We start from the raw sequence: 54,899 nt of genomic DNA, 5'->3' as shown, positions 1-54,899 counted from the left end.
CTGCCGGCCGGTCACCTCCGTCCACGGCTCGCCGTCGGCGATCGCCGCGAGGACGTCGTGCATTCCCGCGCCGTAGTTGCGGTACGGGTCGGCCCGGTACCGGTCGGCGAACCTCGTCGCGAGCAGGTCCGGGACGATCCCTCCGTGGCTGACCAGCATGCCGTGCACCTTGACCGCCATCGCCGTGTCGTCGGTCCACGGCCACGGGGCCGGGGCGAGCACCCGATCGCGTAGCTGCCGGTCGAGGTCGGCGGCCGGCCGGAAGAACCAGGTCTCCCCGAACGAGTCGCCGAGCGCCAGACCGCGCAGGGAGTGGCGGGCGGCGTCCGAGGCGGCGGTGGTCATCCCGTGATGGTGCCAGCCCGTCACGGCTCACGACACCGGATATGCCATGCACGGGTAGCCGTCCAACCTCGCCGGGGCGCCTGCCAGGACGACGACGGCCCTCGTCGGCAGGTCACGGCCATGGTGGAGGGTCTTGGCGACCCCGCACAGAGCCGTGCCCACATAACAGGAATTATGGTGTACCCGGAGAAGGGGGTTATCGGGGTTGATTATCGGATTAACGTTAACGGTAATACGGTAATGAACGAGCCTGCCTGTGCGCGCGGATCCCCTGGATCCGTCACTGTGACGGATGAGAGTGCTACCCCTGAGTGGCCACCGCGCGCCCGATCCGTCGGCTACAGTCGGCCGGGTCGCCGGACGCGCGGCCACCGGAGGAGGAGACCGTGGCCGGGTCCAGGTACGCGCGGGTGGTCCTGAAGATCAGTGGCGAGGCGCTCGCCGGTGAACGCGGCTGGGGCGTGGACCCCGCGAGCCTCGCCCACATCGCCCGCGAGATCCTCACGGTCCGCGAACTGGGCGTGCAGGTGGCCGTCGTGATCGGCGGGGGCAACTACTTCCGGGGCCGGATGGCCGACGGCTGGGGCATCGACCGGGCGGAGGCCGACAACATCGGCATGCTCGGCACCGTCATGAACGCGCTCACCCTGCGCGGCGCGCTCACCGGGGCCGGCGCGCGGAACGTGCGGGTGATGACCGCGATCCCGATGACGAGCATGGCCGAGCCGTTCATCCGGCTGCGGGCGGTCCGGCACCTGGAACACGGCGCACTGGTCCTGCTCGCCGGCGGGATCGGGCAGCCCTATGTGACCACGGACTACCCGGCCGTGCAACGCGCGCTGGAGTTGGGCGCGGACGCGCTGCTGGTCGCCAAGCGCGGCGTCGACGGCGTGTACGCGGCCGACCCGAACACCACGCCCGGGGCCCGGCGGTATACCTCGTTGACGTACGCCGAGGCGCTGGCCGGCAACATCCGGGTGATGGACGCGGGGGCGTTCGTGCTGGCCGGCGAGCAGGGGCTGGTGACGCACGTGTTCGACGTCGCGGCGACCGGGGCGATGCGGGCGGTGTGCGAGGGCGAGGACGTCGGGACCCGGATCCACGCCTAGCGCCGAGCCCGGCGTCAGGAGTGGATCCGGACGGGAGGGCCCGCGGGCCGCATCCGGCGGGCGTTGCTCCGTCATCGCCGCGACGCGGACGCCGGGCCCGTTGCCCACCGGGTCCTCGGGGACGGGCGCGAACCCGCCCCCGAGGAGCGGTCACAAGTGCAGGTAGTACATGGCGACCGGGTACCCGACGCAGCCGAGGCTTTCGTAGAGGGCCCGGGCGGGAGCGTGGAACTCGTCTCCGCCGGTACCGATCACGGCGACCTCGGCACCGGCGGCGCGCATCTGGTCGAGGGCGTGTCCGCACAGTGCGGCGCCCAGGCCGTGGCGGCGGTGCCCGGCGTCCACGGCGAGGATGACGACCCTGCCGTTGCGGTGGTCGGGGTCGACACTCCAGGCCACGTACCCGGCGACCGTGGTGTCGATCTCGGCGACCACGACGTGTTTGTGCTGGTCGGGTTCGTGGAGGTCCGCGAGGAGTGTGCGGTAGTCCCCGCGCCAGTCGCCGTGCTGGTTGGCGAAGACGAGTTCGCCGACCACCGGCCGGAACCCGTCCTTGAGGAAGGGCCCGAAGGTGGCGATGGTCAGCTCGGTGAGCCGGGCGAGGTCATGCTGACGGAATGCGCGTAGCCGCATGGAAGGTGTGCCTTTCTCGAACATGAGGAAGCGAACGGGGTGTCCGTCGACCGGCACGCGGCCCCGTGGGGCGGCGGACCGGACCTCAGTCGCGAGTACGCCAGGAGGCGAAGCACGTCATGGCCGCGACGGTACCCGCGCCCGGCCGGTTCCGCAGCCCGGTTTCCGCAAGGGTCACCTGTCCGCACGACGGCGGGCCCGGCACCGCACACGCGGCCCGGAAAACCGGATGCCGCCCCTCCGGTCCGGCGCTAGCTTCAGCGGCATGGACTCAGCCACCGCCACGGCCCTGCTCGCCGAGCACGCCGCCGCCCGCGACGCCCTTCTCGCCGGACTCGTCGACTGGGCCCGGGCCGGCGGGCACCCGCTCTGGCAGGTCGGCTCCGGCTCCGACGGCACCGGTGACGAGTGGAGCGACCTGGACCTGGTGCTGTGCGGTGCCCAGCCGCCGGACACCGGGGCCGCCCTCCGGGTGGTCAATCCGACCAACGGGCTCGCCGGCCACGGCTACGTCGGCGAGGCGCACCTGGCCGGCCCGCTCGTGCAGTGGATCGACTGGTACCCGTGGCCGGTGGACCTGCCCTCCCCGGCCGGGGCCCGGCTGCTCACCGGCGACGGCCCGCGCGGCGAGCTGACCCTGAAGGAATGCCTCGACGGGTACGGGCGGGGGCGGGGTGCCGAGCGGCCCGACCGGGACACGTTCGCGCTGGCCATGATCCCGCTCGCGGCCAAGTACGTCGCCCGGGGGTTGTCCGACGACGCCGCCGGCATGGTGGAGATGCTCGGCGGCGACCCGGACGGGGACCCGATCGCCGAGCTGCGCGCGCTGATCCCGGCCGGCCCGGTCGCCGGGCGGGTGGCGCTGACCCTCGACGTGGCCGGGGCGCTGCGGGCCTGATCCGCGTGCCGGACCAGGCCCGCGCCCGTCAGAGCCGGGTGGGCGCGCCGAACCAGCGGGCGAGGTGGCCGTCCAGGTCCCGCTGGTCGGCACCGATCCAGGCCACGTGGCCGTCGGGGCGGACCAGGACGCACGGGACGTCCAGCCCCGCAGTGGGGTCCGTGAGGAGGTCGACCCGGTCGGACCAGCCGTCGACGGTCAGGCGTCCGGTGCGGTCCAGCAGCAGGCCCCGACCCTGGTGCAGGAGTCCGTAGAGGCGGCCCTGTCGCAGGTCGAGGTCGCGCAGCCGGCGGCCGAGCAGGTCGGGGCCCGGGCCGAAGTCGTACCGGATGCCGATCGCGGTGATCTTCTCGATCAGGTGGCGGTTCACCTCGTTGAGGTCCATCAGCTCGGTGAGCAGCCTGCGCACGGCCTGTGGGCCCGGTTCGGGGGAGGTGAGTTCCCGCTGGGCGCGGGTGTTGTCCAGCACGTCGGCGGCGACCGGGTGCCGTTCGGCGTGGTAGGTGTCCAGCAGGGTCTCGGGCGCCCAGCCGCGGATCTGCGCGGCCAGTTTCCAACCGAGGTTGAACGCGTCCTGCATGCCCAGGTTGAGGCCCTGTCCGCCGATGGGCGGGTGGATGTGCGCGGCGTCGCCGGCCAGGAGTACGCGCCCGACCCGGTAGCGGTCGGCCAGTCGGGTGGCGTCGCCGAAGCGGGACAACCAGCGCGGGGAGTGCACACCGAAGTCGGTACCGGCGAGGGCGCGCAACTGTCGTCGGAAGTCCGCGATCGTGGGCGGCTGCGTGCGGTCGCCGACGCCCGCTGCGGGGACGACGACGCTGTAGGTCCCGGGGCCCACCGGCCGGATCCAGAACGGCCCGCGGGTCCGGTCGAGGTCGGCGACCTTGGCGGCGATCTCCCCGTGCGGTACGCCCACCTCCATCTCGCCCATCAGCGTGTCGTTCCGCGAGGGCTCGCCGGGGAAGCCGACGCCGAGCACTTTGCGCACCGTACTGCGCGCGCCGTCGCAGCCGACGAGATAGCGCGAACGCAGCCGTGCCCCGTCGGCCAGCCGGACGGTCACCCCGTCGTCGTCCTGTTCGAACCCGGCCACCGCACAGCCGCGCCGGACCCGCGCGCCCAGCGCGATGGCGTGCTCCTCGAGCAGGCGGACGATGACCGGCTGCGGGATGCCGAGCAGGTAGGCGTGCGCGGAGTCCAGGCCCTCGGGCACGGGTTTGTCGATCGCGGCGAAGAAACCGGCGGCCGGCCGCTGTCTGCCGTGTTCGGCGACGCGCTCCAGGAGGCCGCGCATCGCCAGCAGTTCGAGGCTGCGGATGTGCAGGCCGACGATCCGGGCGAACGAGACGGGCGCGGTGTCCTGTTCCAGGATGAGAACCCGCACGTCGTGCAGCCGGAGTTCGGCGGCCAGCGTCGCGCCGGTCGGCCCGCACCCGGCGATGATCACGTCGATGTCGGGGGGCGTCGGGTCGGCGCCGGAAGGAGTCAGGGGCCCGGACGGTTGCGGGGTGAGCTGCGGAGGGTGCACAGGTGTTGCCTTTCGGGAGGGCCTGGTGGCGCTCCCGGCGACGCCTACGCCAGCCGCCCGCCCGTGACGGGTAGGGGGAGCACCCACATCGGTACAGCGTTCATGGGTCTCACCTCCTCGGGCCGCGTCACGGTCCAGTGCAACGTACAGGCCCCGGCCGGGGTCCGTCCATCGCTTTCCCTCCCGGGTGATCGCGACCGGGGCGGGCCCGCTCGCCGGTGGTCACGACGCCCGGCGGGCTGGTCAGGGCCCTACGGATTTGGTGAAGTACACGAGGGTCCACGTCCATTCCGGCCGGGTCTCGCGGCCGATCTCCCGGTAGCCGAGGCCCTGGTAGAACGCCACGGCCTCGGGCTGGTTGGTCGCGGTGTCCAGGAACATCTCCCGCAGCCCCGACGCGGCGGCCCGGTCCTCCAAGGCGGCCATCAACGCGCGCCCGACGCCCTGCCGGCGGGTCGCGGGGTGCACCCGGACCCTGAGTACCTCGGCCTGGCCGTCGGCGTTCGGCACGAAGCCACCCATGCCGACGAGGTGGCCGTCGTGCTCGGCGACCAGGAAGTCGCCGCCCGCGAACGACGCGCGCACGTCCGCCAGGTCGTCGAACGCGGCGGGCGGCCCGGCGGCGGGCTCCAACGCCAGCGGCATCGACGCGTCCGCCGTCGCCCCGACGTTCGGCAGTGTGCTCAGTGTCCACACCAGCGGCGCGTCGGCGTCCTGGAACCCTCGAATGGTGACCATCACCGGATCCTGCCGCGAACAACGGCCGACAGCGACCGAATAAAAACGAGAGAACCCTTCGCGGGGTACGCCGGCAGCGGTCACTCGCGGGAGCCCGGTGTCCACCAATGGCCTGGCGCGGCGGGGAGCGGGAGAGTGCCCCGCTCCCCCGGCGTCACCGGCCCACGTAGGCCGCGAGGTGCTCGCCCGTGAGCGTGGACCGGGCAGCGACGAGTGCCGCTGGGGTGCCCTCGAACACGAGCCGGCCGCCGTCGTGGCCGGCGCCGGGGCCGAGGTCGATGATCCAGTCCGCGTGGGCCATGACGGCCTGGTGGTGTTCGATGACGATGACGGACTTGCCGGAGTCCACGAGCCGGTCGAGGAGCCCGAGGAGCTGTTCCACGTCGGCGAGGTGCAGGCCCGCCGTCGGCTCGTCGAGGACGAACACGCCGCCCTTCTCCGTCATGTGGGTGGCGAGTTTGACGCGCTGGCGTTCGCCGCCGGACAGGGTGGTCAGGGGCTGGCCTAGGCTGAGGTAGCCGAGGCCGACGTCGGCGAGCCGGTCGAGGATGGCGTGCGCGGCCGGGGTGTGCGCCTCGCCCGCGCCGAAGAACGTCCCGGCCTCGGTGACCGACATGGCGAGTACCTCGCTGATGTCCTTGGTTCCGAGTTTGTATTCCAGGACCGAGGCCAGGAAGCGCTTGCCCTCGCACTCCTCGCAGACGGTGGCGACGCCGGCCATCATGGCCAGGTCCGTGTAGATCACGCCGTTGCCGTTGCAGGTCGGGCAGGCGCCCGCGGAGTTGGCGCTGAACAGGGCCGGCTTGACGCCGTTGGCCTTCGCGAACGCTTTGCGGATCGGTTCGAGCAGTCCGGTGTACGTGGCCGGGTTGCTGCGCCGCGAGCCCCGGATCGCGCCCTGGTCGATGGACACGACGCCCTCGCCGGCCGGGATCGAGCCGTGGATGAGCGAGCTCTTGCCGGAGCCGGCCACGCCGGTGACGACGCAGAGCACGCCGAGTGGGAGGTCGACGTCGACGTCGCGCAGGTTGTTCGCGTTCGCGCCGCGGATCTCCAGCGTGCCGGTGGGCGTGCGCACCGTGTCCTTGAGGGTGGCCCGGTCGTCGAAGTGCCGGCCGGTGATGGTGCCGCTGGACCGCAGGCCCTCGACGGTGCCCTCGAAGCAGATCCGGCCGCCGGCCGTACCGGCGCCGGGTCCGAGGTCCACGACGTGGTCGGCGATCACGATCGTCTCCGGCTTGTGTTCCACGACGAGCACCGTGTTGCCCTTGTCGCGCAGCCGCAGCAGCAGGTCGTTCATGCGCGCGATGTCGTGCGGGTGCAGGCCGATCGTGGGCTCGTCGAAGACGTAGGTGACGTCGGTGAGCGAGGAGCCGAGGTGCCGGATCATCTTGGTGCGCTGCGACTCGCCGCCCGACAGGGTGCCCGACGGCCGGTCGAGGGACAGGTACCCGAGGCCGATCTCCACGAACGAGTCGAGGGTGTGGGCCAGCTTGGCGAGCAGCGGGGCCACCGAGGGCTCCTTGAGGCCGCGTACCCATGTCGCCAGGTCGTTGATCTGCATGGCGCACGCGTCGGCGATGCTGATCCCCTTGATCTTCGACGACCGGGCCGCCTCGCTGAGCCGGGTGCCGTCGCAGTCGGGGCAGGTCGTGAACGTCACGGCCCGCTCGACGAACGCCCGGATGTGCGACTGCATCGCGTCGACGTCCTTGACCAGCATCGACTTCTGGATCTTCGGGATCAGGCCCTCGTAGGTGAGGTTGATGCCCTCGACCTTGATCTTCGTCGGCTCCTTGTACAGCAGGTCGTGCAGTTCCCGCTTGGTGTACTTGCGGATCGGCTTGTCCATGTCGAAGAAGCCGCTGCCGCTGAAGATCCGGCCGAACCAGCCCTCCATGCTGTACCCGGGGATGGTCAGCGCGCCCTCGTTGAGCGACCGGTTCTCGTCGTAGAACGCGGTCAGGTCGAAGTCGGTGACCGAGCCCCGGCCCTCGCAGCGCGGACACATGCCGCCGGTGACGCTGAAGGTGCGCCGTTCCTTGACGGTCTTGCCGGCCTTCTCCATGGTGACCGCGCCGGCTCCGCTGATCGAGGCCACGTTGAAGGAGAACGCCTGGGGCGAGCCGACGTACGGCTTCCCGCGCCGGCTGAACAGGATCCGCAGCATGGCGTTGGCGTCGGTGGCCGTACCGACCGTGGAGCGCGGGTCGACGCCCATCCGCTGCTGGTCGACGATGATCGCGGTCGTCAGCCCGTCGAGGACGTCGACCTCGGGGCGCGCCAGGGTCGGCATGAAGCCCTGCACGAAGGTGCTGTACGTCTCGTTGATCAGCCGCTGGGACTCCGCGGCGATCGTGCCGAACACCAGGGAACTCTTGCCCGAGCCGGAGACGCCGGTGAACACCGTCAGCCGGCGTTTCGGGAGTTCGACGCTGACGTCCTTGAGGTTGTTCACGCGCGCGCCCTGGACCCGGATCAGGTCGTGGCTGTCGGCGGCGTGCGTGGACGTGTCCGTCTTCCTGGCCCTACTCGTCATGACGGTCACTCTAGGTGAGTCCGGGGCTGCTCGAATCCTGATCGGGATCCCATCGCCGAAATACTGGAACGGAATGCTTCGTTCTGCTATGCTGAACGGGTACCGAAGCCCGTGTGAGCAGCGAGAAAGGCCCGAGCCGTGTCCGAGTTGAACACCACTGCCGCCACCGAGATCCGCCCCTTCCGGATCGCCGTCCCCCAGGCCGAGCTCGACGACCTGCGCGACCGCCTCGGCCGCACCCGGTGGGCGGGGCAGCTGCCCGGCGACCCGTGGACCCGGGGCGTGCCGGTGGACTACCTGCGCGGCCTCGCGGAGTACTGGGGCGGGCGCTTCGACTGGCGCGCCGCCGAGGAGAAGCTGAACGCGTTCCCGCAGTACACGACGGAGGTCGACGGGCAGAACATCCACTTCGTCCACGTGCGCTCGGCCAACCCGGACGCGCTCGCGTTGCTGCTCGTGCACGACTGGCCGGGCTCGTTCACCCAGTTCTCCGAGGTCATCGCGCCACTGGCCGAGGACTTCCACGTGGTGGTCACCTCCACGCCCGGCGTCGGCTTCTCCGGCCCGCACGCCGGAGCCGGCTGGAACACCGGCCGGATCGCCGGCGCGTTCGTCACGTTGATGGCGCGCCTCGGCTACGGGCGCTACGGCGTGCAGGGCAACGGCGGCGGCGCGTGGATCGCCGCCGAGATGGGCCGCCAGGACCCCGAGCGGATCGTCGGGCTGCACCTCAACGGCCTGATCACCTTCCCGTCGGACGACCCGGCGGACTTCGAGGGCCTCACCGAGCTGGAGCAGGGCCGCCTCGGCCGGCTGCAGAACTTCCGCGACGACATGATGGGCTTCAACGCCATCCAGTCGACCCGCCCGCAGACCCTGGCGTTCGGCCTGCACGACTCCCCCGTCGGGCAGCTGGCCTGGATCACGGAGAAGTTCCAGGAGTGGACCGACGCCGCCGCCACGTCCCCCGAGGACGCGGTCGGGATCGACAACCTCCTGACCAACATCAGCGTGTACTGGTTCACCGGCACCGCCGGCTCGTCGGCCAACCTGTACTACGAGTCGGCCCACGACCCGGCCGCCTGGGCCCCGAAGCCGCGCGGCACCGTGCCCACGGCCGTGATCGCGACCGCCACGACGGACGTGGCGATCCGTCGGTTCGCCGAGCGCGACCACAACGTGACCCGCTGGACCGAGGTGGAGCGGGGCGGCAACTTCCTGTCGCTGGAGCAGCCGGCGACGCTGGTCGACGACGTCCGGGAGTTCTTCCGCGCGGTCTGAGGACGACGACGTCCCTGCCACGGTCACCGGATGACCGTGGCAGGGACGTTTTCAGGCCCGGGCCCGGGCCGCGTCGAGGGTGTGCCGCAGCAGCAGGGCGGTCGTCACGGGACCCACTCCGCCGGGTACGGGGCTCAGCGCCCCCGCCACCCCGGCCACCGAGTCGGCGTCGACGTCCCCGACCAGTCCCCCGTCGGCCGTCGGGTGGGTGCCCACGTCGATGACGGTCGCACCCGGGGCGACGTGTCCGGCGCGGATCAGTCCGGCCCGGCCGACGGCCACGACGAGGATCTCCGCGCGCCGGGTGACGGCCGCCAGGTCGGCGGTGCGGGAGTGGCAGACGGTGACCGTGGCGTCCCGGTCGAGCAGCAGGTGCGCGAGCGGTTTGCCGACCACCGTGGACCGGCCGACCACCACGGCCTCCCGACCCTCGACGGGTACGCCGTGGTGGTCGAGGAGCGCGACGACGGCCTCGGCGGTCGCGGGCGGGTACGCGGGCAGGCCGCAGACGAGCCGGCCCAGGCTCTCCGGGTTCGCGCCGTCGACGTCCTGGGCGGGGTCGATCGCCAGGGCCACCTCCCGGGCGTCCACACCGGCGGGCAACGGGGTCTGCAGGATGACGCCGTGCGTGCCCGGGTCGGCCGCGAGCCCCCGGAGGGCGTCGGTGATGGTGGCGGTGTCGGCGGCCGGGCCGAGGTCCACCACCTCGCAGGTGATGCCGACCTTGCCGGCGGCCGTGGCCAGGGAGCGCACGTACCAGGCGCTGGCCTCGTCGGCGGTGGCCGTGACGATCGCGAGCTTCGGCGCGGGCCCCTGGGCGACCCGGGCGGCGACGTCGGCGCGGATGGTGGCCGCGAGTTCCCGTCCGGACAGGTTCACGCAGCCAGCCCCTCACGCACGTCGGCGGTGACCCGGTCGGCGCGGGCCACGAGTTCGTCGACCCCGGCGAGGGTCGCGAGCAGGTCGCGGCGCGCGTCGGGGTCGGTGATGCCGGCGAGGTTGACCTCGACGTTGACCCGGGAGGTGGTCACGGCGGCGCGCGCGGCCTCGGCGGCGGCCGCGACGTCGGTGACCACGTTGCGGTTGCCGACGGGCAGCAGGTCCTCGGCGAGCGCGACCAGCCGGGCCGCGACGGCGATCACGGCGGCCGGCGGGCGCGCGGCGTCCACCAGGGCGGCGGCCAGCACCTCCCGGGGCCCCTTGTACGCGGCGGCCACGGCGGCGAACGCCTCCGCGTCCTCGGCGACCAGGGCCACGGCGCGGCCGCGCAGCTCCTCGGCCTCGGTGAGCACGGCGGTGATCAGGGGCGCGTGCCCCGCGTACTTCGGGCCGTCGCTGTAGCGGGCGACCATCGCGAGCAGGGCCGCGCCCTGGGCGGCGTGCAACGCGGCGGCGGCCCCGCCACCGGGGGCGGGACTGCGGCTGGCCAGTCGGTCGAGAAATTCCTGCACGGCGAACCTCCGTCGGTGGGACAGAGGTGCCCAGGCGGACGACACCGTCACGTGTGTGTGCTGCCGCTCCCCGGTGGTGATCCACCTTCGCCAGTCGCGGCACGGCCGAATCTACCAGGGGCCGCCGGCGTCGCCTGGCTCCGCAGTCGCCGGAGCGCACCCGGCCACGATCCCGTGCGGGCCGGCGACATCCGGGAACCGGCCCAGGGCGGCGTCACCAGGTGGGACGCAGCCGGCCCGGCGCGGCGACCCGGGCCAGGTCGGTGACCAGGGCCCCGACCCGGTCCTCGCCGAGCACCTCCGCCCAGCGCGCCACCGCCTCGGCCGCCGCGGCGTCGGCGGCCCGGGTGCAGGCCCAGCCCCGGTCGGTGAGCGTGACGAGCCGGGCCCGGGCGTCGCGCGGGTGCGGCTGGCTGGCCACGTACCCCTTGCGGGTCAGTTCCTCGATCAGCTGGCTGGCGGCCTGTTTCGTGACGCCCAGGTGTTCGGCGACCTGTCCGACGGTGGCCCCGTCGGGGGCGAGCCGGACGAACGCGAAGCCGTGCGCGGGGCGGACGTCGTCGAAGCCGCGGGCGACCACCCCCGCGTGGATGGCCTCGCTGAGGGTGTTCGCGGCGGCGAGTACGAGGTAGGCGAGCGCGCGGTGGTCGGTACCCATGAAAGCAGTTTGACAGCACGGACAAGATCGTTGACCATTTAGACAAGCTACTTGTCTACTTCTGAGGAGTCACCGTGCCTGTCGTCCGCCCCTCCGACGCCGTCGTCCACGAGATCCACGGCGCGACCTTCACCTCCTACGCCGCCCCGCGCAGCGGCAGCGCCGAACTCGCCGCGTGGCAGGTCGACGTCCCGGCCGGCACGACCGGCGTCCCGCACCGCGTCACCCGGGAGGAGGTGCTGCGCATCACCGCCGGGTCGGCCACGGTCACGCTGGACGACCGGAAGCACGACGTGACAGCCGGCGACGTCGTCATCGTGCCGGCCGGCGGCCTGTTCGGCATCGACACCGGGGCCGAGCCGCTGACGGCGTGGGTCAGCACCAGCGTGGGCCTGCGGGCGGCCCTCGCCGACGGTTCGTGGATCACGCCCCCGTGGACGGTCTGATATTCCGCGAGGTTGATCACATTGATCGTTAAGGTGACCCACCGTATCGTCGACAGGGAACTTGAGCGCTCAAGCACCGTGGAGGACAACGATGATTGCTCCGGCCGGAATACGGACCAGGGTCCCGGTGCCGCTGCGTTTCGGCGACGGTTTCACCACCCCCGCCGAGATCGTGACCTTCACCGGCCTCGCCGACGGCAAGGAACACCTGGCGATCGGCCTCGGTGACGTGACCGGCGTGGACGTGCCGCTCGTGCGGGTGCACTCCGAGTGCATGACCGGCGACGTGTTCGGCTCCGCCCGGTGCGACTGCGGCCCGCAGCTGCGCGAGGCCGTCGAGCGGATCGCCGAACACGGCGGCTGGCTGCTGTACCTGCGCCAGGAGGGCCGTGGCATCGGGCTGTACGCGAAGCTCGACGCCTACGCCCTCCAGGACACCGGCCTGGACACGTACGCCGCGAACCGGGCCCTCGGGCACGCCGACGACGAGCGCGACTACACGGCGGCCGCCCAGATGCTCACCGCGCTCGGCGCGCCCCGGGTCGACCTGCTGACGAACAACCCGGACAAGGCCGCCCAGCTGCGCGCCCTCGGGGTGGACGTCCGCGTCCTCGCCCGCACCGGGGTGCACGCCACCGAGGCGAACCTGCGCTACCTGCACGCCAAGGTCGAACGGACGGGTCACACGATCGACCTGACCCCCGCCGCCTGACATGCCGAACAGCACGCTGGCCGAACCCCGCTGGCTGAACGACTCCGAGCGGCGCGCGTGGCTGGCCTACCTGGTCACGACGCGCCGCCTGGAGGAGGCCCTCGACCGCCAGCTCCAGCGGGACTCGGGCCTGCCGCACACGTACTACATGATCCTGGCCATGCTGTCGGAGACCGACGGCTGGTCGCTGCGGATGAGCGACCTGGCCGAGCGCACGCACTCCTCGCAGAGCCGGCTGTCGCACGCGGTGGCGCGCCTGGAGGAGAACGGCTGGGTCATCCGCAAGAAGTGTCCGTCCGACCGGCGCGGCAACTGGGCCACGCTGACCCAGTCCGGGTTCGACACGCTGGCCGCCGCCGCCCCCGGGCATGTCGCGGCCGTCCGGCGGCACCTGTTCGACGTGTTGACACCCGAGCAGGTCGAGCAGTTGGCGACGATCAGTGAGGCGGTCCTGGGGCGGCTGGGCGAGGTCGAGGAGGCCTGACCGGCCGCGGCCGTCAGTCGTGGTCGGAGCCGGGTGGGACGTTTCCATCGGTCTCGGGTTCGAGCGCCTCAGATCACCTTCGCGCTCGTCAGCCGGCGCCATCCCGGCACGGCCCGCCACAGCCGGCCGACGAGGATCGTGGCCACAGCGAAGACGACCCAGGCCCAGACGGTCATCCGGCCGCCGGTCCAGACGCCCTGACCGTGGTCGAGGGTGAACGTGGCCGCGTCCTGGATGAAGCTGAACCGACTGCTGGTGAAGGTGCCCGTGGCGTCCGGGTTCGCGGCCATGAGCCCTTCGTTGAAGGCGAGGACCCGCTCTGTCAGCAGCGACTGGATGAGTAACTGTCCGGTCATGAAGAAGATGAACGCGGTGAACCAGTTCGCGCGGACCTCCCCGTCGAACTCCGCCGCCCGGTACTCGGCCGCGAGCCGGCGGCTGCCGCCCAGGTTACGCAGGGCCTCCGAGGTGCCGATGTCGGCGGACGCGGTCAGCAGGTTCTCCCGCACCTCGCGGCGTTTGGCGATCCGCGACCTCGGGGACAGGTCGTAGAGGCGGTGGTCGAGGGACCACACGACGGACTCGATGCGCAGCCGGTCGAACCAGCTCACGGGGTGGGACATCTCAGGATCCTTCGATCGGGGCCGGGGGGACCGGGCGGGTGAGGACCGCGCCCACGACGTCGGCGAGGGCGAACCACTGGGCCGCGCCCGTGGCGAGGGCCTCGTAGCCGGCGGGGGTCGGGCGGTAGTACTTGCGGGCGGGGCCGGAGGTCGAGGAGACCAGGCGGGCGGTGACCCGGCCCTCGCGTTCGAGGCGGGACAGGGCCGGGTAGACGGTGCCCTCGAGGATGTCGGGCAGGCCGGTCTCGCGCAGGCGCTGCACCACCTGGTAGCCGTAGGACTCGCGTTCGGCGAGCAGGTGCAGGAGCAGGAGGGACAGGGCGCCCTTGAGGAGTTGCGGGTCGCGGGGCGGGATCACCACACCAAGCTATGCCCGGTACTGGAGATAGTCAAGTACCGGGCGTGGCCTCGTACCCGTCGGGGGTCAGGGCAGGGGCACCCACGGCCGGAACGGACTGTCGGGGTCCGGGGTCTTCTGCGCGGCCATCAGCAGCCGGCCGTCGGGGGCGAGCTGGAACATCACGACCCGGCCGGTCCGGTCGAGCGCGACGGACGGGGTGTCGATCGAGGCCCCGGCGCTGTCGGTCCACGCCGCCGGCCAGCCCTGCGCGGTCTGGCGGAGGTGGCTGACCCCGGTGGCCTGGTTGCGGCCGAACACCAGGATCCGCCCGGCGCTGGTGACGGTCTCCAGCTCCCCCACGCCGCCGTGCCCGCCCAGGGACAGCGGCCCGCCGCCCCAGTCGCCGTTCACCGCCGTCTGGTACAGGTGCGCGACGTCCCCGGTGTTGGGACCCCGGTAGAAGAGTTCCAGTCGGCCGTCGGCGTTCTTGGCCACGTTCACCGGACCGGCGACCCGGACCGGCAGGGTGTGCGACACGAACGGCGAGTTCGGGGCGACCTGGTAGCGGTGGTCCACGCCGGCGCGGGTCGCGGCGAACACCTCCAGTCGGCCGTCGTCGTTGGTGACCGCGACCGGCACGCCCTGGATGTCGGAGCCGCCCATGTCCAGCCAGCCCGGGGTCCACGGGCCGTTGACCGAGGTCTGCCACTTGGAACCCAGGCCGCCGTTGCCGTTGGTGACGAAGATCTGCAGCCGGCCGTCCGCGTTGGACCCGACCGCCGCGCCGCTGACCGCCCGGCGGACCTGCGGTGTCACGGTGTCGTTGGGGTTGCCGAAGTTGTCCCAGTGCCCGACCCACTCGCCGTCGGCCCGCTGGTACGTGGTGTGCACGGCCGCGCTGTCGTCGGCGCCCACGACGAAGATCTCCAGCCGGCCGTCGGCGTTGTTGCCCACGGACACGACCCCGGTGACGGGTACGCCCGGGCCGCCCAGGTCCACCGGGCCCGCGTACGTGCCGTCGCCGGTCTGCCGCCAGGTGAGTACCCGGCCGCCCAGGACCACGAACGGTTGCAGCCAGCCGTCGCCGGTGCGCCCGACCCAGGCGGTGCCCCGGGGGAAGCGGGCGTACATGACCCGGCTGTAGGTGACGTACACCGGGGCGGGGTTGCCGGCCGGGTCGCGGGTCGCGTCGTCGTAGGGGATGTAGTGCCGGAACACGGCGTCCTTGAGCGCCCGGTCGCCCTCGGTCAGGTTCGGCACGGCGGTCTGGATGTTGTTCTGCCGGTAGAACTGGGTGGCCAGCCGGCCCCCGTACGCGGCGGTGATCTCCTCGGCGAACAGGGCCGAGGCGACATGGTCGTAGTGGTCGTCGAACGTGCGGCCCAGGCAGCGGTAGCCGGGCTGGTAGCGGTGGTCGGGGTGCGGGTCCTGGCCGCGCACCAGGGTCGGGCGGACCGCGCGCAGGATCGCCACGACCGTGTCGCGCAGGCTGTCGTGGGTGTAACGGGTCGCGCCGACGCCCGCCGGGTCGGTCGCGTCGTCGGGGACCACCGGGGCGGCGGTGAAGGAGCCGTCGGTCCACAGGTGCATGAGATCGCAGCTGCCGCCGGAGTCGTACCCGTCGCGGACGTTCAGGAAGATCAACTGGACGGTGGGGCGGGCCGTGAGGGTGAACCGCTGCACCACACCCGCGCCCACGGCCCACGCGTCCTGGGTCCAGCAGGCCCGCGGGGTCGCGCACGCCGGGGCGCCGGCCATGTGCCGGTGGGCCTCCATGGCGCCGTCCTGCCGGGACCGGGAGTATCCGGGGCCGCGGTCGGCGTCGCCGGCGGTGAGGAAGACCGTGGTGTTGGCGTACCCGGCCTCGGCGGAGCGTTGCAGGTCCGGGTTCAGGAAGAGGATCTCGTCGTCGGGGTGCGCGACGATCTGCGCGAGGCGCTCGGTGCGGGCCTCCGGGCCGGCGGCGGCGGTCTCCGGGCTCGCAGGACCGGGCTCGGCGCTCGCCGGTGGCGGGGTCGCCGTCACGGCCGCCGCGAGGAGCACGGACAGCACGGCGATGGGTCCACGACGCAGGATCCTCACGGAGACCTCCCTTGGCACGTGAGACCGACGCTACCAACGGAAAGTCCAATTTATAGGTCTATGCGACAGATCCCGATCATCTTCTCCTCGAGGGTCGCGGGCACCTGGCGGACGTCCGCGGGGACCCCGGCGGCGCGCAGTACGGCGGCCACGGTGTCCGGTTCGGTGTCGGCGACCCGGACGCTGCGGCCGGCGAGGGTGACGGCCAGCCCGGCCCGGTGCAGGGCGTCGAACGCGGCCGCCCAGTCGTCGGTCAGGGCCGCTACGGCCGTGGTGCCGGCGACGATGTCCGCCTCCGTACCCGACGCGACGGCCGCGCCCCGGGCCATCAGCACGAGGCGGTCACACTGCTGGGCCTCCTGCATGTAGTGCGTGGTCACGAGCACGCCGACGCCGCGTTCGGCCTCCGCGTGGATGGTGTCCCACAGCCGGGCGCGCGCCAGGCCGTCCACGCCGGAGGTCGGCTCGTCGAGGATCAGCAGCTCCGGGCGGTGCGCGAGGGCGGCGGTGAACGCGAGCTGGCGTTGCAGGCCCAGGCCGATGTCGCCCACCAGGCGGTCGCGGGCCTCGGCGAGGGCGCCGGTGAGGACGGGCTTTTCCTTCTGCCCGTACGCGGCGGTGACGAACGCCAGGTTCTCGGCGACCGTGAGGGTGGCGTAGAGGCCGAGGCCCTGGGCGACGTACCCGAGCCGGGTGCGGGTGGCCCGCGACGGGGCGGCCCCGAACAGGGCGACCCGGCCGCTGGTGGGCGCGGTCAGGCCGAGGATCATCTTGAGCAGGGTGGTCTTGCCGGCCCCGTTGGCGCCGAGCAGGCCGACGATCTCGCCCGGTCCGACGGTCATGGAGACGGCGTCGACGGCGGTGAAGGTGCCGAAGCGGCGGGTGGCGGAGGCTACGGTCACGAGGCTGGCCGGGGCGGGGCGGGTCATGACGGGCTCCCCGAAGTGGTGGGGCCGGGGGTCGTGGCCGATGTCGCCGTGTCGGGGCCCGGGGTCGTGGGCGGCAGGCCCGACGTCGCGGTGTCGGGGCCCGGGGTCGTGGCAGACGGGTCCGACGTGGCCGCAGACGGGCCCTGCTCGCGGAGCGCGAGGGTCGCGGCGATCACGGCGTCCTCCATGTCGGCGGCCACCGGGGTCTCCCCCGGCAGCGGCGGCCCGGGATGCCACGCGTGCCACTGCCGCCCGCGTCGCCAGGCGAGGTCCCGGTCCGGCGGGTCGTCGGTGACGGTGATCGTGCCGGGGGTCGAGGACATCACGTCCTCCGGCGGCCCGGAGCGCAGCACCCGGCCGTTATCCAGGACGCACACCGTGCCGGCGCGTTCGGCCTCGTCGAGGTACGTGGTGGACAGCACCACGGCCGCCCCGTCCACGGCCGCCCGGGCGATCAGGCGCCAGAGTTCGACCCGGCTGACCGGGTCCACGCCGGTACTGGGTTCGTCGAGGACGAGCAGGCGCGGGGCGTGCAGCATGGCGAGGGTGAAGGCCAGCTTCTGCCGCATGCCGCCCGACAGCTGCCCGGCGAGGCGGCCGGTGACCTGTTCCAGGCCGGCGGCGGCGAGCAGGGCCGCGCGGCGGTCGCGGTCGCGGACCCCGTAGGCGGCGGCGACGAAGTCGAGGTTCTCGGCGACGGTGAGCTCGCGCCACACGCCCGTACCCGTCGGCATGAAACCGATCTCGCGCAGCGCCGGCGCGTCGACCCGCCCGGACGTGGGCCGCACCCCGCCGACGAGGCTGCGCAGCAGGGTGGACTTGCCGGCCCCGTCGCCGCCGACGACGGCGGAGATCTGACCGGCGGGGGCGGCGAACGTGACCGCGTCGAGGGCCAGGGTGTGGGGATAGCGCACGGTCAGGTCGGTGGTGCCCCAGGTCATGACGCACCCCCTGCGGCCGCCCCGGTCGATGGCTGACTCGGGGCCAGGTCGCGGCGGAAGCGCAGCACGGCGGCGGTGAACACGACCACGGCCATGCCGGCGAGGACGACCAGCGGCAGCCACAGCGAGGCCAGGTCGTCGCCGCGCAGCATGACTCCCTGGGACAGTTTCGTGAAGTAGGTCAGGGGCAGCAGGTAGCCGATCCAGCGCACGCCCGGGGCCATCGCGTCGAGCGGGAAGATCATGCCCGACAGCAGGATCTGCGGCATCATGATCATGAGGGCGAGCTGGATGGCCTGGCCCTGGTTCTGCGACACGGTGGAGATCAGCACCCCGACGCCGAGCACGACGAACAGGAACAGCCCCGCGCCGAGCCCGAAGGTGAGCACCGACCCGGCGAACGGCACCCCGAACAGCAGCCGGCCGAGCAGCGTCACCACGACCAGGTCGAGGGCCGCGAGCAGGTAGTAGGGCACGATCTTGCCGAGGATGACGTCCGACGGCCGAAACGGCATGACGGCGAGTTGTTCGAGGGTGCCGGCCTGCCGTTCGCGGACCAGGCCGATGGCGGTGACGATGGTGCCGATGAAGGTCAGGATCAGCCCCACCAGCGCCGGGACCATCACCCAGGAGGTCTTGAGGTCCGGGTTGTAGAGAACCTCGACCTTCAGGGGGGTACGCGCCAGCGCGGCCTTCGCCGCCTGCGCCCCGAACAGGTTGGACCCGTCCACGAGGGCGACGGCGGTGTCCCCGCCGGTGACGAGCACGACGTCGGCGCGGTCGGTCCGCAGCCGTTCGCGGGCCTCGGCGTCCCCGGCCGCCGGGTCGACCCGGCCGACCTCGAAGGGGGCGCGCAGCGCGGCGGCAGCCTGGGTGGCGCCGGGGCCGACGACGTCGGTGGTCAGGGTCGACACATTGAAGCTGGCCGCGTATCCGAAGACCACGAGCAGGAGCAGGGGTAACACGATCAGCATGGCCATGGTGCGCCTATCGCGGCGCAGCTCCAGGAACTCTTTGAAGATCATCGCCCACATGGCGGACTCCGTATCGGCTCATCATCAAGTGTTGAAGATGGCCCGAGCGTAGCATCCGTAGGCGTGACGCAACAGATTCCGCAGCGCGCGCGGCGCTCCGAGGGGGACGACACCCGCGAGCAGATCCTGGCCGCCGCCCGCCGCGAGTTCTCCGACCGCGGGTACGCCAAGACGACGATGCGGGGCATCGCCTCCTCCGCCGGGGTCGACGCGGCGCTCGTGCACTACTACTTCGGCAACAAGGACAAACTGTTCGCCGCCGCCGTGGACCTGCCCGCCGTACCCGGCGAGGTGCTCCGGCACGTGCTCGACGGCGATCCGGAACAGACGGCGGCCCGGATGCTGCGCACCGTGCTGGGGGTGTGGGACGCGGAGGCGGCGGCCGGGGGCGGGCGGCTCACCGCGCTGCTGAGGTCCCTCGCCGACGATCACGGGCCGGCGACGACGCTGCGGGAGTACCTGACGAACCAGTTGTTCGCCCGGATCACCACCCACCTGGGCAGTGACCGGCCGCAACTGCGGGCCGCGTTGTGTTTCTCGCAGGCGGTGGGGCTGATCCTGACCCGGTACGTGGTGCGGGCCGAGCCGGTGGCCAGCGCGGACCGGGAGTTCCTGGTGGAGTGCTACGCGCCGACGTTGCAGCGGTATCTGACCGGGGAGCTGCCGGCGGAGCGGTAGCGGGCGTGTTCGCGGTGGTCGCGCCGGTCGGGGCTCCGGGCTCCGCCCGGTGCGTGCGGCGTCTCCTCCCAGGGCCGGCGCGGCTGCGGCGTCGAAGCCCCGAGGCGGAGGGCTCACGCTCCCTGCCGATCCGTTTCCGCTGGTGCGGTCGGCTATCCGGCTTCCGGACCCGGCCCGGTCCTGGCGGGCGAACCCGCACCCGGCCCGGCCTTCGTATGCAGGACCTCGCGGGCCTGCTGCGCGGCGCGGGCGATGCTCTCGCTGACGAAGTCGAGGAACCGGGCGATGTTCTCCATCCGGGCGCCGGCCGGCGTGGCGGGGCCGAGGACATCCACACCCTGCCGGGCGGTCACGACCAGGTGGGCGGTGGCCCGGGCGCTGGCCATCATCGACTGGAACCAGACGTCGTCGTCCACCACGTACCGGTCGCGCCGGCGGTCGTCGCGTTCCCGGCGGACGAAGCTCTGACTCTCCAGGAACGCGACGGCCTTGGACACCGACGCCGGACTGACCCCCAGGTGACTGACCAGTTCGGCCGCGGTGAGGCTGCCGGAGTCGGCGAGGGTGAGGCAGGTCAGTACCCGGGCCATCATCGTGGGCATGCCCGAGGACATCATGACGGTGGTGAACACGTCCTCGAACTCGCGCACCGCCTCGGGGTCGCGCCCGTGGACCTGCGGTTTCGCGCCCGGCTCCCGGGGGGTGACCTGCCGGCGCCGGTGGGCGCGGCGTTCGGTGGCGCGGTGGGCAACGTCGGCCCGGTAGGCGGTGGGGCCGCCGTTGCGCAGCACCTCGCGCGTGACCGTGGAGGTGGGGCGGTCGACGCGTCGGGCGATCTCCGCGTAGGCGAGGCCGTCGGCCAGGCCCAGCGCGATCTGCTGGCGGTCCTGCTGGGTGAGCCTGCCTCCCGGCATCACGACCTCCTCCGTCGACGCCCAGAGGGTAGCCCTCAGATCAAACCCATTGCAATCGACGGGTACCCGGCCGGCGCGGCGAACCCGACGCCAACGCAATCGCCAGGCGCCCCTACCTGCGGTTATGTCCACCTCGCGCACTGAACGGGTTCGCGGGCCTGGCTAGCGTTTCCCTTGCTCGAAACATGGCGCGCCGGATTGTGGACGTCGACGTCCGAGGATTCGCACCGCGCGGCCCGGGCTTGCCACGCCGGAATGCCAGGCCGCGAGGGCGTGTCTGACCACCCGCCCGGGCCACCGGGCCACCGGGCCACCGGGCCAAGTAAACCTACGCTGGGCCCGGTTGTGGGTCTAGGCGCGCCCCGGCCCCGTTCGGGGAGGGGCCGGGGCTGTGGACTGGGTGCGAGTGGTGCTTCGGGCGGCGTACCCGTCGAGGGGTTGGGTCAGTGCACTGTCCGGTAGTGGGTGGTGAGGTGGCCGTCGTCGAGGACGTGGAACGCGATGCCCGGCGGGTCGTCGAAGGAGAGGTGGCCGCGGCCCTCCCACTCCAGCATCAGGGTCGACACGACGCCGGGGCCGACGAGGAGGGGCAGGCCGGCGAAGGTACTCGCGGCGGCGGTGTGCGCGTGGCCGCACAGTACGGCGACGACGTGCCGGTGGCGGCGCAGGACCCGTTCGAGGCCGCCGGGTTCGGTGAGCAGCAGGGTGTCGAGGATCGGGTTGTACATCCGGACCGGCGGGTGGTGCAGGGCCACGAACACCGGGCCGGCGGTGGCGGCGAGGGTGGCGTCGAGCCAGTCGAGGGTGCCCGGCGCGAGGCGGCCGTCGTCGCGGCCGGGGATGGTCGAGTCGCACAGCACGAAGGTGACCCCGCCGACGGTGCGGACCTGGTTGATCGGCGCGACTTCGGGGCCGGGGACGTCGTCCGCCGCCGGGGAGGGCCCGCCGGGCGCGTCGTTTCGACCGACGAAGTCACCGGGCAGGGCGGGGTCGAGAAGTCCCTTGCGGAACGCGGCCCGCTCGTCGTGGTTGCCCGGCAGCACGAGGACGGGCACGGGTGCGGTGAGCAGGTCGGCGGCTTCGGCGTACTCCCCCGGCGCCCCGTGGTCGGCGATGTCCCCGGTGACGAGGATCGCGTCGAGGGGCAGGTCGCGCAGGTAGGCCATGACGGCGGCGGTGCGCGCCGAGGCCCGGGGCTCCCCGTCGAGGTGGGTGTCACTGACGTGGGCGAACACGAAAGGCATGGACCCGATCATGCCACGGCCCGCGGCCCGCGACGATCATGGACTTCTCCGACCGGCGACCGGGGCGCGCTCACACTGACCGCGCGATCGCCGCCAAGGCTGCCGGAGTTGCCGCACACGGCCAGGTCCGGTGTGGGTGACCGCGTTGCCCGGCATGGTGCCGCCGGTCGCCACCGGGCAGGGGGCCGGACCATCCGACGACCGGGTGGCGCCCTGCCCCACGCCCCCAGAGCGTGCGGTGCGAGCCACGGGATGGCGCCCCAGGCATGGGTGGCGCGGCGCAGGTCACCCCTGCCGCCGCGCCACCCCACCGATGCCAGGTGTCGGCGCGCCTACGCCCCCACGTACTCCGCGAGGTGCTGTCCCGTGAGCGTGGACCGGGCGGCGACGAGGTCCGCGGGCGTACCCTCGAAGACGATCTTTCCGCCGTCGTGGCCGGCCCCGGGCCCGAGGTCGATGATCCAGTCGGCGCGGGCCATCACCGCGAGGTGGTGTTCGATGACGATGACGGACTTGCCGGAGTCCACGAGCCGGTCGAGGAGGCCGAGGAGCTGTTCCACGTCGGCGAGGTGCAGGCCGGTGGTGGGCTCGTCGAGGACGTAGACGCCGCCCTTCTCGGCCATGTGGATCGCGAGCTTGAGCCGCTGCCGTTCGCCGCCGGACAGGGTGGTGAGGGGCTGGCCGAGGCTGAGGTAGCCGAGGCCGACGTCGGCCATCCGGGCGAGGATGGCGTGCGCGGCCTTGGTCTTGGCCTCACCGGTGGCGAAGAACTCCCCGGCCTCGGTGACGGACATGGCCAGGACCTCGCTGATGTTGCGGCCCCCTAGCTTGTACTCCAGGACGGCGGCCTGGAACCGCTTGCCCTCGCATTCCTCGCAGACGGTCGCGACGCCGGCCATCATCGCCAGGTCGGTGTAGAGGACGCCGTTGCCGTTGCAGTTGGGGCACGCGCCGGCGGAGTTGGAGCTGAACAGGGCCGGTTTGACGCCGTTGGCCTTGGCGAACGCGGCCCGGATCGGGTCCAGCAGGCCGCTGTAGGTGGCGGGGTTGCTGCGCCGGGAGCCCCGGATGGCGGTCTGGTCGACGGACACGACTCCGGCGCCCTTGGGGATGGAGCCGTGGATGAGGGAGCTCTTGCCGGAGCCGGCGACGCCCGTGACGACGCACAGCACGCCGAGGGGGACGTCGACGCTCACGCCGCGCAGGTTGTGCCGGGTCGCGTCGCGGATCGCGAGCACGTCGGTCGGGGTGCGCGGCTCGGCCTTGAGGACGGCCCGGTAGTCGAGGTGCCGGCCGGTAAGGGAGCCGCTGGCGCGCAGTTCGGCGACCGTGCCCTCGAAGCAGATCGTGCCGCCGTTGCCGCCCGCGCCGGGGCCGAGGTCGACGACGTGGTCGGCGATGGCGATGGTCTCCGGTTTGTGTTCCACGACGAGGACCGTGTTGCCCTTGTCGCGCAGCCGCAGCAGCAGGCCGTTCATCCGCTGGATGTCGTGCGGGTGCAGGCCCACGGTGGGTTCGTCGAAGATGTAGGACACGTCGGTGAGGCTGGAGCCGAGGTGGCGGATCATCTTGGTGCGCTGCGCCTCGCCGCCGGACAGGGTGCCGGAGGGGCGGTCGAGGCTGAGGTACCCGAGGCCGATCTCGACGAACGAGTCGAGGGTCTGGCGCAGGGTCACCAGCAGCGGCGCGACGGTCGGGTCGTCGATGGCGCGGACCCAGTCGGCGAGGTCGCTGATCTGCATCGCGCACGCCTCGGCGATGTTGACGCCGTCGATCCGGGAGTCCAGGGCGGCCTTGTTGAGCCGGGTGCCGCCGCACGCCGGGCAGGCGGCGAACGTGACGGCGCGGTCGACGAAGGCGCGGATGTGCGGCTGGAGCGCCTCCTTGTCCTTCTGCAGGAACGACTTCTGCACGCGGGGCACGAGCCCCTCGTACGTCATGTTGATGTTCTCGACCTTGACCTTGACCGGCTCCTTGTACAGGAAGTCGTCGAGCTCCTGCCGCGTGTAGTCGCGGATGGGCTTGTCGGGGTCCATGAACCCGGAGGCGGTGAAGATCCGCACCTGCCAGCCGTCGACGTTGTACCCGGGGATCGTGATGGCCCCGTCGGCGAGGGACTTGTCCCGGTCGAACAGTTCGTCGAGGTCGATGTCGGCGGTGCTGCCCATGCCCTCGCAGTCCGGGCAGGCCCCGGCGGGCAGGTTGAAGCTGTAGTGGAACGAGGGGCCGGCGCTCGGCGTGCCGAGGCGGCTGAACACGATCCGCAGCATGGCGTTGGCGTCGGTGGCCGTGCCGACCGTGGAGCGGGAGTTGGTGCCCATCCGCTCCTGGTCGACGATGATGGCGGTGGTCAGGCCCTCGAGGAGGTCGACGTCGGGGCGGCCGAGGCTGGGCATGAAGCCCTGCACGAAGGCGCTGTAGGTCTCGTTGATGAGGCGCTGGGACTCGGCGGCGATCGTGCCGAACACCAGGGAGCTCTTGCCGGAACCCGACACCCCGGTGAAGACGGTGAGGCGGCGTTTCGGGATGGCCAGGCTCACGTCCCGCAGGTTGTTCTCGCGGGCTCCGTGGACGCGGATGAGGTCGTGACTGTCAGCGGCATGCACCGGGCCACGATAGCCGGGACCCCCGACATTTTCCTGACAGTTCTTTCCGGAAAAACGCCCAGACGGGTACGCTCTGCGCCGCTGCGCGCCAGGTCAGGGGTCGGGTGCCGTCGGCGGGTCCGGGCGTCGTCCTGGGCCGGTCGGGGACCAACGGCGCGCTCCGACCGGCCGCGCAAGGGCTGAACACGGGGGGCGGGCGTGCCCCGATTATATTTGTCAACCATGACAAACTCCGAGGGCACGGCGCGGCGCATCACCTATTACGGCGAGGCCGTCCTGCACAAGCCCTGCCAGACCGTGACCGTGTTCGACGCCGAGCTCAAGGCCCTGATCGAGGACATGTTCGCCAGCATGTACGAGGCGAACGGCGTGGGCCTGGCGGCCAACCAGATCGGCGTGGACGCCCGCGTGTTCGTCGTCGACTGCCCGGACGCGTCGGAGGAGCACGTCGTCGCGCACATCGTCAACCCGGTCCTGGAGCTGCCCCCGCCGCCGCGTGAGCTGGTCACGGAGGGCGAGGGCTGCCTGTCGGTCCCGGGGCAGTACGCGGAACTGGGCCGGCCGGGCGTGGCCACGGTCACGGGTTTCGACATGGACGGCAAGCCGATCACGATCGTCGGCACGGGCCTGCTCGCCCGGTGCCTGCAGCACGAGGTGGACCACCTCGACGGCACCCTGTACGTGGACCGGCTGCCGGCCGCGCAGCGCAAGGAGATCCTCGTCGCCGCCGGTCTGGGCAACTAGCGTGCCGCTGATCCTGGGCATCGAGACGTCGTGCGACGAGACGGGCGCGGGTCTGGTCCGCGACGGGGTGCTGCTGGGTGACGCCCTGGCCTCCAGCGTCGACGAGCATGCCCGGTTCGGTGGGGTGGTGCCGGAGATCGCGGCCCGCGCGCACCTGGAGTCGGTCCGGCCGATGGTGCAGCGGGCGGTGGAGGCGGCGGGGGTGCGCTTCGCCGACATCGACGCGGTGGCGGTGACGGCGGGCCCGGGGCTGGCGACAGCGGTACAGGTGGGTCTGGCGGCGGGTAAGGCGTACGCGTTGGCGTTGGGGGTGCCCCTCTACGGGGTGCACCACCTCGCCGGGCACGCCGCGGTCGACGTCCTGGAGCACGGGCCGCTGCCGGGGCGGTGTGTGGCGCTGATCGTGTCCGGGGGGCACACGTCGATCCTGCTGCTGGGTGACCTGGCGCGGGATCCGATCGTGCACCTGGGGGACACGGTCGACGACGCGGCCGGGGAGGCGTTCGACAAGGTGGCCCGCCTGCTGGGCCTGCCGTATCCGGGGGGTCCGGTCATCGACCGCATCGCCCGCGACGGGAACCCGGCGGCGATCGACTTCCCTCGGCCGATGACGGGCCCGAAGGATCCGCCGTACGGGTTCTCCTTCTCCGGTCTGAAGACGGCCGTGGCGCGGTGGGTGGAACGGCACGAGGGTCCGCTGCCGGTGGCCGATGTGGCGGCCAGTTTCCAGGAGGCGGTCGCCGACACGTTGACCCGTAAGGCGCTGCGGGCCTGCGCCGAGCACGGCGCGGACACGTTGCTGCTGGTCGGCGGGGTGGCGGCCAACAGCCGGGTCCGGTCCCTGGCGGAGGAGCGGTGCAGGGCGGCGGGGGTGACGTTGCGGGTGCCGTCGATCCGGCTGTGCACGGACAACGGGGCCATGATCGCCGCCGTCGGGGATCTGGTGGTCCGGGCCGGCGCGCCCGCCGCCGACCTGTCGTTGGGGGCGCAGCCGTCCGCGGTGCTCACCGGGGCCCTGGTCACCGGGCCGTGGCGCTGATCTCCTGGTAGTCGGAGGCGGCGACGAAGCCGAGACGTTCGTAGAGGCCGATGGCGGAGACGTTGTCGGCCTTCACGTTGAGCCCGATGTGGTCGACGGTCTCCAGCAGCCGGGTGCACAGCGCGGACACGGCGACGGCCGCCAGGCCCTGGCCGCGTAGTTCGGGCAGGGTGGTGACGTTGCCCAGCGCCGCGATCCGCCGGGACGGGGAGTGCACGTGCAGGCCGGCGACGGCGACGAGCCGGCCGTCCCGGCGGATCCCGACGTAGTCGCCGCCGTCGAGCATCCGGGCGTCAAAGGTGTTGCCCGGGTACGCCCGGTCGTAGAGTTCCCGCAGCTCCCCCAGGTCCGCCGGCGTCAGGACCACGGTCGGCTCGCCGGTGACGGGCGTGAAGTCCACCAGGGCCATCTTGCGGTGTACGCCATGGTCGGTGACCTCGTACTCCTTGGCCAGGATGTGGTGCGCGCCGCCCGTGACGTGCGCGTAGAACCGGCGCGGCAGGACGGGCAGCAGGTGGGTGACGAGGGAGCGCAGTTCCTCGTCGCGGTCGGGGCGGCTGAGCGCCAGCAGGATCGGCCCGAACTCCGCCCCCGTGTACACCAGCGCCGTACACTGCCCGCCCCGCAGCCGGTACCAGGTGGTGTAGGGCCAGAAGAAGTCGTCGAGATCGCCCAGCTCGTAGGCGTGCAGGGCCGCGTCGGCGGAAAAACGGGTGCCCAGGTCCTCACGGTCGTGCACAGTCGTCAACAGCATTGGATCATCCTGACGCATGCCTTCATTCCCGCTAGTCTGGGTGTGACTCACGGAGAGGGGCGGACTGTGACTGTTGCCGACCGGCTGCTGCGCATGTTCACGCTACTGCTGGGAGAGGGACCGCCGCTGCGGGTCCGAGGGTGGGACGGTTCGACCGCCGGCCCCCCGGACGCACCCGTCGTCGACATCAGGTCCCGCCAGGCCATCCGAAGACTCGTCCACGAACCCAACCAGCTCGGCCTGGGCCGCGCCTACGTGGCCGGTGAACTCGACGTCGAAGGCGACGTGTACGAGGTCCTGGACACCCTGTCGGTCATCGCCGGCAGGCAGGTCGCCGCCCTCGACAAGGCGCAGCTCCTCAAGGAGGCCACCCTCCTGGGCGCGATCGGCAAGGAACCGGCCCCGCCGCCGGAGGAGATCCACCTCGCCGGCGCCAAGCACAGCCGCGACCGCGACCGTGCCGCGATCAGCTCCCACTACGACGCCGGCAACGAGTTCTACCGGCTGCTGCTGGGCCCGTCGATGGTGTACTCGTGCGCCTACTGGGCCGGCCCCGACGCCACCCTCGAGGAAGCCCAGCGCGACAAGCTCCAGCTGATCTGCAAGAAGCTGGAACTGGGCCCCGACTCCCGGCTCCTGGACGTCGGCTGCGGCTGGGGTTCCCTGGCCCTGCACGCCGCCCGCGAACACGGCACCCGCGTCGTGGGCGTCACCCTGTCCGTCGAACAGCTCGAACTGGCCCGGGCCCGCGCCGCCGAGGCCGGCCTCACCGACCGGGTCGAGTTCCGCCTCCAGGACTACCGCGACGTCACCGACGGCCCGTTCGACGCGATCTCCAGCGTCGGGATGGCCGAACACGTCGGCGACGAGATGTACACCGAGTACTGCGAACACCTCTTCGAACTCCTGCGACCGGGCGGCCGGCTCCTCAACCACCAGATCTCCCGCAACCCGAGCCACCCGCCGAACGAACCGTCGTTCATCGCCTCGTTCGTGTTCCCCGACGGGGACCTGGCCCCGATCGGCACGACCGTCGGCCTGATCGAGAACGCCGGCTTCGAGGTCCGCGACACCGAGGCGCTCCGCGAGCACTACACGTCCACCCTGCGCGCCTGGTCGGCCAACCTCGAGGCCGGCTGGGACCGGGCCGTCAAACTCACCAGCGAGGGCCGCGCCCGGGTCTGGCGGCTGTACATGGCCGCCACCGCCCTGTCGTTCCGGTACGGCCAGATCGGCGTCCACCAGGTCGTCGCCGTCAAACCCGCCGCCGGTGGGTTCAGCGGCATGCCCGCCACCCGCAGGGCCTGGCTTGGGTGACATCGTGCTCCTCCGCCACGGCGAGACCGACTGGTCCCTCGCCGGGCGGCACACGTCGACGACGGACCTGCCGTTGACGGCGCGCGGCGAGGACCAGGCGGCGCTCGTCCGCCCGGCCCTCGCCGCGCGCGCGTTCGCCGCCGTGTGGGTGTCCCCGCGGCTGCGGGCCCGGCGCAGCGCCGACCTCGCCGGCCTCACCCCCACCGCCGTGGACCCCGACCTGGCCGAATGGGACTACGGCGACTACGAGGGCGTCACCACGGCCGACATCCGTCTCGGGCGCCCCGGCTGGGACCTGTGGCGGGACGGCTGCCCCGGCGGGGAGTCCCCGAAGGACGTGGGGGCGCGCCTGGACCGGGTCCTGGGTCGGGCCCGGCCGCTGCTGGCACACGGGGACGTCGCGTTCGTCGCGCACGGGCACAGCCTGCGGGTGTGCGGGGCGCGGTGGATCGACCTGCCGCCGGCCGGGGGCGCGTCGCTGCGCCTGGACACGTCGACACTGTCGGTGCTGGGGTACGAGAGGGACACGCCGGTACTGCTGCGGTGGAACGCGCCGGTGGGCTGAGGGCCCGGTGCGGTAGTACCCGTCGAGATCCTGGGGTTGTGGCCAGGGTCAGGTGTCGAGGCCCGCCACGATCCGGTCCACGATCTCATCCGGGGTGCCCTCGATCGGCACCACCAGCGGATCCTCGTCCACGCCGGGCTCTTCCAGATCCGCGAACTGGCTGGCCAGCAGCTTGTCCGGGAAGAAGTGCCCGTGCCGGGCCACCAACCGCCCGGCGATCAGTTCCCGGTCCCCGCGCAGGTACACCAACCGCACGTCCCGCCGATCGGCCCGCAGCAGGTCCCGGTAGGAGCGCTTCAACGCCGAACACGTCACCACCGCCGGTTCCCCGGCCGCCCGGCGCTCGTCCATCCACGCCGCGATGGCCCCCAGCCACGGCCACCGGTCGGCGTCCGTCAGCGGCTCCCCGGCGGCCATCTTCGCCACGTTGGCCGCCGGGTGGAAGTCGTCGGCCTCCGCGTACCGCCACCGCAACCGGCCCGCGAGCATCGCGCCCACCGTCGTCTTCCCGCTCCCGGACACGCCCATCACCAGCAACAACGTCTCGTCACCCATCCGTTCACCCTAGCCGGCGGCCGTTACCGGGGAGTTCGGCGGAAAAAGTCGTAGCCCCGGGCGAGGATGGGGACATGGCTGACACCACCGCGCCGGGCGCCCCCAACTGGGCCGACCTCGGCAGCACCGACGTCCCCGGCGCCATCGCCTTCTACTCCGCCCTGTTCGGCTGGACCGCGCAGGACATGGGACCCGAAGCCGGCGGGTACCACCTGCTGCACCTCGACGGGAAACAGGTCGCGGGCCTCGGCCCCGCCACCGACCCGGCGCGCGGCACCTCCTGGGCCGTGTACTTCGCCACCGACGACGCCGACGCCACCGCCGCCCGCGTCGCCGCGGGTGGCGGCACGGTCGTCGTCGCCCCGATGGACGTCATGGACGCGGGCCGGATGGCCGTGTTCACCGACCCCACCGGGGCGTACTTCTCCGCCTGGCAGCCCGGCCGGCACACCGGTTGGGAGACCGCCGGCGAACCGGGCAGCGTCTGCTGGACCGAGCTGTACTCCGCAGACCTCGACAAGGTCAAACCCTTCTATCCGGGGGTACTGGGGGTGACCGTCCGCGACCTCGACGGCGATCCGCCGTACACGCTCCTGGAACAGGACGGCCGGGCAGTGGCCGGCGCGATGGCCAGCCCCGACGGCGACTCCCGCTGGGGGGTGTACTTCTTCGTGGACGACTGCGACGCCGCCGCCGACCGGGCCCTGGCCCTCGGCGCCACCGAACTGTTCCGCCAGGACTCGCAGGCCGGGCGGATGGCGGGCCTCGTCGACCCGCAGGGCGGGATGTTCTCCGTGATCAAGGCGGACCCGAACTACCAGCCGTAACGGCGGTCGGGGGTCGCGAATCCGGTTGCGGAGCGAACGATACTGAACCGGTGAGCGACCCCTACACCGACCTGCTGACCCGCGCCGAGGCCGACCCGGACGTGCTCGGCATCGTCCTGACCGGATCCCGGGCCCGCGAGGGCATGGCCACCGCGCACTCCGACACCGACGTCATCATCGTCGTCGCCGACTACGGCGGCGCCTGGACGGCCACCACCCGCACCCCCGCCCTCGACACGATCCCGACATCACTGGCCGACCTCGCCGACGTCTCCGACCGGTGGGGCCGCTACGCCTACCGGGGCGCCCGCGTCCTCCTGGACCGCCTCGACGGCCAGATCGCCGCAGGGGTCCACGCCCAGGCCACGCTGACACCCGCGGAGACCGACGCCTGGGTCCGCGAAGAACTCGACGGGTACGTCAACTTCATCTACCGCGCCGCCAAGAACCGCCGCGACGGCCGGCCCGACCTGGCCCGCCTGGAGGAGATCGAAGCCGCGTCCTGGTTCGGCTGGACCCTGTTCGCCCTCCACGGCCGCGTCCGCCCCTACAACAAGTACCTGCGCTGGGAACTCGAAACCCATCCCCTGCCACGACCCTGGACCGCCGACCACGTCATCGCCGGCCTGACCGACCGGCCCTCGACGCTGTACGCCGACCTGGAGAAGGTGGTGCGCGCCGAGGGCTACGGCGACGTACTCGACTCGTGGGGGCCCGAATTGGATCTGCTGCGCTGAGCGCGCGGCGGCGCGTCCGGCCGGCCGGCGCGTGCGCGCCCCGGGTCGGGGCTTCGTTCGGCCGTTGTCACGCCGCCCGGTCGAACCAGTCGAGGGCGAGGCGGGCGACCTCGGCCGGGGCGTCGTCGGTGAGGAAGTGCGCCGCGTCGTCGACGTAGGCGAACTCGACCCGGTCGGCGTACCGCTCCGGTTCGCGGCAGACGCGCCCCATGAGTTCCTCCGTCCAGGGCCGGTCGCGGCGGCCGAACACCACGAGGGTCGGCACGGTCAGCCGGCGGCGGCGGTAGAAGCCGCGCGTCATGCGCATGGCCTCCGGCAGGATCATGCCGCGGGTGAGCGGGCGCACCGCGGCGTCGATCTCGGGCCGGGCCATCGGGGCGAGGTGGGCCTCGACGGTGGCCCGCGACATCGGGTGGGCGACGTAGGCGGCGGAGAAGATCCCGCGCAGCGAGACGCCCGGGCGGTGCCAGATGAACCGGGGCAGGTGCCGGAAACCCGGGGCGAGCCTCGGGCTGAACGTGAAGAACCCCGGTGGGACGGACAGTTGCACCGCCGTGCGCACCCGCTCGGGGTGGTCGTAGGTCAGTTGCATCGCGGTGATGGCGCCCATGTCGTGGGAGACGAGGTGGGCGCGCCCGATGTCCAGGGCGTCGAGGAGGGCGAGCAGGTCGCGGAGCCGGGTCTCGCGTTCGACCCGGGGGTCGTCGGCCTCGGTCCAGCCGGCCCCGCGCAGGTCGGGGCAGTACACCCGGAAGCCGTGGGCGGCGATGGCCGGGGCGACGGCGTGCCACTGCCACCAGTGCTCGGGGAAGCCGTGCAGCAGCACGACCGGGTCGCCCTCGCCGAGGGCGGCGACATGGGTACGCAGGCCGGGCGTCTCGACGACGAGGTGGTCGAATCCGGGGGCCTCCGGCAACGGCGGCGACCAGGCCGAGGCGTCGACGGTACGGGTGAGGTGGGGCTCGGGGGTGGGCATGACGACCCCTTCCACGCGACAAACTACTACGTTCATAGTACCCCTCAGAGTGGGGTTCGCACCCCCGGAAAATGTCGTACCCCCCGCGTAGCGTGAAGCCAGACAACCGATGCTTTCCCTACAGCGGAGGTCACTGTGCCCGTGTCCGAAACCCTGTCCACCGAGACCGCGACCAACCCCGCCAACAACGGCGAGGTGTGGACCGAGCACCACCACGCGGAACTCGTCGCCGAGCTGCGCACCGGCGCGTCCCTCGACCAGATCGCCGTCGACCTCGGCCGCTCCGTCACCGCCGTCGAAGCCCAGCTCAAGCAGCTCACCCCGCTGCACCTCGACATCCGGCGCACCGCCGCCGCCGAGGAATGGCTCCGCGAACGCCTCGCCGACGAACCCGACTACGACTGGCGCAGCGTCATCCTCAACCGGTACGCGGCCGAAGGCCGCCAGTACTGGACCGTCGGCGACGACGACGTGCTCCGCGACGGCTGGCAACGCCGCACCCCCCTGCCCCGCCTCGCCCTCGCCGTCCGCGCCTCCGAGATGCTCGTCGCCCGCCGCCTCGTCACCCTGCACCTCGCCGACGACCTCATCACCGTCGTCGACCAGCTCGGCTGCGCCCCCGGCGGCAGCGTCGAAGCCCGCTACCGCATCGCCCGCGACGACCGCGCCGTCACCCTGCACACCCTCGTCGTCGACACCCCGAGGGGCTGGCACGTGTCCGTGCACGGCAGCGTCGAAGAAGCCCGCGCCACCCTCAACCGCGTCGACCCCGACCGCCGCCTTCCCTGGCGGATCGCCTCCCGCACCCCCGGCGGCGGCGTCGACGGCCCCGTCCTCGGCCCCGGCATGTCCGCCGGCCAGCTCCCCGGAGGCCGCCGCCCCGGCCCCGACGAGCGCTACCCCGTCGCCCCCGGCACCCTGCGCAACTACATCTGCGCCGACTGCGCCCAACCCGTGCACTTCTCCGCCGACCACGGCTGGACCCACCACCAGCCCGGACGCGGCGAACAGGTCTACTGCCCCCACTTCGACACCGGCCCCGAGAAGGTCCTCGCCGTCGAACTCGCCCCCACCGGCCCCGGCGACCTCAGCCCCAGCCTCCGCATCATCGGCGCCCAGAACCTGCGCCACTGACCCACCACGGCTACGGGGCCGGTCAAGCCCCGCAGCCGCCCGGCAGAGCGGGCCGGGAGACGACGGCGTGCCGGGCGGGGAGTCTACGGGGCTCCCTGCCCGGCACGGCACCACGTCGACCGGCGCGCACACCCAGCGCCGAACGCCCCCGCACCCACCGGCGGTCCGGGTCAACACGGTCGAGGACGACACGGCCCTTGGCCGAACAGGTCAGGACGTCACGCCCGTCAACTCCTCCGACAACGCCCACAACCGCCGCGCCGCCCCCTCGTCCAGAGCCGACGACACCGGACGCACCACCTTCGGATACCCACGCATCTCCCCCGGCCCACCCGGCCCGATGAACTCCCCACCCACCGCACCCGGATCACTCGCCGCGTACAACTGACTCAACGCACCCGCCGCCGCGTCCTGCGCGAACAACCCCGAACCGATCCGCGCCACCACGTTCAACACCCCCGTCGGACCCGTCGAATGCAGATTCGTGTCCGTGTACCCCGGATGCGCCAACACACTGCGCACCCCCGCACCCGACGCACGCAACCGACGATCCAACTCCAGACCGAACAGGACGTTCGCGAACTTCGACTGCGCGTAGAACCCCGCCGGCGAATAGCGGCGCTCACCCGTCAGATCGTCCCAGTGGATCGCACCCCGCCGGTGCAACGACGAACTCACCGTCACCACCCGGCCGTCACCACCCGCACCCAACCGGCCCAACAACAGACCCGTCAACGCGAAGTGCCCCAGATGGTTCGTCCCGAACTGCAACTCGTGACCCTGCCGGGTCAGGGTGCGCGGCGGCATCATGATCCCCGCGTTGTTCACCAACGTGTCCACCCGCTCCACCGTGCCCGCGAACGCGCGCACCGAGTCCAGATCCGCCAGATCCAGGTGGCGCACCTCCACGGCCGCGTCGGGGACCTCCGCGAGGAGGGCGGCGCGCGCGGCCTGCCCGGCGGCCACGTTGCGGACGGCCATGACGAGGTGGCCGCCACGGCGGGCGAGTTCGCGGGTGGTGGCGTAGCCCAGTCCGCTGTTGGCGCCGGTGACGACGATGGTCCGGCCGGCCTGGTGGGGGATGTGTGCGACGTTCCAACGAGCCATCATTGACATAGCATGCCCTGGATGGCACCGAGTGTCAATGATGTCAGCTGGTACTCTCCGGAGGTGAGAAACCTCGCCGACCGCAAACGCCAACTCGTCCGGGACGAACTGGCCGAGGCAGCCCTCAAACTCCTCGCCCACCAGGGCTTCGAGGAGACCACCATCGAACAGATCGCCGCCGCGGCCGGCGTCTCCAAACGCACGTTCTTCCGGTACTTCCCCGCCAAGGAAGACGTCATCCTCGACCTCGTCACCGAACTCGGCACCCTCGCCCGCGACGCCCTCGCCGCCAGCCCCGCCGACGAACACCCCGGCACCTCCCTGCGCCGCGCCCTCGGCCGCTACGTCGAGGCCCTCGCCGAAGGCGGCCCCAAGTCCCTCCGCCTCACCCGGCTCACCCTCGCCACCCCCGCGCTCCGCGCCCGCTACCTCGACCGCCAACTCCAGGCCCAGGACGACATCGCCGCCACCCTGCACACCCGCGGCCTGCCCCGCCCCCGCGCCGCCGTCACCGCCGCCGTCGCCTACGCCGCCTACGAGACCGCCGTCCGGCAATGGGCCGACCTCAACGGGGCCCAACCCCTCACCGAGCTTGTCGATCAGGCCTTCGCGCTGGTCAGGGACTCGCTAGCGTAGACAGATGAACGTACGACCCGAGTCGCCGCGCGACGGCGGCGCCGTCCACCGGGTACACGTCGCAGCCTTCGGCCGCACCGACGAAGCCGACCTCGTCGACACCCTCCGCGCCAGCAACGCCTGGATCGACGGACTGTCCTGGGTAGCCGACGAGAACGGACTCGTCATCGCCCACGCCCTCATCAGCCGGGTCGAGATCGACGAAGCCCCCGCCCTCAGCCTCGCCCCCGTCTCCGTGCACCCCGACCACCAACGCCACGGCCACGGCACCGCCGTCATCTCCGCCGCCCTCGACGCCGCCCGCGCCACCGGACTCCCCCTCGTCATCGTCCTCGGCGACCCCGCCTACTACCGGCGCTTCGGCTTCGAACCCGCCGCCGACCACCACCTCACCGCCCCCTGGCCAGGAGTCACCGACGCCTTCCAGGTCCTCCTCCTGCCCTCCTACACCGGAGAACCCCAGGGCAAGGTCAGCTACCCGGTGCCGTTCAAGGAGATGTAGACGCGGAAGGGCCCCGCCCCCACCCGAGGACGGGGCCCCGCACCCACCACTCACTCGTACGAGATCGCCTGCAACACGTTCACCCGCGCCGCCCGGATCGCCGGCAGGATCGCCGCGAACAACCCGACCACCACCGCCAGCCCCAGGAACACCAGCATCCGGGTCCACGGCACCGTCAGCACGTCGAAGCCCTGGTCCTTCAGGGCGCGCACCACCGCCACGCCCAGCCCCGTGCCCACGGCCAGGCCCAGCAGCGCCCCGAACACCGAGATCACCACCGACTCCACAGTGATCATGCGCATCGCCGACCAGCGGCTCATCCCCACGGCCCGCAGCATGCCCAGCTCCCGGGTCCGCTCCAGCACCGACAACGCCAGCGTGTTCACGATGCCCAGGATCGCGATGATCACCGCGAGGGCCAGCAGCGCGTACAACATGTTCAGCAGGGTGTCGACCTGACCGGTCTGCTGCTTGATGAAGTCCGCCTGGCTCGCGACGCTGATCTCCGGCGAGTCCACCAGCAGCGCCTCGATCTGCCGCTTCACCCCGGCCGCGTCGGCGCCCGGCTTCAGCTTGACCGCGCCGATCATCGGCGCAGGGGTGTGGAAGTACTCCTGCGCGTCGGCCACCGACACCAGCGGCTCGTTCAGCAGCTGCTGCTTGGCGTACACGCCGACGACCACGAACGTCTGCTCGCCGCCCCGCGACGTCTTCAGCTTCAGCGACGACCCGGTGCCCAGCCCGCGCTTGGTCGCGAACTCCTCACCGAGCACCACCTCGTTGTGCCGCAGGTCCCGCAGCTCGCCCGACTTCACCTTCAGGTTGAAGATGTCCTTGGCCGCCGCCACGTCCGTACCCGACAGGTAGACGGCCTTGCCCGTCACGTCCGTCGTCGCGTCCCCGTACAGGCCGACCGCCCCGGCCACGCCCGCCATCTGCCGGGTCTTGTCGATCACCGACGGGTCATAGGTCGCGTCCCCGGAGTCCCGGTCGATCACCAGGTCCGCCCGCAGGTCCTGCGTGAACACCTTCGACATGCTCGAGTTGATCGACGCGGCCAGCACACTCACCCCCGTGATCAACGCCAGGCCGATCATCAGCGCCGCCGCCGTGTTCGCGGTACGCCGCGGGTTGCGGGCCGAGTTGCGCCGACCCAGCTTCCCCGGGAGCGACCACGAGAACAGCCGGCCGATGACCCCGACCGTCGGACGCGCGATGCTCGGGGTGAGCAACGCGACCCCGATGAAGCTGAGCAGGACCCCGCCGAGCAGGACCAGCCAGATCGAGGACCCTTTCAACGAGCCGAACAACGCCCAGCCCACCCCGCCCACGCCGAGCGCACCGAGCACCGCGCCCGTGACGGTCACCTTGACCAGGGACTTGTCCGCCGTCGCCGCGTCGCGCAGGGCCGCGATCGGCGCCACCCGCGAGGCCCGCAACGCCGGCACCACCGCCGCGACCAGGGTCACCAGGACACCCACCAGGTAGGAGGCGACCACCGCCGACGTGGTGAAGCCGAGCGTGGCGTCCTTCAGGGAACTGAACAACAACTGCTTGAGGAGTACCGCGACGCCGTACCCCGCGAACAGGCCCAGGGTCGAGGCCACGATCCCCACGACCAGCGCCTCCACCAGCACCGACCGGATCACCTGCCCCCGGCCCGCGCCGAGGGACCGCAACAGCGCCAGCTCCCGGGTGCGCTGGGCCACCAGGATCGAGAACGTGTTCAGGATCAGGAAGATCCCCACGAACAGGGTCACCGCCGCGAACCCGAGCAGGAAGTTCTGGAAGATCGTCAGGAACTCCTGGACATCCGCCGCCTGCGCCTTGGCGACCTCCGCGCTGGTCCGCACCACAGCCGTCGCACCGAACACCGCCACCAGGTTCGCCTTCACGGCATCCGCCGACACCCCGTCGGCCGCGCGGACCGTGATCGAGCTGTACACCCCCGGCTTGCCCAGCATCAACTGCTGCGCCACCGGCTCCGTGAACGCCACGATCGTCTCGCCGCCGAGCGAGTCACGGTTGCCCGTCATCCCGAACACGCCACTGACCGTGAACGACTTCTTCGCCGCCAACGTCAGCACGTCGATCCGGTCCCCGACCTTGAACGGCCCCGCCTTCGCCAACGTCACGTTGATCGCGACCTGGTCGGCGGCCGTCGGCCCCGTACCCTCCCGCAGGTCGGTCACCCCGTCGCCGTCCCGCCAGCCCACACCCAACCGGGGCGGACCCTGCGTCACGATGACCTTGCCGTTCTTCCCCACGACCCGGGCACCGTCGGAGCTGACCACCCCGACCGCCTCGCGGACCCCCGCCACGCCCCGGACCTTGTCCACGGCCGAGGCCGCCAACGGCTCCGCGCGCCGGTCCTCCTCGCTGCCGGGACTCGTCGAGGCCCCGCTGACCTGCACGTCCACGTTCTTGTTCACCGTACGGAACATGTCGTCGAACGACGCGCTCAACGAGTCGGTGAGAATCAGGGCGCTGGACACGGCCATCACGCCCAGCACCACGGCCATCCCCGACAGCAGCAACCGCAGCTTCCGGGACAGCAGGGACTTCCAGGTGGCTCTGAACATTACCGGGCACCCTGCCCGTCGAGCCGCTTCATCGTGTCCAGCACCGCGTCGGCGGTCGGCTCGCGCAGCTCGGAGACGACCTTGCCGTCGGCGAGGAAGATGACCCGGTCGGCGTACGAGGCCGCGTTCGGGTCGTGCGTGACCATCACGATCGTCTGCCCGTACTCCCGCACCGAGCTGCGCAGGAAGTTGAGCACCTCGGCACCGGACCGCGAGTCGAGGTTACCGGTCGGCTCGTCGGCGAAGATGACGTCCGGCCGCGACACCAGGGCCCGCGCGCACGCCACCCGCTGCTGCTGACCGCCCGACAACTCGGTCGGCTTGTGCTTGAGCCGGTCCGCCAGTCCCACGGTCCGGATCACCGTCTTGTACCAGGTCGGGTCCGGCTTGCGGCCCGCGATCGACAACGGCAGCAGAATGTTCTCCTCCGCCGTCAACGTCGGCAGCAGGTTGAACTGCTGGAAGATGAAGCCGACCTTCTCCCGGCGCAGCGCCGTCAGGCCCCGGTCGGACAGCCCGGTGACCTTCGTGTCCCCGATGCTCACCTCGCCCCGGGTCACCGTGTCCAGGCCCGCCAGGCAGTGCATCAGCGTCGACTTGCCCGAGCCCGACGGGCCCATGATCGCGGTGAACTCGCCCCGCGCCAGATCCACGCTCACCCCGCCGAGGGCGATCACCTGCGCCTCGCCCTTGCCGTACACCTTCCACACCGCGTCGGCTTTCGCCGCGATCCCCGTGGTCCGCATCACTGCTTGAGTGGTCATGCCTCACATCGTCGGTCCCGGATGTCTCCGGCGAGTCCACCGTGGGTATGACCGGGGCACCGATTTCCGGGTCGGGGGTCACCTGACCCGGTCTCAGGGTTATCCCCCATCACCGGCCAGGGTCGCGAACCGCACGGAGTCGCGCCACACCCCGTCCACCAGCAGATTCCGGCGGGTACGACCCTCGTAGCGCATGCCGATCTTCTCGCAGACCCGCTGCGCTCCCCCGTTGTCGTGCCCGACCGTGGCCTCGATCCGGCGCAGTCCCAGGTCGCGCAGGCCGAAGTCGACGAGCAGCCGGGCCGTCTCCGTGGCGAGGCCCTGTCCCCACCAGTCGGGGTGCAGGACGTAGCCGATCTCGGCCCGGCCGTGGGCGGCGCCGGTGATCCGGAGGGCGCCGCCGCCGACCACCTCGGCGTCCTTCTCGACCACGAGGTGGTACGCCGTGCGCTCACCCGGCCCCGGGTCGACGGGTCCCTCCACCTCCTGGCAACTGAGCCGCACGGCCACCAGCGGATGGCCCAGCACCCGGCCCACCGCCTCGGTGTCGGCGGCGGTGACCTCGCGCAGGGTCACCCGCCGACCGACCAGCCGCACCGGGAACATGCCGACAGGCTACCGACGGACGTCAATGTCTCCCGGCTGGGTCGCCCCTGGTTTTTGGTGAACAGGGATGTTCCTGTGTCGGGTGGTACACCCGCTAGAGCATCCTAGGAGGCTGGTTTTGTCGCGGGAACACCGCAGTGCGAGGTCCACCACGCCGTGAACCGGCCCAGAGCCGCGTCGTACTCCGGGCTGGTCATCCGGGCCGGGCCGTCCTGCTCGCCGTTGATCAGGGCCAGATCCGCGTCGATCACGAACATCAGGTCCGGCTTGATGTCCGCCGGGGCGGCGTCGCCGAGCGCGCGCAGGTCCTTCGCTGCCTGTGCGCGGTCGAGGTGGCCGGTGGCGATGGCGGTGGCGAAGCTGTTGAGCACCATGCCGTCGCCGAACCGGGCACAGAAGGCGGCGGTCCCTCCCCCGGGCGCCGCCTGAGGGGCTCCCGCCGGGTTCGGGCCCGAGGTGGTGGTCGTCGGGGTGCAGCCGAACAGGGCGAAGGGCAGCACCGCCACGGCGGCGAAGGTTCCAAAGCGTCGATGCACGGGGTACTCCTCAGGTCAGGGCGACCGGTGCGCGCTGTGCGGGACAGCACCCCGGCTTCTGGCGCCAGCGTCCCCGGGACCGGTCAAGAGCCGCTCAACGCCGAGGGCCGGATGTGCGGGGCACGCGCTGCCGCCACGCGGGCGGCGTCCTGGAAGGGCCCATCCCCCACCGACCCTGCGCCCGGGCGGTGAAACCCGGTGGACACGCGGTGAAAGGGCTGGTCAGGATGGGCGGATGCGAGTGTTCCTGGAGACCGACCGGTTGACGCTGCGCCGGTTCGCCCCGTCCGACGTGGACCACCTCGTCGCCCTCGACGGCGACCCGGCCGTGATGCGGTTCCTGACCAACGGCCGGCCCACGCCCCGCGCCACGGTCGAGGACGAGGTGCTCCCGGCCATCCTGCGCGGCTACGAGCTGGGACCCGCCGGCCGGTGGGCGGCCGTCGAGCGGGCCACAGGGGCGTTCCTGGGCTGGTTCGCGCTCGACCCCGGGCCGGACGGGGACGCCGGGGAGGTCGAGCTCGGCTACCGGCTGCGCGCGGAGTCCTGGGGGCGGGGGTACGCGACCGAGGGCTCGCGGGCGTTGGTGCGCGCCGCGTTCACGGAGCTGGGCAGCCGGCGGGTGTGGGCGCAGACCATGGCGGTGAACCTCGCCTCGCGCCGGGTGATGGCGAAGGCCGGGCTGCGGTACGCGCGGACGTTCCACCTGGAGTTCGACGACCCGATCCCGGGCACGGAACACGGCGAGGTGGAGTACGAGCTGCTGCGGGACGACTGGGCGGGTTCGGCAGCCGTGACCGGACCGTTGTGAACCGGGTGGCCCCCCGCTGGCAATAACGGGTGTGACGTTGTTACAGGAATCAGCATCCGACGACGCGGCGGCGATCCGCCGGTCCAGGGACGACCCCGAGTACTTCGCGGCGGTCTTCGACCGGCACGCCGTCGCCGTCCACCGCTACCTGGCGCGCCGGGTCGGCACCGGGCACGCCGACGACCTGCTCGGCCAGACCTTCCTCCTCGCGTTCGAGCAACGGTCGCGGTACGACCCCGACCGGGCCGACGCCCGACCGTGGCTGTACGGCATCGCGACCAACCTGCTCCGCCGGCACCGCCGCGACGAGGCCCGGCTGCTGCGCGCCCTCGCCGAGCCGGCCCCCTGCGACCCCACCGAGCAGATCGCGGCCAGGGTCGACGCGTCCGGCATGTCCCGGCGACTCGCCGCCGCGCTCGGGCGTCTCACCCGCGCGGACCGCGACACCCTGCTCCTCTTCGCCTGGGCCGAACTCTCCTACGAGGAGATCTCCCGCGCCCTGGCCATCCCCACCGGCACCGTCCGGTCCCGCCTGCACCGGGCCCGCGCGCAGGTCCGGGCAGCCCTGAACCTTGGAGACGACGATGAGTGACCTCGACCTGCTGCGCGCGTTCCGGACCGACGTGGCTCCCCCCACCCAGGCGGTCCTCGACGACGTCCGGCACGCCCTGGTGAACCGGGCGGTTGCCCCGGCCCCCCGTCGCCGTCCCCGGCTGCGCCTCGCGCTGGTCACCGGCACCGCCGTCGCGCTGATCCTCGGCGGTGTGGCCGTCCACGACGCGACCGCGCCGCGCACCCCCCTGCCGTCCGGCCCCGTTCCCGCGCCGGTCACCGCCGCCGACCGGCTGATCCTGGCGGCCGCGCTCGCCGCGTCCGACGCCGACCCGGTGCCCGGCCCGGGCCAGTACCGGCTGGTCCGCACCCACGGCTGGAACGAGGTCGGTACCACCAGGGACGACGGCTCCCTGCTCACCTACCGCCGGGAGTTCACGACCGAGACGTGGATCCCGGCCGACGACTCCCACGTCTGGTACCTGCGGCACACGTTCGGGCCGGGTACCCGGTTCGACAGCCCGGCGGACGAGCGCTACGTCACCGCGAACCGTCCGCCGGAGAACGGCAGCACGGTCCTCCAGGGACCGGGTGGCATGTTCGACGAGAACTCCGCGCCGCCCGCCCCGGGGTGGGACCGGCCGACCGGCCCGTGGCTTGCGGCCCTGCCCCGCGCACCGCGCGCCCTTCTCGACCTGACGCTCGCCAGGGTCGGGCCGGGGGTCGTCAAGGGCACGTCGCCGGACAGCCGCGCCCTGGGGCAGCTCGCGTCGCTGCTCGACACCGGCCTGGTCCCGGCGGACCTGCGGGCCACGTTCTTCCGGGCCGCCGCGCTCCTGACCGACGTGCGGGTGACCGAGAACCAGGCCGGACTCGACGGCCGGACCGGGGTCGCGGTCGGCGTGCCGCCGGCCGGTGACCTGCGGCAGGAGTTCCTGTTCGACCCGGCCTCCGGGGAGTACCTGGGACAGCGCCGGGTCCGGGTCGCCGACGGCACGGTGTACGCCTCGCAGGCCACGACGGTCACGCTCAGCGGTGCACCGGGGTTCTGACAGCACACCGGGAGGTCGGATCCGGCGGGGGTCACGCCCTGCCGGGTCTGGTCCAGAACAGGGTGCCGGCGGCCGCGACGAGCAGGAGCGCGCCACCGCCCAGGAGCCAGGGCCAGCGGGCCCCGCCCCCGGAGGAGCCGGCCACGGGCACGGTCGAGGTCGCCCCGCCAGCGGCTGAGTTCGGGGACGCGGCGGTCACCGGTGGGGACGCCTTCGCGTCGGGCGACGAACCCGCGGCCCCCGGGGAAGCACCCGCGGGGCCGGTGCCGCCGTCGGTCACCGTGAACGTGAACGCGCCCTCCACCGGGTGGCCGTCCTGCGACACCGTGCGCCACGCGACCCGTACCTGGCCGGCGGGCAGCGCCCGGACCCGCTGCGTCACGGTCGTACCCCGCACCTGGGGGGTGTCCTCGGCGTGCGACGCTCCCCCGGACCCGGTCACCACGACCGTCGTGAACTGCTCCTTCAGCGGGTCGGAAAACGTCAGGGTCACCGCCGCCACGGTCCCGGTCACCGCCGCCCCGTCGGTCGGGGTGCTGGACAGCAGCCGGGCGTGCGCCCACGCGGGCGTGGCCACCGAGGCCGCCGCGACCAGGCCGACCGCCAGGGCCAGGACCAGCCGGCGGACGGTACCGAGATTCGTCATACGTCGCTAGTCGACCGGCGGGGGCGTTCAGTTCCCGGGCGTGGTTCAGGCCACACCCGGGCCCGGGAACCGGCGGCGGTCCGGTGCCGACTACCCGTGCGACAGTCCGCTGACCACACAGGAGTCGCCATGCGCCCCCAGTCCACCCTCCGCCGGTCCGTCCGGGTCCTGGTCGCCGCCGGCGCGCTCGCCGCCACGGTCGGCCTCGCCGGCTGTGGCGGTACGGACACCCCCGCCGCGAAGGGCGGCACGCCCACGGGTTCCGCGTCGGTCGGGCCCGTACTGACGGTCGTCGACCCGTGGGTGAAGACGGCCGACTCGGGGATGAGCGCCGCCTTCGGTACCCTGCGCAACGACTCCGACAGCGAGCTGACCGTCGTGTCGGCCGCCTCGACGGTGTCGCCGATGGAACTGCACGAGGTGGTCATGGACGGCGGGAAGATGGCCATGCGCCCGAAGCCGGGCGGGTTCGTCATCCCGGCGCGCGGCACCCACGAGCTCAAGCCCGGCGCCGACCACCTGATGCTGATGGACCTCAAGGCGCCGATCAGGGCGGGCGAGCAGGTCACGGTCACCCTGATGCTGAAGGACGGCCGGACGGTGGCGTTCACGGCACCGGCGAAGCCGTTCGCGGGCGGCAACGAGACGTACGTCCCGAGCGGCTCGCCGTCGCCCATGACCCATGGCTGACGGGACGGGCCCGGAACCTGCCGACGGCCAGGACGTCACCGACCAGGGCGGAGCCGCCGAGCCCGGGTCCGCGTCCGGCGACGAGCCCACGACTGTGCCGGCGCACGAGTCGTGCCGGCTCGCCGCTGGCGGCGGCGGGCCGGCCACGCGGCGCACGGACCAGCAGCCCGTCGGCCGGACGCGCCCCGAGCTACCGGCCGACGGCCTTCAGAGCTCCGCCCAGCGGACCCCGGTCAGTCGGCGGCGGATGCTCGCCGGTGGGGCGCTCGCCGTGGGCGGGGCCGCGTTGACCGGGGCGGCGGCCGGGTCGGCGTGGGGCACACCCTCGGCCCCGTCGGCACCCGCGGCTCCGGCGGTACCCGTCGTGGTGCCGTTCTGGGGTGAACACCAGGCCGGGATCGCCACCCCGCCGCAGGCGCACGCGGTCTTCCTCGCCCTCGACCTGGGCCCCGGCGTCGACCGGGCCGCCCTCGTCCGGCTGATGCGGCTGCTCACCGACGACGCGGCACGGCTCACCCAGGGCCGGGCCGCGCTCGGGGACACCGAACCCGAGCTGGCCGGGGACCCCGCCCGGCTGACGGTCACGTTCGGGTTCGGGCCGGGGCTGTTCCGGGCCGCCGGGCTGCCGAGTCCCGTCGCGCCGCTGCCGCCGTTCGGGATCGACCGGCTGGAGGAACGGTGGTCGGGCGGGGACCTGCTCGTCCAGGTGTGCGCCGACGACCCGCTGACCGTGGCGCACGCGCACCGGATGCTGGTCAAGGACGCGCGGCCGTTCGGGCGGGTCCGGTTCGGGCAGCACGGATTCCGCCGCGCGGCCGGCACCCAGCCTGCGGGGGCCACCCAGCGCAACGTCATGGGGCAGCTCGACGGGACCGCCAACCCCGCCCCGGACTCCGCCGACCTCGCCGCCGCCGTGTGGATCACCGACGGCCCGCTGCGGGGCGGCACGACCCTGGTGCTGCGCCGGATCCGGGCCGAGCTGGAGACCTGGGACGCCGTGGACCGGGCCGGCAAGGAGTTCGCCGTAGGGCGCAGGCTGGACACGGGCGCCCCGTTGACGGGTACCGCCGAGCACGACCTTCCCGACCTGGCCGCCCGCAACGCCCTCGGCTTCCCGGTGATCGACGACGCGGCGCACATCCGGCGCGCGCACGTGGCCGAGCCGGGCGCGCGCATCCACCGGCGGCCGTACAACTACGACGGGGCGGCCGGGCCCGACGGGCGGCCGGACAGCGGGCTCCTGTTCGCCTCCTACCAGCGGGACGTGGCCGGGCAGTTCCTGCCGATCCAGCGCCGGCTGGCGGAGGCGGACCTGCTCAACGAGTGGACGACGCCGATCGGGTCGGGGGTGTACGCGGTGCCGCCCGGGGTCGAGCCCGGCCGGTACGTGGGACACACGCTCCTGGAGCCGTAGCCCGCGTACCCGTCAGCGCGGCCCGCCTCGCGTACCCGTCGAAGGGTTGTCCGGGTTCTTCGACGTCTCCAGGTAGGTGGCGAGGGTGGCGGCGGCGGTCAGCATCGACAGGCCCCGGGCCGTCAGCCGGTCCCGCCATCCCCGCAGGGTCGCCTGGAGCGGCTCCGGTCCGCCCGCCGCGCGCACCCGCTCCAGCACGCGCGCGATCTGGTCGAGGCCGTGCCCGCCGCGCCGGAGCTGGTGGGCCAGCAGGACGTCGCGGCCGTCGGCGGAGGAGTACACCCGGTAGCCGGTGCGCGGGTCGCGGCCGGGGACGATCAGCCCGGCCCGTTCCCATTTCCGCAGCGTGGCGGGCCGGACTCCGAGCCGGCGCGCCAGGGGGCCGATGAACGTCTCGCCCGATCGCGGCTGGCTGGCCGGGGTCAGGTCCGACAGTGCCCGTTCCACGGCCTCCAGGGTGCGCCGGTCGTCGGCGAGCTGCGCGTGGCTCTCGTCGATCAGCCGGAGCGCCTCGGGGACCGCGTCGGCGTGCACCGCGCACATGATCGCCGCCGCCGTGGGGTGGCCGTGCGCGGGGATCAGCGCCAGGAAGGTGCGCAGGGCCGCCGCGTGCAGGGGGGTGTAGGCGCGGTAGCCGTGCGGGGAGCGGTCGGCCGGGGGCAGGATGCCGGCCTCCTCGTAGTTGCGGACCGCCTGGGTGGACAGGCCGTGTTCGCGCGCGAGGTCGACGGGTCGCAACCGCATTTTGAAGGTACGTCCTCGTCGCTCGCCTGTCTTGGCGCCTGCCGTGGCATCAAAGTCTACAACGAAGGTTCAACGATACGGTGGAAGGTATGACGATCACCGCTGTTTCCTTCACCGGTGGGGCCCTCACCGCGCTGCTGTCCCCCACTACCCGGCTGCTCGGTCTCGGCGAGCCCACCCACGGCGTCGGTGCCTTCCCCGAGCTGCGCAACGAGGTCTTCCGTCATCTCGTCGAGCACGAGGGCTACCGGTCGATCGCGATCGAGAGCGACTGCTTGGCGGCGCTGACGGCCGACGAGTACGTGGCCGGGGGCGCCGGGACCCTCGACGATGCGCTGGGTCGGGGATTCAGCCACGGGTTCGGTGAGTATCCGGCCAACCGGGAGCTGCTGCGCTGGATGCGCGCGTACAACGAGGGGCGTCCCGCACACGAGCGGGTCCGGTTCTACGGCTTCGACGGGCCGCTGGAGATGACCGGCGCGGCCAGTCCCGGCCCGGCCCTGACCGCCCTGTACGACTACCTCGCCGGCCACGTCGACCTGCCCTGGAGCCGCGAATCGCTGGTAGAGCTGCTGGGCTCCGAGGGGCGCTGGTCCGATCCGGCGTCGCTGATGGATCCGGCGCGGTCCGTCGGACGCGACCCCGAGGCCCGGGAGCTGCGGCTGCTCGCCGACGACCTGGGGGCGCTGCTCACGGTGCACGCCCCGCAGCTGGTGGCGGCCGGCTCCGCCGACGACTGGTGGCACGCCGGGCTGCGGGCGCGGACCGCGACCGGGCTGCTGCGGTACCACGCCGCGCTGGCCGATCCCGCGCCCGGCCGGCTCGGCGCGATCGTGCGGCTGCGTGACGGGATGATGGCCGACAACCTCGACGCGGTCGTCCGCCGGGAGGCACGGCGGGGCCCCACGCTGGCGTTCGCCCACAACAGCCACCTGCAGCGCGAGAGGAGCAGCATGCGGTTCGGGGGCGAGTCGCTGGAGTGGTGGAGTGCGGGGGCGATCGTGGGGGCGAACCTCGGAGACGGGTACGCGGTCGCGGCGGGCACGTTCGGGAGCCGGGGCTCCGACGTTCCCGGTGCCGACACGGTCGAGGGGCGGTTGTCGGCCCTTCCCCACGCCAGGGCCGTCGTCGACCCGGGTTCCCTGGCGGCGCTCGGCGGGACGGTGACGCGGCGGGTGCCGGCCGACCACACGTACATGGCGCTGGACCCGGGGACGGTCGGGCAGTTCGACGCGATCGTGTTCGTGCAGGAGATCTGAGCCGCCCGGGGCGTCGCGCCGGGCCCCTCACTGCTCGTTCGGCACGTCGTCCACCGGACACCGGGTGGCCATCCCGGGCCGGGGCATGTGCGGGACGGGGCCGGGCGTCGCGTTCCGCAGCGCCGGGGCCCCGCCCGGGGTGAGACTGGGGGTGTGACCCGTTGGGTGCTGCACGTCGATCTCGACCAGTTCGTGGCGGCCGTCGAGGTGCTGCGCCGGCCCGAGCTGCGCGGCCGTCCGGTCGTGGTCGGCGGGGACGGGGACCCGACGAAGCGCGGCGTGGTCAGCACCGCCTCCTACGAGGCCCGGGAGCGCGGCGTGCACTCGGGGCTGCCGTTGCGGATCGCGGCGCGCAAGATCCCGGACGCGGTGTTCCTGGCGGTGGACCGCGACGCGTACGAGGCGGCGTCGGACGACGTGATGGCCACCCTGCGCGGGTTCGACGCCGTGGTGGAGGTACTCGGCTGGGACGAGGCGTTCCTGGGGGTCGACACCGACGACCCCGAGGCGGTGGCCCGGGAGATCCAGGACAGGGTGCTCGCCGCGACCCGGCTGCACTGCACCGTCGGGATCGGGGACAACAAGCTGCGGGCGAAGCTGGCCACCGGGTTCGGCAAGCCGGCCGGGGTGTTCCGGCTGACCGGGGACACGTGGTTCGAGGTGCTCGGCGACCGGCCGACGGACGCGCTGTGGGGCATCGGGTCGCGTACCGCGAAGAAGCTCCTCGCAGAAGGCGTGCGCACGGTCGGCGAGCTGGCCGCCGCGGATCCGGCGGAACTGGCGGCGCGGTTCGGGCCGGCGACGGGGCCGTGGCTGGTGCGGCTCGGGCGCGGGGAGGACCACTCCCCGGTGGACGACGCGCCCTACGTGCCCCGGTCCCGGAGCCGGGAGACCACGTTCCAGCAGGACCTCGACGACTGGGAAGAGGTGGGCCGCGAGGTGTCGGTGCTGGCCCGGCGGGTGGCCGACGACGTCGCCGACGACGGGCGGGCGGTCGCGCGGGTCGTCGTCAAGGTGCGGTACGCGCCGTTCCTGACCCACACCCACGGGTACGCTCTGCCCGCCCCCACCCGCGAGCCCGCGCCGATCGGGGACGCGGCCCTGGCCGCCCTGGCCCTGTTCGCCGAGCGGCGCCCCGTGCGGCTGTTGGGGGTGCGCGCGGAGTTCGAGAGGGAGGACTCGTGACCGACACGCCCGCCACGGTCACCCGGACCTACTACGTCCTGTCCCTCGGCACCACGCTCGCCGCGTCGCTGATCTGGGGCATCAACACGATCTTCCTGCTCGACGCGGGGCTGTCCAACCTGGAGGCGTTCGCCGCCAACGCGTTCTTCACCGCCGGCATGGTGCTCTTCGAGGTGCCGACCGGCATCGTCGCCGACATGTGGGGCCGGCGGATCTCGTTCCTGCTCGGCACGGTCACCCTGGCCGCGACCACCGGCCTGTACGTCCTCCTCTGGCAACTGCGCGCCCCCTTCTGGCAGTGGGCCGTCGTCTCGCTCCTCCTCGGCCTCGGGTTCACGTTCTTCTCGGGCGCGACGGAGGCGTGGCTGGTCGACGCGCTCACCGCGACCGGCTACACGGGCGCGCTGGAGGCGGTGTTCGCCCGGGCCCAGGTGCTCGGCGGGGTGGGCATGCTCGGCGGTTCGATCGCCGGCGGGTACCTGGCGCAGGCCACCGACCTCGGCGTGCCCTTCCTGGTCCGGGCCGGGGTGCTGGTCGTGGTGTTCGTGCTGGCCGCCGTGCTGATGCGCGACCTCGGGTTCACGCCCCGCCGCGACGGCCGGCCGCTGGCGGAGATGCGCCGGCTGGTGGCGGACTCGACGCGGTACGGGTGGCGGATCCCGGCCGTGAAGTACCTGATGCTCGCCGCGCCCTTCACCGGCGGCGCGTCCATCTACGTGTTCTACGCGCTCCAGCCGCACCTGCTGAACCTGTACGGCGACCCGCGCGCGTACGGCGTCGCCGGCCTGGTCGCCGCGATCGTCGCCGGGGCCCAGATCCTCGGCGGCCTGCTCGCGCCCTGGATCCGGACCCGGTTCCGGCTGCGCACGTCGGTGCTGCTGCTCGCCGAGGGGGTCGGCGCGGTAGCCGTGGTGCTGATCGGCGCGGTCGCGAACTTCTGGGTGGTCGTCGGCCTGATCGTGTGCTGGGGGCTGGTGTTCACGGCGGCGGCGCCGGTCCGGCAGGCGTACCTCAACGGGCTGATCCCGTCGCGGCAGCGGGCCACGATCCTGTCGTTCGACTCGCTGATGGGGTCGACCGGCGGGATCGTCGCGCAGCCGGCGCTGGGGCGGGCGGCGGACGTGTGGGGGTACCCGACGTCGTTCGTGCTCGGCGGGGTGGTCTCGGCGCTGGCTCTGCCGTTCGTGCTGCGGTCGCGGGCGGAGCGCACGGCGGCGGACCACGGGGTGACGGGGACTCCGGCCGCCGGGCCCCCGGAACCCCCCGATGTGGAGCCCCGGTCGGGAAGTTGACATAGTCACAGCTCGATGTACCTGCCGGTCGGGCCGTGTGAGCTGTGGCACAGCCGGGTTAGCTTCGAGGCATGGGTATCGACGAACTCGCGGGGGCGGCACTGCTGGCGGTGCTGTCCGACCCGGACGGTAGGGGGCGGAGCTGGCCGGCGGTCGTCGTCCGGACCCGGCTCACGGCGGGCGCGACCGGGCGGGGCGCGCTGTCGGCGCTGGTCGCCGACCCCGACAACGCCGCCATCCGCGCGCTGGCCCGCACCACGATCGAGGCGGAACTGGCGGCGGATCCCGGCTTCGCCACCGACGTGCGCCGGGCGCTGGGCCTGCCGGTCGACGGGGTGCGGGTCGGGATGCCGCGGGTCACCCCGGGCGCCGTGGCCACCATGGCCTGCGCCGTGCTGGCCGTGGCGGCGATGGCGCTCGGCGCGATCGTGTACGGCACGACGGCCAAGTCCGCGGCGCTGCGGCCCCTGGAAGGCACCTGGGCGGCCGACGGCGGCGCTGCGGCGACGGAGGCGCATCCGGTGCGGTTGACCGTGGATCCCGACCACCGGTTCCGGTACCGGGCGGCGGTCGGGTCCGCCGGGCAGGGCGGGGCGGGGGTGTCCTCCGGGGCGACGGTCGAGTGCTCCGGTGAGGTGGACACCGAGGGGAACGGGTTCGTGTTCCGGAGTACGTCGGCGGCGTGCCCCACGTTCACCGGGCGGCTCGGGCCCGACCGGCGCCGGTTGGACGTGGCGGGGAAGACGCTGACCCGCCAGCCCTGACCGGGGCCGGTGCCCGCACGGAGTCACGCCCAGGCGTTCTCGTTCACCGCCGCCCGCTCCAGCAGCGGCTGCCACCAGTCCCGGTGCTCCGCGTACCAGGTGACGGTCTCCGCGAGGCCCCGGTCGAAGCCCACGGTCGGCGCCCAGCCCAGTTCCGTGCGCAACCGGGTCGAGTCCAGCAGGTAGCGGCGGTCGTGGCCGGGCCGGTCGGGCACCGTCTCGACCTGGGTGCGGGGCAGCCCGAGCTGGTCGAGGATCCGGTCGGCCAGCTCGGCGACGCTGGCCTCCACCCCCGAGCCGATGTTGTACGTCTCCCCCACCCGGCCGTCGGCGAGCACCCGGTCGATGGCCGAGCAGTGGTCGTCCACGTGCAGCCATTCGCGGCGGTTCGCGCTGGACGCGTAGACGGGCAGCGGCAGGCCGGCCAGCGCCCGGCTGACGAACAGCGGGATGACCTTCTCGGGGAACTGGTACGGGCCGTAGTTGTTGGCGCAGTTGGAGATCGTCACGGGCAGCCCGAACGTCTCGTGGTAGGCGCGCACCGCGTGGTCGGCCCCGGCCTTGCTGGCGTTGTAGGGCGTGCGCGGCCGGTACGGCGAGTCCTCGGTGAACGCGCCGGGGTCGTCGAGGGCCAGGTCGCCGTACACCTCGCAGGTGGAGACGTGGTGGAACCGGGCCACGCCCGCGCGCCGGCACGCCTCCAGCAGGCGCTGGGTGCCGAGCACGTTGGTGCGGAAGAACAGTTCGGGGTCGAGGACGGCGAGGCTGTTGTGCGACTCGGCGGCGAAGTTGACGACCACGTCCACCCGGTGTTCGCGGAGCAGGGCCTCGACGGCGGGCAGGTCGGCGATGTCGGTGTGCGCGAAGGTGACCGGCAGGCCGTCGAGGTTCGCGGCGGTGCCGGCGTAGGTCAGGGCGTCGAGGGCGACGATCCGGTCGGCGGGGTGCTCGCGGTGCCAGTACCGGACGAAGTTGGTGCCGATGAAGCCGGCCGCGCCGGTGATCAGGATGTTCATCTCACTCCTCAGGGGATGGGGGTCACGCCGGGGGGTTCGGTGGCCGCGGTGCCGGGCCAGCCGCGGAACTCCACGTCCAGCCGGAACCGGTGGCCCAGGTAGCGGTGCTCGGACAGGGCCAGCGGCCGGGCGTCGCCGAGGAGGGCCAGCCGGCGGACCAGCAGCACCGGGGTGCCCTCGGCGACGTCGAGCAGGGGCGCGATCGTGGTGCTCGCGGCCGTGGCGGCGATGGACTGCCGGACGACGTCGACAGCGTGCCCGTTGCGCCGCAGGGTCTCCCAGACGCCCGGGTCCTGGGCGTCGGCCCGGCTGACGGGCGCGGCGAACTCCAGCGGCACCCACTCGGTGACGACGTCGAGCGGGTGCGCGCCGGCGAACCGCACCGCCTGCACCCGCAGCGTCTCGACCTCGCCGGACAGCTCGAGGAGCCGGGCGACGTCGGCCGGCGCCGGCCGGTACTCGTAGCCGGTGACCCGGCGGACCAGCGGCACGCCGGCCTCCGACACGGCGGAGCCGGCGTGCTGGAAGCTGCCGAGCGCGATGGACTGGCCGAACGACGTCCCCGACAGGACGAACCAGCCGGAGCCCCGGCGCGCGCCGATCAGGCCCTCGTCGCGGAGCTGTTCGAGGGCCCGGCGCACGGTCACCCGGCTCACGTCGTGCCGGCGGCCGAGTTCGGCCTCGCTCTCCAGCGCGCCGGAGGTGGCGTAGTCGCCGAGGGAGATGCGTTCGCGCAGTTCGGCGGCGAGCCGGGAGAACCGTGGACCTGTCATGGATTTGTATCGTACAGGTGACAGCAGATCTCGCAAGACCACCATGCAGGTGTACTAGAAGCGCAGCACCCGCTCCAGGACCGGCCGGAAGTGCGCGAAGTCGCGGGTCGGGGCAGCCGGGTCCTTGGCCGCGTCGTCCCAGCGGCGCAGCGCGACGGCCTCCGCCGCGTAGGGCTCGGCCGCGAAGTCGGCGACCTCCCCGGGACCCATGGGGCCGCCCTGCACGCCCAGGGTGTACACCGAGGCGGCCGACAGCCGACCCAGGTAGTCGGGCTCGACGGCGCACAGGTAGCGCTTCGCGGCCACGTGCAACCGGACCGGGTCGGTGACGGCGACCGGGAACCACCGGCCGAGCCAGTCCGCCCCGGCGTGGCTGTGCCGGTTGTCGGTGCCGGCCATCAGGTCCGCGCCGGACACCGCGCCGGTGAGGTGCCCGACGTCGTGCAGCAGCGCGGCCGCGACCAGGGTGTCGGGGGCGCCGGCGGCCTCGGCCAGGGTCGCCGCCTGGAGCATGTGCACGGCCTGGGTGACGTCCTCGCCCAGGTAGTCGGCGGCCCCGGCACCGGCGAACAGGTCCGCGAGCGTGTCCACCGGGGTCCGGCGGCGCAGGACGGCCAGGTCGCTGGCGACCGCGTCGAGGTCGGCGTAGCAGCCCTGCAGGTGCCGGGCCGCGCTCTCCGTGAACGCCGTGCGGGCGTGCAGCATCCGGGTGTTGTCGAAGACCAGGCAGTCGCCGGGTACGAGCCGGAAGTCCAGCCGCAGGTCCGGCCGGGCGATGATCCCGGCGAACGTGCGGTACGCGGCGTAGAACGCGACGAGCTCGGCGTGCGGGGCGCGCAACGGCCGGGCCGAGCGGTTGTTGAACCGGACCTCCCGGATCCGGCCGCGCGGGTCGAGCCCGATCAGCGGCCTGCTCGCGGACAGGTCGGTGTCCGGGTCGGCGTAGCGGAACGTGACCGGGGTGCCGGCCAGCACCGCGAACGCCGCCGGGTCCTCCGCGCGGAGCAGCGCCGCCGCCGCGAAGCCGTCGACCAGGCCGGAGTCGCCCCCGGTGCCCTCCGGCGCGGCCACCAGGCAGTGCAGCAGCTGGACGGTCGGCACCGGGTCGCGGTACGGGTTGTCGGTGTGCGGGGCGATCTCCCGGCCGGTGAACGCCAGGTTGGTCGGGTTCTCCTCCACCCTGACCTCGAAGAGCGTGCCGTAGTTGGTCTCCCGGACGTACCCGAAGCCCCGGGCGACGTCGAGGACCGTCCGGTCGGCGGTGGGCACGCCGCGCAGCAGCACCCCGCCGCGCCGCAGCAGCGCGTCGAGGGCGGCGGTCCGGTCGGCCCGGAAGTCCGGCCAGGACAGCGTCGTGAGGCCCGCGCCGAACTCCTTGCCGTCCTCGGTCCGCTCGTCGGGGGCCGCCGGGGCGAGCAGCCAGTCCCGGGCGAAGGTGGACACGTGCCCGTCGGGGGCGAACGTGACGGTCACCGTGGTGCCGTCGTCGTGCGCGGCGGCCACGGCCAGGTCGGCGGGCAGGTCCGCGATGCCGAACAGCTTCTGGCCGCTGCGCGGGTCGGCGCACTCCGGGCAGCGGCAGTTGTCGCGGAGCCAGACGGCGGGGAGGGTGAGATGGTCCACGGACACGGTCATGACTTCTGCCTTTCGAGCACGCTGGCGGCGACGGAGTTGTGCACGGTCACGGCGACGGCGTCGCCCAGGTAGCGGTCCTCGGACCACTCCAGCGGCCGGCCGTCGGGGTCGGTGGTGCGGCGACGTTCCCGCAACAGGGCGGTGCCGGGGGCGCAGCCGAGCAGGGCGGCGTCCTCCTCGTCGGCGGGTACCGCGTCGAGGGTGTGTTCGGCGTGCGCGAACACGATGCCGAGTTCGGCGAGCCGCTCGCAGATGGACTCGGTGTCGGTGTCGATGCCGGCGACCAGCGCGCCGACCCGGTCCACGTAGGCGGTGCGTTCGATCATCACGGGCCGGCCGGACAGCAGCCGGACCCGGGTGAGGTGGTAGATCCGGTCCTCGCCGAGCGCGTCGCGCTCCCCCGGGCTGGCCTCGCGGCGGACCAGGGCGACCTTCCGGCCGGACGGGGTCTCGCCGAGCGAGCGGGCCCACAGCGAGAAGCTGCGCAGCTCGGCGAAGCTCTGCACCCGGGGCGCGGCGAGCACGGTGCGACGGGCGCCCTGGTGGGAGGCGATCAGGCCGTCGGCGCGCAGCAGGGCGAACGTCTGGCGGACCGTGCCCCGGGACACGCCGTGGCGTTCGGAGAGTTCGCTCTCGGAGGGCAGGTGGGAGCCGGGTGGGTAGGTGCCGTCGGTGATCGCGGCCCGCAGTTCGGCCGCGAGGTCGCGGAATCTGGCTGACATGGCAGCCATGTTGTCACTTGGCTATACAAGTCGCCAGGGGTGCGCGGCGGAGTTCATCCGACGTTCACCGCAGGCCGGTGTATGCCGCCATCGCCCGCACCTGGTGCGCGAACCAGGCGTCCCGTTCGAGGATCGTGTTGTTGATCCGACCGAACAGTTCGAAGCTGAGCGCGCCGAACAGTTCGGTCCAGGCGAGCAGGCCCCGGACCATCGCGTACTCCGGCACGTCGGCCCCGGTGAACTCCGCGATCCGGCGCACCTCGGCCGCCAGGGCCGGTGGCAGCGGGTCGTCGCCGTGGTCGACCAGCAGGCCCGCGCGCCACGCGTCGGCCAGGATCCCGCCGAGCAGGACGACGGGCCGGGTGGAGGGCTCGACGGTGTCCACCGGGGCCGCGTACCCGGGCACGGGGCTGCCGTAGATCAGCGCGTACTCCTCGGGGTGGGCCAGCGCCCAGCCCCGCAGGCCGTCGGCCACGGCGAGCCACCGGCCGAGCAGGTCACCCCGGGGCACGGCCGCCTCGGCGCGCTCGGCCGCGTCGCCCAGCGCGTTGTACGCGTCGAGGATCAGCGCGGTGAGCAGGTCGTCGCGGCTCGCGAAGTACCGGTAGACGGCCGAGGAGACCATGCCGAGGTCGCGGGCGACGGCGCGCAGGGAGAGGTTCGCCCCGTCGACGGCGAGGTGCCGGCGGGCGACCCGTTTGATCTCGTCGACCATCTCGGCGCGGACCCGGGCCCGGATCGAGGCCGCCT

57 protein-coding genes and 1 riboswitch (2 of these 58 only partly in view) are annotated in these 54,899 nt (G+C 72.9%); of the genes, 25 read left to right on the top strand and 32 right to left on the bottom strand.

The features are described from left to right. Positions 1–345, bottom strand: partial view of an ADP-ribosylglycohydrolase family protein gene (locus AB0M43_RS08520; protein WP_363722427.1) — the 5' end (the start) only. 534 nt of this gene lie to the left of the window's left edge; only the first 345 of its 879 coding nucleotides appear in the window; it begins with the start codon at positions 343–345; its stop codon lies beyond the left edge, outside the window. Between the two features lie 386 nt (positions 346–731). Here AB0M43_RS08520 and pyrH point away from each other — a divergent pair, with 386 nt between their 5' ends. Further along, on the top strand, positions 732–1,454 hold the full coding sequence (gene pyrH / locus AB0M43_RS08515) for a UMP kinase (RefSeq protein ID WP_363722425.1): 723 nt from the start codon (positions 732–734) through the stop codon (positions 1,452–1,454). A gap of 150 nt (positions 1,455–1,604) precedes the next feature. On the opposite strand, the gene AB0M43_RS08510 is transcribed toward pyrH, so the two are convergent. Further along, a complete protein-coding gene (locus AB0M43_RS08510) occupies positions 1,605–2,087 on the bottom strand; it encodes a GNAT family N-acetyltransferase (protein ID WP_363722423.1) in 483 nt (160 codons plus the stop codon). A 265-nt stretch (positions 2,088–2,352) separates the two neighbouring features. On the opposite strand from AB0M43_RS08510, the gene AB0M43_RS08505 reads away from it, so the two are divergent. Then, complete coding sequence (locus AB0M43_RS08505) at positions 2,353–2,985, top strand: hypothetical protein (protein ID WP_363722422.1); 633 nt, start codon at positions 2,353–2,355, stop codon at positions 2,983–2,985. Between the two features lie 28 nt (positions 2,986–3,013). Here the strand turns inward: AB0M43_RS08505 and AB0M43_RS08500 are convergent, their stop codons facing one another. The 3 genes from AB0M43_RS08500 to AB0M43_RS08490 form a co-directional block, all read right to left on the bottom strand. Continuing rightward, positions 3,014–4,438 (bottom strand): FAD-dependent monooxygenase, encoded by a 1,425-nt coding sequence (locus tag AB0M43_RS08500; protein WP_363723317.1) that lies wholly within the window; start codon positions 4,436–4,438, stop codon positions 3,014–3,016. Between the two features lie 318 nt (positions 4,439–4,756). Beyond that, positions 4,757–5,251, bottom strand: coding sequence for a GNAT family N-acetyltransferase (locus AB0M43_RS08495; RefSeq protein ID WP_363722420.1), 495 nt, complete (start codon positions 5,249–5,251; stop codon positions 4,757–4,759). Between the two features lie 154 nt (positions 5,252–5,405). Then, positions 5,406–7,790 (bottom strand): excinuclease ABC subunit UvrA, encoded by a 2,385-nt coding sequence (locus tag AB0M43_RS08490; RefSeq protein ID WP_363722418.1) that lies wholly within the window; start codon positions 7,788–7,790, stop codon positions 5,406–5,408. Between the two features lie 171 nt (positions 7,791–7,961). Between AB0M43_RS08490 and AB0M43_RS08485 the strand changes: the two genes are divergently transcribed. Further along, a complete protein-coding gene (locus tag AB0M43_RS08485) occupies positions 7,962–9,071 on the top strand; it encodes an epoxide hydrolase family protein (RefSeq protein ID WP_363723315.1) in 1,110 nt (369 codons plus the stop codon). Between the two features lie 51 nt (positions 9,072–9,122). On the opposite strand, the gene AB0M43_RS08480 is transcribed toward AB0M43_RS08485, so the two are convergent. The 3 genes from AB0M43_RS08480 to AB0M43_RS08470 all read right to left on the bottom strand — a co-directional run bounded on the left by AB0M43_RS08480 (position 9,123) and on the right by AB0M43_RS08470 (position 11,180). After that, positions 9,123–9,950 carry a bifunctional 5,10-methylenetetrahydrofolate dehydrogenase/5,10-methenyltetrahydrofolate cyclohydrolase gene (locus tag AB0M43_RS08480; protein WP_363722416.1) on the bottom strand — a complete coding sequence of 276 codons (828 nt, stop codon included), beginning with the start codon at positions 9,948–9,950 and terminating at the stop codon, positions 9,123–9,125. Continuing rightward, positions 9,947–10,522: a cyclodeaminase/cyclohydrolase family protein gene (locus AB0M43_RS08475; RefSeq protein WP_363722414.1), complete on the bottom strand. Its 576-nt coding sequence runs from the start codon at positions 10,520–10,522 to the stop codon at positions 9,947–9,949. The genes AB0M43_RS08480 and AB0M43_RS08475 overlap by 4 nt, the downstream gene beginning before the upstream one ends. Before the next feature lie 21 nt (positions 10,523–10,543). Next, positions 10,544–10,630, bottom strand: a riboswitch (ZMP/ZTP riboswitch). A 106-nt stretch (positions 10,631–10,736) separates the two neighbouring features. Then, positions 10,737–11,180: a MarR family transcriptional regulator gene (locus AB0M43_RS08470; RefSeq protein ID WP_363722411.1), complete on the bottom strand. Its 444-nt coding sequence runs from the start codon at positions 11,178–11,180 to the stop codon at positions 10,737–10,739. Positions 11,181–11,254: 74 nt separating this feature from the next. On the opposite strand from AB0M43_RS08470, the gene AB0M43_RS08465 reads away from it, so the two are divergent. The 3 genes from AB0M43_RS08465 (at position 11,255) to AB0M43_RS08455 (ending at position 12,822) form a co-directional block, all read left to right on the top strand. Beyond that, positions 11,255–11,626 carry a cupin domain-containing protein gene (locus AB0M43_RS08465; RefSeq protein ID WP_363722409.1) on the top strand — a complete coding sequence of 124 codons (372 nt, stop codon included), beginning with the start codon at positions 11,255–11,257 and terminating at the stop codon, positions 11,624–11,626. Between the two features lie 91 nt (positions 11,627–11,717). After that, on the top strand, positions 11,718–12,338 hold the full coding sequence (gene ribA, locus AB0M43_RS08460; RefSeq protein WP_363722408.1) for a GTP cyclohydrolase II: 621 nt from the start codon (positions 11,718–11,720) through the stop codon (positions 12,336–12,338). Position 12,339: 1 nt separating this feature from the next. Next, positions 12,340–12,822 carry a MarR family transcriptional regulator gene (locus AB0M43_RS08455; protein ID WP_363722406.1) on the top strand — a complete coding sequence of 161 codons (483 nt, stop codon included), beginning with the start codon at positions 12,340–12,342 and terminating at the stop codon, positions 12,820–12,822. A gap of 68 nt (positions 12,823–12,890) precedes the next feature. On the opposite strand, the gene AB0M43_RS08450 is transcribed toward AB0M43_RS08455, so the two are convergent. The 6 genes from AB0M43_RS08450 to AB0M43_RS08425 form a co-directional block, all read right to left on the bottom strand. Beyond that, positions 12,891–13,445: a hypothetical protein gene (locus tag AB0M43_RS08450; RefSeq protein WP_363722404.1), complete on the bottom strand. Its 555-nt coding sequence runs from the start codon at positions 13,443–13,445 to the stop codon at positions 12,891–12,893. A 1-nt stretch (position 13,446) separates the two neighbouring features. Next, a complete protein-coding gene (locus AB0M43_RS08445; RefSeq protein ID WP_363722402.1) occupies positions 13,447–13,803 on the bottom strand; it encodes a PadR family transcriptional regulator in 357 nt (118 codons plus the stop codon). A 66-nt stretch (positions 13,804–13,869) separates the two neighbouring features. Continuing rightward, positions 13,870–15,867, bottom strand: a complete 1,998-nt coding sequence (locus AB0M43_RS08440; RefSeq protein WP_363722400.1) for a PIG-L family deacetylase — start codon at positions 15,865–15,867, stop codon at positions 13,870–13,872. Positions 15,868–15,917: 50 nt separating this feature from the next. Then, entirely contained in the window at positions 15,918–16,796 is an 879-nt protein-coding gene (locus AB0M43_RS08435) for an ABC transporter ATP-binding protein (RefSeq protein WP_363722398.1), read from the bottom strand. Further along, positions 16,793–17,737: an ABC transporter ATP-binding protein gene (locus AB0M43_RS08430; protein ID WP_363722396.1), complete on the bottom strand. Its 945-nt coding sequence runs from the start codon at positions 17,735–17,737 to the stop codon at positions 16,793–16,795. Before AB0M43_RS08430 ends, AB0M43_RS08435 begins: the two co-directional genes overlap by 4 nt. Then, on the bottom strand, positions 17,734–18,771 hold the full coding sequence (locus tag AB0M43_RS08425) for an ABC transporter permease (protein WP_363722394.1): 1,038 nt from the start codon (positions 18,769–18,771) through the stop codon (positions 17,734–17,736). Before AB0M43_RS08425 ends, AB0M43_RS08430 begins: the two co-directional genes overlap by 4 nt. A gap of 63 nt (positions 18,772–18,834) precedes the next feature. On the opposite strand from AB0M43_RS08425, the gene AB0M43_RS08420 reads away from it, so the two are divergent. Next, entirely contained in the window at positions 18,835–19,449 is a 615-nt protein-coding gene (locus AB0M43_RS08420; RefSeq protein WP_363722392.1) for a TetR family transcriptional regulator, read from the top strand. 152 nt (positions 19,450–19,601) lie between these two features. Here AB0M43_RS08420 and AB0M43_RS08415 read toward each other — a convergent pair whose 3' ends face one another. The 3 genes from AB0M43_RS08415 to AB0M43_RS08405 form a co-directional block, all read right to left on the bottom strand. Beyond that, positions 19,602–20,363 carry a helix-turn-helix domain-containing protein gene (locus tag AB0M43_RS08415; RefSeq protein ID WP_363722390.1) on the bottom strand — a complete coding sequence of 254 codons (762 nt, stop codon included), beginning with the start codon at positions 20,361–20,363 and terminating at the stop codon, positions 19,602–19,604. A gap of 443 nt (positions 20,364–20,806) precedes the next feature. Further along, positions 20,807–21,607, bottom strand: a complete 801-nt coding sequence (locus tag AB0M43_RS08410; protein WP_363722388.1) for a metallophosphoesterase — start codon at positions 21,605–21,607, stop codon at positions 20,807–20,809. A gap of 332 nt (positions 21,608–21,939) precedes the next feature. Further along, positions 21,940–24,213, bottom strand: coding sequence for an excinuclease ABC subunit UvrA (locus AB0M43_RS08405; RefSeq protein WP_363722387.1), 2,274 nt, complete (start codon positions 24,211–24,213; stop codon positions 21,940–21,942). A gap of 222 nt (positions 24,214–24,435) precedes the next feature. Here AB0M43_RS08405 and def point away from each other — a divergent pair, with 222 nt between their 5' ends. Together def and tsaD are read left to right on the top strand one after the other, a co-directional pair. After that, positions 24,436–24,957 (top strand): peptide deformylase, encoded by a 522-nt coding sequence (def, locus tag AB0M43_RS08400; RefSeq protein ID WP_363722386.1) that lies wholly within the window; start codon positions 24,436–24,438, stop codon positions 24,955–24,957. Position 24,958: 1 nt separating this feature from the next. Then, positions 24,959–25,996, top strand: a complete 1,038-nt coding sequence (tsaD, locus tag AB0M43_RS08395) for a tRNA (adenosine(37)-N6)-threonylcarbamoyltransferase complex transferase subunit TsaD (protein ID WP_363722385.1) — start codon at positions 24,959–24,961, stop codon at positions 25,994–25,996. Here the strand turns inward: tsaD and AB0M43_RS08390 are convergent. Beyond that, positions 25,977–26,750, bottom strand: a complete 774-nt coding sequence (locus AB0M43_RS08390; RefSeq protein ID WP_363722384.1) for a GNAT family N-acetyltransferase — start codon at positions 26,748–26,750, stop codon at positions 25,977–25,979. The two genes, tsaD and AB0M43_RS08390, sit on opposite strands and share 20 nt — an antisense overlap. Before the next feature lie 66 nt (positions 26,751–26,816). On the opposite strand from AB0M43_RS08390, the gene AB0M43_RS08385 reads away from it, so the two are divergent. Together AB0M43_RS08385 and AB0M43_RS08380 are read left to right on the top strand one after the other, a co-directional pair. Next, the gene (locus tag AB0M43_RS08385; RefSeq protein ID WP_363722383.1) at positions 26,817–28,067 is read left to right on the top strand and encodes a cyclopropane-fatty-acyl-phospholipid synthase family protein; all 1,251 of its coding nucleotides are present in this window, start codon (positions 26,817–26,819) and stop codon (positions 28,065–28,067) included. After that, a complete protein-coding gene (locus AB0M43_RS08380; protein ID WP_363722382.1) occupies positions 28,060–28,632 on the top strand; it encodes a histidine phosphatase family protein in 573 nt (190 codons plus the stop codon). The genes AB0M43_RS08385 and AB0M43_RS08380 overlap by 8 nt, the downstream gene beginning before the upstream one ends. 48 nt (positions 28,633–28,680) lie before the next feature. Here the strand turns inward: AB0M43_RS08380 and AB0M43_RS08375 are convergent, their stop codons facing one another. Continuing rightward, entirely contained in the window at positions 28,681–29,187 is a 507-nt protein-coding gene (locus AB0M43_RS08375; protein WP_363722381.1) for a gluconokinase, read from the bottom strand. Positions 29,188–29,261: 74 nt separating this feature from the next. On the opposite strand from AB0M43_RS08375, the gene AB0M43_RS08370 reads away from it, so the two are divergent. Together AB0M43_RS08370 and AB0M43_RS08365 are read left to right on the top strand one after the other, a co-directional pair. After that, positions 29,262–30,014 (top strand): VOC family protein, encoded by a 753-nt coding sequence (locus AB0M43_RS08370; protein WP_363722380.1) that lies wholly within the window; start codon positions 29,262–29,264, stop codon positions 30,012–30,014. A gap of 50 nt (positions 30,015–30,064) precedes the next feature. Further along, positions 30,065–30,751: a hypothetical protein gene (locus tag AB0M43_RS08365; RefSeq protein ID WP_363722379.1), complete on the top strand. Its 687-nt coding sequence runs from the start codon at positions 30,065–30,067 to the stop codon at positions 30,749–30,751. Between the two features lie 67 nt (positions 30,752–30,818). Here the strand turns inward: AB0M43_RS08365 and AB0M43_RS08360 are convergent, their stop codons facing one another. Continuing rightward, positions 30,819–31,727, bottom strand: a complete 909-nt coding sequence (locus AB0M43_RS08360; RefSeq protein WP_363722378.1) for an alpha/beta hydrolase — start codon at positions 31,725–31,727, stop codon at positions 30,819–30,821. 135 nt (positions 31,728–31,862) lie between these two features. On the opposite strand from AB0M43_RS08360, the gene AB0M43_RS08355 reads away from it, so the two are divergent. Continuing rightward, positions 31,863–32,861 (top strand): hypothetical protein, encoded by a 999-nt coding sequence (locus AB0M43_RS08355; protein ID WP_363722376.1) that lies wholly within the window; start codon positions 31,863–31,865, stop codon positions 32,859–32,861. A 210-nt stretch (positions 32,862–33,071) separates the two neighbouring features. Here the strand turns inward: AB0M43_RS08355 and AB0M43_RS08350 are convergent, their stop codons facing one another. Then, the gene (locus AB0M43_RS08350) at positions 33,072–33,971 is read right to left on the bottom strand and encodes an oxidoreductase (protein WP_363722375.1); all 900 of its coding nucleotides are present in this window, start codon (positions 33,969–33,971) and stop codon (positions 33,072–33,074) included. A 60-nt stretch (positions 33,972–34,031) separates the two neighbouring features. On the opposite strand from AB0M43_RS08350, the gene AB0M43_RS08345 reads away from it, so the two are divergent. Next, positions 34,032–34,604, top strand: a complete 573-nt coding sequence (locus AB0M43_RS08345; RefSeq protein ID WP_363722373.1) for a TetR family transcriptional regulator — start codon at positions 34,032–34,034, stop codon at positions 34,602–34,604. 4 nt (positions 34,605–34,608) lie between these two features. Then, positions 34,609–35,106: an N-acetyltransferase gene (locus AB0M43_RS08340; protein WP_363722371.1), complete on the top strand. Its 498-nt coding sequence runs from the start codon at positions 34,609–34,611 to the stop codon at positions 35,104–35,106. A 50-nt stretch (positions 35,107–35,156) separates the two neighbouring features. On the opposite strand, the gene AB0M43_RS08335 is transcribed toward AB0M43_RS08340, so the two are convergent. The 4 genes from AB0M43_RS08335 to AB0M43_RS08320 all read right to left on the bottom strand — a co-directional run bounded on the left by AB0M43_RS08335 (position 35,157) and on the right by AB0M43_RS08320 (position 39,594). Further along, positions 35,157–37,688, bottom strand: a complete 2,532-nt coding sequence (locus tag AB0M43_RS08335) for an FtsX-like permease family protein (protein WP_363722369.1) — start codon at positions 37,686–37,688, stop codon at positions 35,157–35,159. After that, entirely contained in the window at positions 37,688–38,434 is a 747-nt protein-coding gene (locus AB0M43_RS08330; protein ID WP_363723313.1) for an ABC transporter ATP-binding protein, read from the bottom strand. Before AB0M43_RS08330 ends, AB0M43_RS08335 begins: the two co-directional genes overlap by 1 nt. A 117-nt stretch (positions 38,435–38,551) precedes the next feature. Beyond that, complete coding sequence (locus tag AB0M43_RS08325) at positions 38,552–39,058, bottom strand: GNAT family protein (RefSeq protein WP_363722367.1); 507 nt, start codon at positions 39,056–39,058, stop codon at positions 38,552–38,554. A gap of 104 nt (positions 39,059–39,162) precedes the next feature. Further along, positions 39,163–39,594, bottom strand: a complete 432-nt coding sequence (locus tag AB0M43_RS08320; protein WP_363722365.1) for a hypothetical protein — start codon at positions 39,592–39,594, stop codon at positions 39,163–39,165. 235 nt (positions 39,595–39,829) lie between these two features. Between AB0M43_RS08320 and AB0M43_RS08315 the strand changes: the two genes are divergently transcribed. The 3 genes from AB0M43_RS08315 to AB0M43_RS08305 all read left to right on the top strand — a co-directional run bounded on the left by AB0M43_RS08315 (position 39,830) and on the right by AB0M43_RS08305 (position 42,009). Then, positions 39,830–40,405: a GNAT family N-acetyltransferase gene (locus tag AB0M43_RS08315; protein ID WP_363722363.1), complete on the top strand. Its 576-nt coding sequence runs from the start codon at positions 39,830–39,832 to the stop codon at positions 40,403–40,405. A 73-nt stretch (positions 40,406–40,478) separates the two neighbouring features. Further along, entirely contained in the window at positions 40,479–40,997 is a 519-nt protein-coding gene (locus AB0M43_RS08310) for an RNA polymerase sigma factor (RefSeq protein ID WP_363723311.1), read from the top strand. Further along, positions 40,990–42,009: a CU044_5270 family protein gene (locus AB0M43_RS08305; RefSeq protein WP_363722361.1), complete on the top strand. Its 1,020-nt coding sequence runs from the start codon at positions 40,990–40,992 to the stop codon at positions 42,007–42,009. The genes AB0M43_RS08310 and AB0M43_RS08305 overlap by 8 nt, the downstream gene beginning before the upstream one ends. A 31-nt stretch (positions 42,010–42,040) precedes the next feature. On the opposite strand, the gene AB0M43_RS08300 is transcribed toward AB0M43_RS08305, so the two are convergent. Continuing rightward, a complete protein-coding gene (locus AB0M43_RS08300; RefSeq protein WP_363722359.1) occupies positions 42,041–42,655 on the bottom strand; it encodes a copper resistance CopC family protein in 615 nt (204 codons plus the stop codon). A 129-nt stretch (positions 42,656–42,784) separates the two neighbouring features. Here AB0M43_RS08300 and AB0M43_RS08295 point away from each other — a divergent pair, with 129 nt between their 5' ends. Together AB0M43_RS08295 and AB0M43_RS08290 are read left to right on the top strand one after the other, a co-directional pair. Next, positions 42,785–43,345: a copper chaperone PCu(A)C gene (locus AB0M43_RS08295; protein WP_363722357.1), complete on the top strand. Its 561-nt coding sequence runs from the start codon at positions 42,785–42,787 to the stop codon at positions 43,343–43,345. Positions 43,346–43,592: 247 nt separating this feature from the next. Beyond that, the gene (locus AB0M43_RS08290; protein ID WP_363723310.1) at positions 43,593–44,759 is read left to right on the top strand and encodes a Dyp-type peroxidase; all 1,167 of its coding nucleotides are present in this window, start codon (positions 43,593–43,595) and stop codon (positions 44,757–44,759) included. A 12-nt stretch (positions 44,760–44,771) separates the two neighbouring features. Here AB0M43_RS08290 and AB0M43_RS08285 read toward each other — a convergent pair whose 3' ends face one another. After that, positions 44,772–45,503: a TioE family transcriptional regulator gene (locus tag AB0M43_RS08285; protein WP_363722355.1), complete on the bottom strand. Its 732-nt coding sequence runs from the start codon at positions 45,501–45,503 to the stop codon at positions 44,772–44,774. Positions 45,504–45,592: 89 nt separating this feature from the next. On the opposite strand from AB0M43_RS08285, the gene AB0M43_RS08280 reads away from it, so the two are divergent. From AB0M43_RS08280 to AB0M43_RS08265, 4 genes are all read left to right on the top strand, one after another. Beyond that, complete coding sequence (locus AB0M43_RS08280; RefSeq protein ID WP_363722353.1) at positions 45,593–46,762, top strand: erythromycin esterase family protein; 1,170 nt, start codon at positions 45,593–45,595, stop codon at positions 46,760–46,762. 153 nt (positions 46,763–46,915) lie between these two features. Beyond that, positions 46,916–47,947 carry a DNA polymerase IV gene (locus AB0M43_RS08275; protein WP_363722351.1) on the top strand — a complete coding sequence of 344 codons (1,032 nt, stop codon included), beginning with the start codon at positions 46,916–46,918 and terminating at the stop codon, positions 47,945–47,947. After that, positions 47,944–49,239, top strand: a complete 1,296-nt coding sequence (locus AB0M43_RS08270) for an MFS transporter (protein WP_363722349.1) — start codon at positions 47,944–47,946, stop codon at positions 49,237–49,239. Before AB0M43_RS08275 ends, AB0M43_RS08270 begins: the two co-directional genes overlap by 4 nt. 71 nt (positions 49,240–49,310) lie before the next feature. Continuing rightward, a complete protein-coding gene (locus AB0M43_RS08265) occupies positions 49,311–50,003 on the top strand; it encodes a hypothetical protein (RefSeq protein WP_363722347.1) in 693 nt (230 codons plus the stop codon). Between the two features lie 23 nt (positions 50,004–50,026). Here AB0M43_RS08265 and rfbB read toward each other — a convergent pair whose 3' ends face one another. The 5 genes from rfbB to AB0M43_RS08240 form a co-directional block, all read right to left on the bottom strand. Beyond that, positions 50,027–51,019: a dTDP-glucose 4,6-dehydratase gene (gene rfbB / locus AB0M43_RS08260; protein ID WP_363722345.1), complete on the bottom strand. Its 993-nt coding sequence runs from the start codon at positions 51,017–51,019 to the stop codon at positions 50,027–50,029. A gap of 8 nt (positions 51,020–51,027) precedes the next feature. Then, entirely contained in the window at positions 51,028–51,792 is a 765-nt protein-coding gene (locus AB0M43_RS08255; protein ID WP_363722343.1) for a GntR family transcriptional regulator, read from the bottom strand. A gap of 54 nt (positions 51,793–51,846) precedes the next feature. Next, entirely contained in the window at positions 51,847–53,427 is a 1,581-nt protein-coding gene (locus AB0M43_RS08250) for a phosphonate degradation HD-domain oxygenase (protein ID WP_363722341.1), read from the bottom strand. Continuing rightward, the gene (locus AB0M43_RS08245; protein ID WP_363722339.1) at positions 53,424–54,149 is read right to left on the bottom strand and encodes a GntR family transcriptional regulator; all 726 of its coding nucleotides are present in this window, start codon (positions 54,147–54,149) and stop codon (positions 53,424–53,426) included. The genes AB0M43_RS08250 and AB0M43_RS08245 overlap by 4 nt, the downstream gene beginning before the upstream one ends. Before the next feature lie 64 nt (positions 54,150–54,213). Beyond that, positions 54,214–54,899, bottom strand: the 3' portion of a protein-coding gene (locus AB0M43_RS08240) for a WHG domain-containing protein (protein ID WP_363722337.1). 13 nt of this gene lie beyond the right edge of the window; 686 of the gene's 699 nt are visible here — the last part of the coding sequence; its start codon lies off the right edge, out of view; it ends in the stop codon at positions 54,214–54,216.

It is taken from the genome of Longispora sp. NPDC051575, from assembly GCF_040681875.1.
In the GTDB taxonomy this organism is placed as follows: Bacteria; Actinomycetota; Actinomycetes; order Mycobacteriales; family Micromonosporaceae; genus Longispora.
The sequence above is the reverse complement of the archived record's forward strand: the minus strand, read 5'-3'. Positions and strand labels throughout refer to the sequence as shown.

Excerpts from the sequence above, each read along its gene's own strand:
- AB0M43_RS08330 (WP_363723313.1), bottom strand. The coding sequence starts at position 38,434 with ATGCGGACCACGGGGATCGCGGCGAAAGCCGACGCGGTGTGGAAGGTG.
- AB0M43_RS08295 (WP_363722357.1), top strand. The coding sequence starts at position 42,785 with ATGCGCCCCCAGTCCACCCTCCGCCGGTCCGTCCGGGTCCTGGTCGCC.
- AB0M43_RS08470 (WP_363722411.1), bottom strand. The coding sequence starts at position 11,180 with ATGGGTACCGACCACCGCGCGCTCGCCTACCTCGTACTCGCCGCCGCG.
- AB0M43_RS08265 (WP_363722347.1), top strand. The coding sequence starts at position 49,311 with ATGGGTATCGACGAACTCGCGGGGGCGGCACTGCTGGCGGTGCTGTCC.
- AB0M43_RS08325 (WP_363722367.1), bottom strand. The coding sequence starts at position 39,058 with ATGTTCCCGGTGCGGCTGGTCGGTCGGCGGGTGACCCTGCGCGAGGTC.
- AB0M43_RS08285 (WP_363722355.1), bottom strand. The coding sequence starts at position 45,503 with ATGCGGTTGCGACCCGTCGACCTCGCGCGCGAACACGGCCTGTCCACC.
- def (WP_363722386.1), top strand. The coding sequence starts at position 24,436 with ATGACAAACTCCGAGGGCACGGCGCGGCGCATCACCTATTACGGCGAG.
- AB0M43_RS08495 (WP_363722420.1), bottom strand. The coding sequence starts at position 5,251 with ATGGTCACCATTCGAGGGTTCCAGGACGCCGACGCGCCGCTGGTGTGG.
- AB0M43_RS08390 (WP_363722384.1), bottom strand. The coding sequence starts at position 26,750 with ATGCTGTTGACGACTGTGCACGACCGTGAGGACCTGGGCACCCGTTTT.
- rfbB (WP_363722345.1), bottom strand. The coding sequence starts at position 51,019 with ATGAACATCCTGATCACCGGCGCGGCCGGCTTCATCGGCACCAACTTC.
- AB0M43_RS08250 (WP_363722341.1), bottom strand. The coding sequence starts at position 53,427 with ATGACCGTGTCCGTGGACCATCTCACCCTCCCCGCCGTCTGGCTCCGC.
- AB0M43_RS08415 (WP_363722390.1), bottom strand. The coding sequence starts at position 20,363 with ATGCCGGGAGGCAGGCTCACCCAGCAGGACCGCCAGCAGATCGCGCTG.
- AB0M43_RS08430 (WP_363722396.1), bottom strand. The coding sequence starts at position 17,737 with ATGACCTGGGGCACCACCGACCTGACCGTGCGCTATCCCCACACCCTG.
- AB0M43_RS08245 (WP_363722339.1), bottom strand. The coding sequence starts at position 54,149 with ATGTCAGCCAGATTCCGCGACCTCGCGGCCGAACTGCGGGCCGCGATC.
- AB0M43_RS08490 (WP_363722418.1), bottom strand. The coding sequence starts at position 7,790 with ATGACGAGTAGGGCCAGGAAGACGGACACGTCCACGCACGCCGCCGAC.
- AB0M43_RS08375 (WP_363722381.1), bottom strand. The coding sequence starts at position 29,187 with ATGGGTGACGAGACGTTGTTGCTGGTGATGGGCGTGTCCGGGAGCGGG.
- AB0M43_RS08450 (WP_363722404.1), bottom strand. The coding sequence starts at position 13,445 with ATGTCCCACCCCGTGAGCTGGTTCGACCGGCTGCGCATCGAGTCCGTC.
- AB0M43_RS08255 (WP_363722343.1), bottom strand. The coding sequence starts at position 51,792 with ATGACAGGTCCACGGTTCTCCCGGCTCGCCGCCGAACTGCGCGAACGC.
- AB0M43_RS08305 (WP_363722361.1), top strand. The coding sequence starts at position 40,990 with ATGAGTGACCTCGACCTGCTGCGCGCGTTCCGGACCGACGTGGCTCCC.
- AB0M43_RS08505 (WP_363722422.1), top strand. The coding sequence starts at position 2,353 with ATGGACTCAGCCACCGCCACGGCCCTGCTCGCCGAGCACGCCGCCGCC.
- AB0M43_RS08280 (WP_363722353.1), top strand. The coding sequence starts at position 45,593 with ATGACGATCACCGCTGTTTCCTTCACCGGTGGGGCCCTCACCGCGCTG.
- AB0M43_RS08350 (WP_363722375.1), bottom strand. The coding sequence starts at position 33,971 with ATGATGGCTCGTTGGAACGTCGCACACATCCCCCACCAGGCCGGCCGG.
- AB0M43_RS08370 (WP_363722380.1), top strand. The coding sequence starts at position 29,262 with ATGGCTGACACCACCGCGCCGGGCGCCCCCAACTGGGCCGACCTCGGC.
- AB0M43_RS08435 (WP_363722398.1), bottom strand. The coding sequence starts at position 16,796 with ATGACCCGCCCCGCCCCGGCCAGCCTCGTGACCGTAGCCTCCGCCACC.
- AB0M43_RS08425 (WP_363722394.1), bottom strand. The coding sequence starts at position 18,771 with ATGTGGGCGATGATCTTCAAAGAGTTCCTGGAGCTGCGCCGCGATAGG.
- AB0M43_RS08300 (WP_363722359.1), bottom strand. The coding sequence starts at position 42,655 with ATGACGAATCTCGGTACCGTCCGCCGGCTGGTCCTGGCCCTGGCGGTC.
- AB0M43_RS08315 (WP_363722363.1), top strand. The coding sequence starts at position 39,830 with ATGCGAGTGTTCCTGGAGACCGACCGGTTGACGCTGCGCCGGTTCGCC.
- ribA (WP_363722408.1), top strand. The coding sequence starts at position 11,718 with ATGATTGCTCCGGCCGGAATACGGACCAGGGTCCCGGTGCCGCTGCGT.
- AB0M43_RS08360 (WP_363722378.1), bottom strand. The coding sequence starts at position 31,727 with ATGCCCACCCCCGAGCCCCACCTCACCCGTACCGTCGACGCCTCGGCC.
- AB0M43_RS08290 (WP_363723310.1), top strand. The coding sequence starts at position 43,593 with ATGCTCGCCGGTGGGGCGCTCGCCGTGGGCGGGGCCGCGTTGACCGGG.
- AB0M43_RS08340 (WP_363722371.1), top strand. The coding sequence starts at position 34,609 with ATGAACGTACGACCCGAGTCGCCGCGCGACGGCGGCGCCGTCCACCGG.
- AB0M43_RS08455 (WP_363722406.1), top strand. The coding sequence starts at position 12,340 with ATGCCGAACAGCACGCTGGCCGAACCCCGCTGGCTGAACGACTCCGAG.
- AB0M43_RS08410 (WP_363722388.1), bottom strand. The coding sequence starts at position 21,607 with ATGCCTTTCGTGTTCGCCCACGTCAGTGACACCCACCTCGACGGGGAG.
- AB0M43_RS08335 (WP_363722369.1), bottom strand. The coding sequence starts at position 37,688 with ATGTTCAGAGCCACCTGGAAGTCCCTGCTGTCCCGGAAGCTGCGGTTG.
- AB0M43_RS08510 (WP_363722423.1), bottom strand. The coding sequence starts at position 2,087 with ATGCGGCTACGCGCATTCCGTCAGCATGACCTCGCCCGGCTCACCGAG.